At 62.7% G+C, this 56344-nt stretch carries 58 protein-coding genes and 1 tRNA gene (1 of these 59 cut by a window edge); 53 read left to right on the forward strand and 6 right to left on the reverse strand.

Annotated elements, in window-relative coordinates:
- The 3 genes from D769_RS06540 to D769_RS06550 all read right to left on the reverse strand — a co-directional run.
- The coding region (locus D769_RS06540; protein WP_008643324.1) for a DUF3106 domain-containing protein at positions 1–682 on the reverse strand (682 nt) is incomplete at its 3' end.
- 3 nt (positions 683–685) lie between these two features.
- Positions 686–1123: a DUF3619 family protein gene (locus D769_RS06545; RefSeq protein ID WP_008643325.1), complete on the reverse strand. Its 438-nt coding sequence runs from the start codon at positions 1121–1123 to the stop codon at positions 686–688.
- Entirely contained in the window at positions 1120–1686 is a 567-nt protein-coding gene (locus D769_RS06550) for an RNA polymerase sigma factor (RefSeq protein ID WP_008643326.1), read from the reverse strand. Before D769_RS06550 ends, D769_RS06545 begins: the two co-directional genes overlap by 4 nt.
- Before the next feature lie 378 nt (positions 1687–2064).
- Between D769_RS06550 and D769_RS06555 the strand changes: the two genes are divergently transcribed.
- The 7 genes from D769_RS06555 (at position 2065) to D769_RS06585 (ending at position 9698) form a co-directional block, all read left to right on the forward strand.
- A complete protein-coding gene (locus tag D769_RS06555; RefSeq protein ID WP_008643327.1) occupies positions 2065–3828 on the forward strand; it encodes an acetolactate synthase 3 catalytic subunit in 1764 nt (587 codons plus the stop codon).
- Positions 3828–4319, forward strand: a complete 492-nt coding sequence (gene ilvN / locus D769_RS06560) for an acetolactate synthase small subunit (protein ID WP_008643328.1) — start codon at positions 3828–3830, stop codon at positions 4317–4319. Before D769_RS06555 ends, ilvN begins: the two co-directional genes overlap by 1 nt.
- 137 nt (positions 4320–4456) lie before the next feature.
- The gene (gene ilvC, locus D769_RS06565) at positions 4457–5473 is read left to right on the forward strand and encodes a ketol-acid reductoisomerase (RefSeq protein ID WP_008643329.1); all 1017 of its coding nucleotides are present in this window, start codon (positions 4457–4459) and stop codon (positions 5471–5473) included.
- Between the two features lie 212 nt (positions 5474–5685).
- Positions 5686–6339 (forward strand): phosphatidylserine decarboxylase, encoded by a 654-nt coding sequence (locus D769_RS06570; protein WP_008643330.1) that lies wholly within the window; start codon positions 5686–5688, stop codon positions 6337–6339.
- Positions 6340–6364: 25 nt separating this feature from the next.
- Positions 6365–7258 carry a CDP-diacylglycerol--serine O-phosphatidyltransferase gene (gene pssA, locus D769_RS06575; protein ID WP_008643331.1) on the forward strand — a complete coding sequence of 298 codons (894 nt, stop codon included), beginning with the start codon at positions 6365–6367 and terminating at the stop codon, positions 7256–7258.
- 88 nt (positions 7259–7346) lie between these two features.
- Complete coding sequence (gene lysM, locus D769_RS06580) at positions 7347–7847, forward strand: peptidoglycan-binding protein LysM (RefSeq protein WP_008643332.1); 501 nt, start codon at positions 7347–7349, stop codon at positions 7845–7847.
- 309 nt (positions 7848–8156) lie between these two features.
- Positions 8157–9698 (forward strand): 2-isopropylmalate synthase, encoded by a 1542-nt coding sequence (locus D769_RS06585; RefSeq protein ID WP_008643333.1) that lies wholly within the window; start codon positions 8157–8159, stop codon positions 9696–9698.
- 96 nt (positions 9699–9794) lie between these two features.
- On the opposite strand, the gene D769_RS06590 is transcribed toward D769_RS06585, so the two are convergent.
- The gene (locus D769_RS06590; protein ID WP_008643334.1) at positions 9795–10328 is read right to left on the reverse strand and encodes a hypothetical protein; all 534 of its coding nucleotides are present in this window, start codon (positions 10326–10328) and stop codon (positions 9795–9797) included.
- A gap of 213 nt (positions 10329–10541) precedes the next feature.
- On the opposite strand from D769_RS06590, the gene D769_RS06595 reads away from it, so the two are divergent.
- The 45 genes from D769_RS06595 (at position 10542) to ureG (ending at position 54616) form a co-directional block, all read left to right on the forward strand.
- Positions 10542–11819, forward strand: coding sequence for a branched-chain amino acid ABC transporter substrate-binding protein (locus tag D769_RS06595; protein ID WP_040010914.1), 1278 nt, complete (start codon positions 10542–10544; stop codon positions 11817–11819).
- 165 nt (positions 11820–11984) lie between these two features.
- Positions 11985–12254: a 30S ribosomal protein S15 gene (rpsO, locus tag D769_RS06600; protein ID WP_008643336.1), complete on the forward strand. Its 270-nt coding sequence runs from the start codon at positions 11985–11987 to the stop codon at positions 12252–12254.
- Between the two features lie 465 nt (positions 12255–12719).
- The gene (gene pnp, locus D769_RS06605) at positions 12720–14897 is read left to right on the forward strand and encodes a polyribonucleotide nucleotidyltransferase (protein ID WP_040010915.1); all 2178 of its coding nucleotides are present in this window, start codon (positions 12720–12722) and stop codon (positions 14895–14897) included.
- Between the two features lie 168 nt (positions 14898–15065).
- Positions 15066–16070 carry an NAD(P)H-quinone oxidoreductase gene (locus D769_RS06610; RefSeq protein ID WP_008643338.1) on the forward strand — a complete coding sequence of 335 codons (1005 nt, stop codon included), beginning with the start codon at positions 15066–15068 and terminating at the stop codon, positions 16068–16070.
- A gap of 126 nt (positions 16071–16196) precedes the next feature.
- Positions 16197–16934: a triose-phosphate isomerase gene (gene tpiA / locus D769_RS06615; RefSeq protein ID WP_008643339.1), complete on the forward strand. Its 738-nt coding sequence runs from the start codon at positions 16197–16199 to the stop codon at positions 16932–16934.
- Between the two features lie 50 nt (positions 16935–16984).
- Entirely contained in the window at positions 16985–17353 is a 369-nt protein-coding gene (secG, locus tag D769_RS06620) for a preprotein translocase subunit SecG (protein WP_008643340.1), read from the forward strand.
- A 197-nt stretch (positions 17354–17550) separates the two neighbouring features.
- Positions 17551–17635: transfer RNA gene (locus tag D769_RS06625), tRNA-Leu, on the forward strand.
- A gap of 167 nt (positions 17636–17802) precedes the next feature.
- Positions 17803–18162 (forward strand): NADH-quinone oxidoreductase subunit A, encoded by a 360-nt coding sequence (locus D769_RS06630; protein ID WP_008643341.1) that lies wholly within the window; start codon positions 17803–17805, stop codon positions 18160–18162.
- A gap of 6 nt (positions 18163–18168) precedes the next feature.
- Positions 18169–18651 (forward strand): NADH-quinone oxidoreductase subunit B, encoded by a 483-nt coding sequence (locus D769_RS06635; protein ID WP_008643342.1) that lies wholly within the window; start codon positions 18169–18171, stop codon positions 18649–18651.
- A gap of 1 nt (position 18652) precedes the next feature.
- Positions 18653–19252, forward strand: a complete 600-nt coding sequence (locus tag D769_RS06640; protein WP_008643343.1) for an NADH-quinone oxidoreductase subunit C — start codon at positions 18653–18655, stop codon at positions 19250–19252.
- 9 nt (positions 19253–19261) lie between these two features.
- Complete coding sequence (locus tag D769_RS06645) at positions 19262–20515, forward strand: NADH-quinone oxidoreductase subunit D (protein ID WP_008643344.1); 1254 nt, start codon at positions 19262–19264, stop codon at positions 20513–20515.
- Between the two features lie 211 nt (positions 20516–20726).
- Positions 20727–21227, forward strand: coding sequence for an NADH-quinone oxidoreductase subunit NuoE (gene nuoE, locus D769_RS06650; RefSeq protein WP_008643345.1), 501 nt, complete (start codon positions 20727–20729; stop codon positions 21225–21227).
- A gap of 1 nt (position 21228) precedes the next feature.
- The gene (gene nuoF, locus D769_RS06655; protein WP_008643347.1) at positions 21229–22524 is read left to right on the forward strand and encodes an NADH-quinone oxidoreductase subunit NuoF; all 1296 of its coding nucleotides are present in this window, start codon (positions 21229–21231) and stop codon (positions 22522–22524) included.
- 13 nt (positions 22525–22537) lie between these two features.
- On the forward strand, positions 22538–24910 hold the full coding sequence (nuoG, locus tag D769_RS06660) for an NADH-quinone oxidoreductase subunit NuoG (RefSeq protein ID WP_008643349.1): 2373 nt from the start codon (positions 22538–22540) through the stop codon (positions 24908–24910).
- Positions 24911–24928: 18 nt separating this feature from the next.
- Positions 24929–25993, forward strand: a complete 1065-nt coding sequence (gene nuoH / locus D769_RS06665) for an NADH-quinone oxidoreductase subunit NuoH (protein ID WP_008643351.1) — start codon at positions 24929–24931, stop codon at positions 25991–25993.
- A gap of 71 nt (positions 25994–26064) precedes the next feature.
- Positions 26065–26556 (forward strand): NADH-quinone oxidoreductase subunit NuoI, encoded by a 492-nt coding sequence (gene nuoI / locus D769_RS06670; RefSeq protein WP_008643353.1) that lies wholly within the window; start codon positions 26065–26067, stop codon positions 26554–26556.
- A gap of 163 nt (positions 26557–26719) precedes the next feature.
- Positions 26720–27361 carry an NADH-quinone oxidoreductase subunit J gene (locus tag D769_RS06675; protein ID WP_008643357.1) on the forward strand — a complete coding sequence of 214 codons (642 nt, stop codon included), beginning with the start codon at positions 26720–26722 and terminating at the stop codon, positions 27359–27361.
- 17 nt (positions 27362–27378) lie between these two features.
- Positions 27379–27684: an NADH-quinone oxidoreductase subunit NuoK gene (gene nuoK / locus D769_RS06680; RefSeq protein WP_008643358.1), complete on the forward strand. Its 306-nt coding sequence runs from the start codon at positions 27379–27381 to the stop codon at positions 27682–27684.
- 61 nt (positions 27685–27745) lie between these two features.
- Complete coding sequence (nuoL, locus tag D769_RS06685; RefSeq protein ID WP_008643359.1) at positions 27746–29824, forward strand: NADH-quinone oxidoreductase subunit L; 2079 nt, start codon at positions 27746–27748, stop codon at positions 29822–29824.
- A gap of 28 nt (positions 29825–29852) precedes the next feature.
- Complete coding sequence (locus D769_RS06690) at positions 29853–31319, forward strand: NADH-quinone oxidoreductase subunit M (RefSeq protein ID WP_008643361.1); 1467 nt, start codon at positions 29853–29855, stop codon at positions 31317–31319.
- A gap of 19 nt (positions 31320–31338) precedes the next feature.
- Complete coding sequence (gene nuoN, locus D769_RS06695) at positions 31339–32814, forward strand: NADH-quinone oxidoreductase subunit NuoN (RefSeq protein WP_008643364.1); 1476 nt, start codon at positions 31339–31341, stop codon at positions 32812–32814.
- Between the two features lie 21 nt (positions 32815–32835).
- On the forward strand, positions 32836–33144 hold the full coding sequence (locus tag D769_RS06700) for a DUF2818 family protein (protein ID WP_008643366.1): 309 nt from the start codon (positions 32836–32838) through the stop codon (positions 33142–33144).
- 48 nt (positions 33145–33192) lie between these two features.
- Positions 33193–33828, forward strand: a complete 636-nt coding sequence (locus tag D769_RS06705; protein ID WP_008643368.1) for an NUDIX hydrolase — start codon at positions 33193–33195, stop codon at positions 33826–33828.
- Positions 33829–34034: 206 nt separating this feature from the next.
- Positions 34035–34502 carry a DUF1178 family protein gene (locus tag D769_RS06710; RefSeq protein WP_008643370.1) on the forward strand — a complete coding sequence of 156 codons (468 nt, stop codon included), beginning with the start codon at positions 34035–34037 and terminating at the stop codon, positions 34500–34502.
- A 91-nt stretch (positions 34503–34593) separates the two neighbouring features.
- Positions 34594–35796, forward strand: a complete 1203-nt coding sequence (locus D769_RS06715; RefSeq protein WP_008643372.1) for an acyl-CoA dehydrogenase family protein — start codon at positions 34594–34596, stop codon at positions 35794–35796.
- A gap of 13 nt (positions 35797–35809) precedes the next feature.
- A complete protein-coding gene (locus tag D769_RS06720) occupies positions 35810–36928 on the forward strand; it encodes an acyl-CoA dehydrogenase (RefSeq protein ID WP_008643384.1) in 1119 nt (372 codons plus the stop codon).
- A 64-nt stretch (positions 36929–36992) separates the two neighbouring features.
- Complete coding sequence (locus D769_RS06725; RefSeq protein ID WP_008643386.1) at positions 36993–37442, forward strand: MaoC family dehydratase; 450 nt, start codon at positions 36993–36995, stop codon at positions 37440–37442.
- A gap of 85 nt (positions 37443–37527) precedes the next feature.
- Entirely contained in the window at positions 37528–38001 is a 474-nt protein-coding gene (locus tag D769_RS06730; protein WP_008643388.1) for a MaoC family dehydratase, read from the forward strand.
- Between the two features lie 602 nt (positions 38002–38603).
- Positions 38604–39572: a ubiquinol oxidase subunit II gene (gene cyoA / locus D769_RS06735; RefSeq protein WP_011515759.1), complete on the forward strand. Its 969-nt coding sequence runs from the start codon at positions 38604–38606 to the stop codon at positions 39570–39572.
- An 8-nt stretch (positions 39573–39580) separates the two neighbouring features.
- Entirely contained in the window at positions 39581–41554 is a 1974-nt protein-coding gene (cyoB, locus tag D769_RS06740; protein ID WP_008643392.1) for a cytochrome o ubiquinol oxidase subunit I, read from the forward strand.
- Positions 41555–41559: 5 nt separating this feature from the next.
- Positions 41560–42204 (forward strand): cytochrome o ubiquinol oxidase subunit III, encoded by a 645-nt coding sequence (cyoC, locus tag D769_RS06745; protein ID WP_008643394.1) that lies wholly within the window; start codon positions 41560–41562, stop codon positions 42202–42204.
- Positions 42205–42555, forward strand: coding sequence for a cytochrome o ubiquinol oxidase subunit IV (cyoD, locus tag D769_RS06750; RefSeq protein WP_008643397.1), 351 nt, complete (start codon positions 42205–42207; stop codon positions 42553–42555).
- 317 nt (positions 42556–42872) lie between these two features.
- On the forward strand, positions 42873–44132 hold the full coding sequence (urtA, locus tag D769_RS06755) for an urea ABC transporter substrate-binding protein (protein ID WP_008643399.1): 1260 nt from the start codon (positions 42873–42875) through the stop codon (positions 44130–44132).
- Positions 44133–44232: 100 nt separating this feature from the next.
- Positions 44233–45870 (forward strand): urea ABC transporter permease subunit UrtB, encoded by a 1638-nt coding sequence (gene urtB, locus D769_RS06760; protein WP_040010916.1) that lies wholly within the window; start codon positions 44233–44235, stop codon positions 45868–45870.
- Between the two features lies 1 nt (position 45871).
- Positions 45872–47074, forward strand: a complete 1203-nt coding sequence (gene urtC, locus D769_RS06765) for an urea ABC transporter permease subunit UrtC (protein WP_008643402.1) — start codon at positions 45872–45874, stop codon at positions 47072–47074.
- Positions 47071–47919 carry an urea ABC transporter ATP-binding protein UrtD gene (gene urtD, locus D769_RS06770; RefSeq protein WP_008643404.1) on the forward strand — a complete coding sequence of 283 codons (849 nt, stop codon included), beginning with the start codon at positions 47071–47073 and terminating at the stop codon, positions 47917–47919. The genes urtC and urtD overlap by 4 nt, the downstream gene beginning before the upstream one ends.
- A 2-nt stretch (positions 47920–47921) precedes the next feature.
- Positions 47922–48614 (forward strand): urea ABC transporter ATP-binding subunit UrtE, encoded by a 693-nt coding sequence (urtE, locus tag D769_RS06775; RefSeq protein ID WP_008643406.1) that lies wholly within the window; start codon positions 47922–47924, stop codon positions 48612–48614.
- A gap of 108 nt (positions 48615–48722) precedes the next feature.
- Positions 48723–49604 carry an urease accessory protein UreD gene (locus D769_RS06780; protein ID WP_040010917.1) on the forward strand — a complete coding sequence of 294 codons (882 nt, stop codon included), beginning with the start codon at positions 48723–48725 and terminating at the stop codon, positions 49602–49604.
- A 34-nt stretch (positions 49605–49638) separates the two neighbouring features.
- Complete coding sequence (locus tag D769_RS06785; RefSeq protein WP_008643410.1) at positions 49639–49941, forward strand: urease subunit gamma; 303 nt, start codon at positions 49639–49641, stop codon at positions 49939–49941.
- A 44-nt stretch (positions 49942–49985) separates the two neighbouring features.
- Positions 49986–50621, forward strand: a complete 636-nt coding sequence (locus D769_RS06790) for a HupE/UreJ family protein (RefSeq protein WP_008643412.1) — start codon at positions 49986–49988, stop codon at positions 50619–50621.
- 23 nt (positions 50622–50644) lie between these two features.
- On the forward strand, positions 50645–50950 hold the full coding sequence (locus tag D769_RS06795; RefSeq protein ID WP_008643413.1) for an urease subunit beta: 306 nt from the start codon (positions 50645–50647) through the stop codon (positions 50948–50950).
- Positions 50950–52668 (forward strand): urease subunit alpha, encoded by a 1719-nt coding sequence (gene ureC / locus D769_RS06800; protein ID WP_008643414.1) that lies wholly within the window; start codon positions 50950–50952, stop codon positions 52666–52668. The genes D769_RS06795 and ureC overlap by 1 nt, the downstream gene beginning before the upstream one ends.
- Positions 52669–52671: 3 nt before the next feature.
- Positions 52672–53256, forward strand: coding sequence for an urease accessory protein UreE (gene ureE / locus D769_RS06805; protein WP_008643415.1), 585 nt, complete (start codon positions 52672–52674; stop codon positions 53254–53256).
- 34 nt (positions 53257–53290) lie between these two features.
- Positions 53291–53983 carry an urease accessory protein UreF gene (locus tag D769_RS06810; RefSeq protein WP_008643416.1) on the forward strand — a complete coding sequence of 231 codons (693 nt, stop codon included), beginning with the start codon at positions 53291–53293 and terminating at the stop codon, positions 53981–53983.
- Between the two features lie 9 nt (positions 53984–53992).
- Positions 53993–54616 carry an urease accessory protein UreG gene (gene ureG, locus D769_RS06815; protein WP_008643417.1) on the forward strand — a complete coding sequence of 208 codons (624 nt, stop codon included), beginning with the start codon at positions 53993–53995 and terminating at the stop codon, positions 54614–54616.
- An 89-nt stretch (positions 54617–54705) separates the two neighbouring features.
- Here the strand turns inward: ureG and D769_RS06820 are convergent, their stop codons facing one another.
- Complete coding sequence (locus D769_RS06820) at positions 54706–55101, reverse strand: helix-turn-helix transcriptional regulator (protein ID WP_008643418.1); 396 nt, start codon at positions 55099–55101, stop codon at positions 54706–54708.
- Positions 55102–55371: 270 nt separating this feature from the next.
- Between D769_RS06820 and D769_RS06825 the strand changes: the two genes are divergently transcribed.
- Positions 55372–56043: a hypothetical protein gene (locus D769_RS06825; RefSeq protein ID WP_008643419.1), complete on the forward strand. Its 672-nt coding sequence runs from the start codon at positions 55372–55374 to the stop codon at positions 56041–56043.
- 8 nt (positions 56044–56051) lie between these two features.
- Here the strand turns inward: D769_RS06825 and D769_RS06830 are convergent, their stop codons facing one another.
- Positions 56052–56344, reverse strand: the 3' end of a protein-coding gene (locus tag D769_RS06830; RefSeq protein ID WP_008643421.1) for a glutathione binding-like protein. It continues 400 nt past the right edge of the window; only the last 293 of its 693 coding nucleotides appear in the window; the start codon falls outside the window, past its right edge; the stop codon is at positions 56052–56054.

Consider the following 56344-nt stretch of genomic DNA (forward strand, 5'->3'; position numbering starts at 1 on the left):
CGGCGACTGCCGCAGCCGATGCAGACGACAGCGCCGGGGTAGCCTGGGCCGCGGATGCCGGGCCGGCTACGGCTGCCGCGCCGCTGGCAGCCTTTTTCTCAGGTCGGAGTTGTCGGCTGGTATCGGCCGGTGGGCGCTTGCCCGATGGCAGCGCGCTCACAGTCCCGGGCCGGCGCGGCACCTTCTCGGCTGCGGCTAGCTTCTTTTTCTGTTCTTCCGGAAGCTGCTGGTACCGATCCCATGCCTCTGCCTTCTTCTCGGGCGGCAGCGTGCGCGTGATCTGGTAATTCTCGCGCGCCAGACGGCGTTGCTGCGGGGTCAGCTTGACCCATTCGGCCATCCGCTCCTGCAGGCGTTTCTGTTCCTCGGGCTTGAGCTTCGGATAGCGCTCGGCGATGCGTTCCCACTTGTGCCGATTCAGTTCCGGCAGTGTTTCCCAGATCGGCTGGAGTGGGGCGAGCGCCTGCTGGTGTGCGGGCGGCAGCTCGAGCCAGGTCGGATGCGCATTGGTGATCGGACGCGGCGCGGCCGGCTGGCTGGCGGCAGGGTTCTGCGCTTGAACCGCCGATGTGGCAAAGCCGCCGCAAAGCGCGGCGACAAGTGCAGCGACGGCGGGGCCGGCAGCCCATAGTCTGGCAACCCGGCGGTGGAAGGCGTCGGCGAGGTGTCTTGCGCGGGCCATGTCTTATTGCCCGCGCTTCAGGTACACGTGGAAGCCCTGGTCCGCGTATGCCGTCGGAGGCAGGTCGTCGAGCAGCATCGCGGTATCCACGTCGGCGAGTTCCTCGACGCGCTTCTGCTGCTGCCAGTGGTAGATGCCGATGAGTCCGGCGCCGAGCGCCACCAGCGTCCAGACGAGCGCGAGCTTGCGCAGCCATGCACCGGCACGGTGCAGTGGCGTGTCGTCTTCTTCCTCGAAGGCGTAGCCGTGGTGGCCGCCTGGCAGGGCAAGTTGCGGCACATGCGCCCGCACTTCGGCTTTCTTCGCGGCAAGCGCCATGCGCCGCGCGGCGGCGAGCCGTTCGGCAACGTCCGGCGGCAGTGCATCCGCCGAGGCATCAAGTGCCAGGCGAATCTCGTGGGCGAAGCGCCGCTCCTGGATATCTCGTTCGTTTCTGCTCATAGTCGGACCCCCCGCGCGCGCAAGGCTTGCGCCAGAGTATGCGTTGCACGGGAACAGTGCGTCTTGACGCTGCCCTCGGAGCAGCCCATCACGGCTGCTGTTTCGGCTACATCCATATCCTCCCAGTAACGCATCAGGAAAGCCTCGCGTTGACGCGTGGGCAGACGCTGGATTTCCTGCTCGATGATATGCATGACCTGCGCGCGTTCGACCTTGTCGGCGCTGCTTTCTGCCATCTCGGTGCCGGCTTGGGCCTCCAATGTGTCGAGCAGGTCGCTATCGTCGCCATCGCGCTCGTCGCGCAGGTTCGAAAAAAGCGTCACCCAGGTGTTGCGCACCTTCTGGCGACGGAACCAGTCGTGGATTGTGTTCTGGAGGATGCGCTGGAACAGCGGCGGGAGTTCTGCGGCAGATTTGTCGCCGTATTTCTCCGCCAGCTTGATCATGGCGTCCTGCACGATGTCCAGCGCGGCTTCGTCGTCCCGCACGGCGAACACGGCCTGCTTGAAGGCGCGTCGTTCCACGCTGGCGAGAAAGTCGGAGAGTTCCTGATCGGTGGCCATGCAGGCAAATACAGCAGTTGGGCGCGGGGGCCGGGCCGAATGTGCCGCCTAAGTCCTGCGGCACCTCTGAAATGTCTGCGATGCTAGCAAAAAACACATGGACTCTGCCACTGCTGTATGCAAGTGCAGACATCATCGCAATCAACCAGTCACCGGCCGTTGTGCCGCCGCTGCATGATTCCAGTGATTTGATGTGAATTGCCCATAGACCGCAGTGGTGCATTGCAGTATCATCGAAGGTTCACGACATCAGTGGTTGTCTCATCGGACCGCTTATGAGGCGGTCTTCTCATGCAGACGCGCACCGCTTGAACCCGAGCCAAAAGCCCGGCAGAGAGCATCCAAACAATTTTTTGCCGAAAATTGCAAAGGACTGAAATGAACATGCCCAGCGCGGAATTTTCCCACGCCGATAGCAATTCATCCTCCGCTCGCGAAATGATCGGAGCGGAAATCCTCGTCAACGCACTTGCCGAAGAAGGCGTCGAATACGTCTGGGGTTATCCCGGCGGCGCAGTGCTCTATATCTACGACGAGCTCCACAAGCAAACCAAATTCGAACATATCCTGGTGCGCCACGAGCAGGCCGCCGTCCATGCCGCTGACGGGTACGCCCGTGCGACCGGCAAGGTGGGCGTTGCGCTGGTGACCTCGGGTCCGGGCGTGACCAATGCCGTGACCGGCATCGCCACCGCCTATCTGGATTCGATTCCGATGGTGGTGATCACCGGCAACGTGCCGACTCACGCGATCGGTCAGGATGCGTTCCAGGAATGCGACACCGTTGGCATCACGCGCCCGATCGTCAAGCACAACTTCCTCGTGAAGGACGTGCGTGACCTGGCCGCCACGATCAAGAAGGCGTTCTTCATTGCCGCCACCGGCCGTCCCGGCCCCGTGGTGGTCGATATCCCGAAGGACGTGTCGCGCAACAGCTGCAAGTACGAGTATCCGAAGTCGATCGACATGCGCTCGTACAGCCCGGTGAACAAGGGCCATTCGGGTCAGATTCGCAAGGCCGTGGCGTTGCTGCAATCGGCCGAGCGCCCGTACATCTATTCGGGCGGTGGCGTGGTGCTGGCCAACGCAAGCGAAGAGCTGCGCGAGCTGGCCGCGCTCACCGGTCATCCGGTCACCAATACGCTGATGGGCCTGGGCGCGTTCCCCGGCACGAGCAAGCAGTTCGTTGGCATGCTCGGCATGCACGGCACGTATGAGGCCAACATGGCCATGCAGAACTGCGACGTGCTGATTGCCATCGGCGCCCGATTCGATGACCGCGTGATCGGCAACCCGTCCCATTTCACCGCGCAGGCCCGCAAGATCATCCACATCGACATCGACCCGTCGTCGATCTCGAAGCGCGTCAAGGTGGACATTCCCATCGTTGGCAACGTCAAGGACGTGCTGCAGGAACTGATCTCCCAGATCAAGACGAGCGATATCAAGCCCAAGCGCGAGGCCCTGGCCAAGTGGTGGGAACAGATCGAGAAGTGGCGCTCGGTGGACTGCCTCAAGTACGACCGCAGTTCCGAGATCATCAAGCCGCAGTACGTGGTGGAAAAGATCTGGGAACTGACGCACGGCGACGCATTCATCTGCTCCGACGTGGGCCAGCACCAGATGTGGGCCGCGCAGTTCTACAAGTTCAACGAGCCGCGTCGCTGGATCAATTCCGGTGGCCTCGGCACGATGGGCGTGGGCCTGCCGTACGCAATGGGCATCAAGAAGGCATTCCCGGACAAGGAAGTCGTCACCATCACCGGTGAAGGCTCGATCCAGATGTGTATCCAGGAACTGTCGACCTGCCTGCAGTACGACACCCCGGTCAAGATCTGCTCGCTGAACAACGGATATCTGGGCATGGTGCGCCAGTGGCAGGAAATCGAGTACGACAATCGTTACTCGCATTCCTACATGCAGGCATTGCCCGACTTCGTCAAACTCGCCGAAGCCTATGGCCACGTGGGGATGCGCATCGAGAAGAGCTCCGATGTGGAACCCGCATTGCGCGAGGCTTTCCGACTCAAGGACCGTACCGTGTTCCTGGACTTCCAGACCGACCCCACTGAAAACGTGTGGCCGATGGTTCAGGCTGGCAAGGGTATCTCCGAAATGCTGCTTGGCGCGGAGGACCTGTAATGCGACACATCATCTCGGTCCTGCTGGAGAATGAACCCGGCGCGCTGTCGCGCGTGGTGGGCCTGTTTTCGGCACGTGGATACAACATCGAGACGCTGACGGTGGCACCCACCGAAGACGCGTCGCTGTCGCGGATGACCATCGTCACCACCGGTTCGGACGACGTGATCGAGCAGATCACCAAGCACCTGAACCGTCTGGTGGAAGTGGTCAAAGTGGTGGACCTGACCGAAGGCGCGCACATCGAGCGCGAGCTGATGCTCGTGAAGGTGCGTGCCGTAGGCAAGGAGCGCGAGGAAATGAAGCGCACCGCCGACATTTTCCGTGGCCGCATCATCGACGTGACCGAAAAGACGTACACCATCGAGCTGACCGGCAACGGCGGCAAGCTGGATGCGTTCCTCGATGCCATCGACCGCACCGCGATCCTGGAAACCGTCCGTACCGGCGGTTCGGGAATCGGCCGCGGCGAGCGCATCCTGAAGGTCTGACCGGCGCCCCCGGCAGCTACCGGCCCAAAGCCGACACGCAGTATCCCGAAGCAGCGCAGCGCGCTCAGTCCAGAATTGGCAAACGCGCGCTTCGCCGCCACCCAATAAGCAGATTTTGAGAAATTGAAGGAACCATCATGAAAGTGTTTTACGACAAGGACGCCGACCTCTCCCTCATCAAGGGCAAGAACGTCACCATCATCGGCTACGGCTCGCAAGGCCACGCCCACGCGCTGAACCTGAAGGATTCGGGCGTGAACGTGACCGTTGGTCTGCGCAAGAGCGGCGCGTCGTGGAACAAGGCCGTGAACGCCGGCCTGCAGGTCAAGGAAGTGGCCGAGGCAGTGAAGGGCGCCGACGTGGTCATGATCCTGCTGCCGGACGAGCAGATCGCCGACGTGTACAAGAACGAAGTGCATGCCAACATCAAGGATGGCGCCGCGCTGGCCTTCGCCCACGGCTTCAACGTGCACTACGGCGCCGTGATCCCGCGTGCCGACCTGGACGTGATCATGATCGCCCCGAAGGCCCCGGGCCACACCGTGCGTTCGACGTACGCGCAAGGTGGCGGCGTGCCGCACCTGATCGCCGTGCATCAGAACAAGTCCGGCGCTGCACGTGACATCGCTCTGTCGTACGCTACCGCCAACGGCGGCGGCCGCGCCGGCATCATCGAGACCAACTTCCGCGAAGAAACCGAAACCGACCTGTTCGGCGAGCAAGCCGTGCTGTGCGGCGGTACCGTCGAGCTGATCAAGGCTGGCTTCGAAACGCTGGTGGAAGCTGGCTACGCTCCGGAAATGGCCTACTTCGAGTGCCTGCACGAGCTGAAGCTGATCGTCGACCTGATCTACGAAGGCGGCATCGCCAACATGAACTACTCGATCTCGAACAACGCCGAGTATGGTGAGTACGTCACCGGCCCGCGCGTGGTGACCGAAGAGACCAAGAAGGCCATGAAGCAGTGCCTGAAGGACATCCAGACCGGCGAATACGCCAAGAGCTTCCTGCTCGAGAACAAGGCTGGCGCCCCGACGCTGATCTCGCGCCGTCGCCTGACCGCCGAGCACCAGATCGAGGAAGTGGGCGGCAAGCTGCGCGCGATGATGCCGTGGATCGCCAAGAACAAGCTGGTTGACCAGTCGAAGAACTAAGCAGTACCGGGCGAAGCAGGGCGCCGTGGCGCCCTGCGCACCCTGGAAGCCGCCGGGCTTTCCGCCAGATCCTGTGTTGCAGGAGACATTTTGGCGGGGGCCGGGCGGCTTTTTGCTATCCTTGTCGGGCTTTTCAGGCCCAGGCCTGATCTTTATCCCTATCTTTCAGTCGCGGCGCCTCCTGCCCGCGCAAACCACCGAACATCTTCTGCATGAATTATCCTCATCCGCTGATCGCCCGTGAAGGCTGGCCATTCCTGGCCGGCGCATTCATTGTCTCGCTGCTGGTGCATATCAGCGCGGGCTTCTGGGGCGCGCTGCCGCTGTGGATCGTCACGCTGTTCGTGCTTCAGTTCTTTCGCGATCCGCCTCGGCCGATTCCATCGGCGCCAAACGCAATCCTGGCGCCTGCCGATGGCCGCATTGTCGTGGTCGAGAAAACGCAGGACCCGTACGCGGGCCGCGAGGCACTGAAGATCAGCGTGTTCATGAATGTGTTCAACGTGCACTCGAACCGCTCGTCGCTCGATGGCAAGGTGGAGAAGCTCGAGTACTTTCCCGGCAAGTTCGTCAATGCCGATCTCGACAAGGCATCGGTGGAGAACGAGCGCAATGCCGTCGTGATCCGCCGTGCGTCGGATGGCCAGGTGGTGACGCTGGTGCAGGTGGCTGGCCTGGTAGCGCGCCGTATCCTGTGCTACATCAACGTGGGCGACATGCTATCGCGTGGTCAGCGCTACGGCTTTATCCGTTTCGGTTCGCGGGTGGATGTGTACCTGCCCGTGGATGCCCGTCCGCGCGTGACGATTGGCGAGAAAGTCTCGGCGTCGGCGACCGTGCTGGCTGATCTGGATGTGCGGGCGTAAGCGCGCCTGCTACAGGGGACACTGAATGGGTGCCTTCAATCGACGCAACAAGCGCGTCAACAACGGTAACGTGACGCACCTGCGTCCGTTTCGCCGCAACCAGTTGCGCAACGACAATGCGTATGACCCGGACGAGCACGATCTGGAGTACGTGCGTCCGCGCCGTCGTGGCATTTATCTGCTGCCCAACGCCTTTACCACCGCTGCCTTGTTCGCGGGCTTCTTCGCGATCGTGCAGGCGATGAACATGCGCTTCGACGTGGCAGCCATCGCAATCTTCGCGGCGATGGTGCTCGATGGCATGGATGGCCGCGTGGCCCGCATCACGAACACACAGAGCGCGTTTGGCGAGCAGTACGATTCGCTGTCGGACATGACGTCGTTCGGCGTGGCGCCGGCTCTGGTCATGTATGAGTGGATCCTGCATGACCTGGGCAAGTGGGGCTGGATTGCCGCGTTTGTCTACTGCACCTGCGCGGCGCTACGACTGGCGCGCTTCAATGCCAATATTGGGGTGGTCGACAAGCGCTTCTTCCAGGGGCTGCCAAGCCCGGCTGCTGCGGCGTTGGTGGCGGGCTTTGTCTGGCTGGCGATCGACAACAAGCTGCCGGTCAAGGAACTCTGGATGCCGTGGGTCGCATTCGGCATCACGCTCTATGCCGGCTTGTCGATGGTCTCCAACGCGCCGTTCTACAGTGGTAAGGCGCTGGATGTGCGCTATCGCGTGCCGTTCGGCATGATGGTGCTGGTACTCGTGCTGTTCGTGGTCGTTTCTTCCGATCCACCCGTGGCACTGTTTGGCCTGTTCGTCGCCTATGCGATTTCAGGTTACCTGCTGTGGGCATGGCGAACGCTGCACGGTCAGCGTGGCGGCGTCGACAAGTCGCGTGCGCCGGGCAACGGCTCAGGCGGCAACTGATCCAACATAGGAACAAAGGCGCTTTCGGGCGCCTTTGCTTTTCTGTAGTCTGTGCGTTGTACGTTTCACCCACCCTCAGGAGGACATCATGGGCATGTTTGACTTCATCAAGGAAGCGGGAGAGAAGCTGTTCGGCAAGGGAGAGGCCAAGGCGGCCCAGGATGCGGCTGTGGCCGATCCGTCGACGGACAAGGTCGATGCGGCCAACCGCGCGGCTGGCGATGCCATCGAGGCTTATATCGCGCAGATGGGACTGACCGCGACGGGGCTGACAGTCACGGTTGACGGCTCGCAGGGCAAGGTCACCGTCTTTGGCGTGGCGGCTGACCAGGCAACGCGCGAGAAGATCATTCTGTGCTGCGGCAACGTGGAAGGCGTGGATTCGGTCGAGGACAAGATGTCTGTCAACGTCGAATCGGACGAGTCACAATGGCACACCGTCGTGAAGGGCGACACGCTCTGGGCGATCTCCCAGGCTGCCTACGGCAATGGCGCCGAATACAACAAGATCTTCGAGGCCAACAAGCCGATGTTGTCGAATCCGGACAAGATCTACCCTGGCCAGAAACTGCGGATTCCGCCGAAGTGAGTCGCTGGCAGGTATCGGGAATGATGCGGTTGCACACACGCGCCAAACCGGATATAGTCGCCGACATGATTTCGCGCCAGACCCTAATTGCCCGCACCATTCTAGGTGGCCTACTAGGCCGTCAGGTCGGGTTGCGCGCGCGCTAAGGGTCACCAATCGCCTTAACGCGGAATCACCAGGATTCTTTCGAACGCCCCGGCCTGCATCGTTGCACGCCGGGGCGTTTTGCATTCTGACGCGATTGTCCGGCAGCAAGATTGAGATCGGGACAGCACGGCACAACAGGGTACAGCCCAGGAGCTCCACAAAATGTCTGACAAACTCATCATTTTCGACACCACCTTGCGTGACGGCGAACAGTCGCCCGGCGCGTCCATGACCCGCGAAGAGAAGATTCGCATTGCGCGCCAGCTTGAACGCCTGAAGGTCGACGTGATCGAGGCAGGTTTTGCGGCAAGCTCCAATGGTGACTTCGAGGCCATCCGCTCGATCGCCCAAGTGGTCAAGGATTCGACGATCTGCTCGCTGGCCCGTGCCAACGACAAGGACATCGCTCGTGCCGCCGAGGCGCTCAAGCCGGCAAACTCGTTCCGTATCCACACGTTCATCGCCACCTCGGCGCTGCACATGGAAAAGAAGCTGCGCATGACACCGGACCAGGTTTATGAGCAGGCACGTCTGGCCGTGCGCTTCGCGCGCCAGTTCACGGACGACATCGAGTTCTCGCCGGAAGATGGCAGCCGCTCGGACATGGACTTCCTGTGCCGTGTGCTCGAAGGCGTGATCGCCGAAGGCGCCACCACGATCAACCTGCCCGACACCGTGGGTTATGCCGTGCCGGAAGGCTATGCCGAGCTGATCCGCTCGGTGCGCGAGCGCATTCCGAACTCGGACAAGGCCGTCTGGTCAGTGCATTGCCACAATGACCTCGGCATGGCCGTGGCGAACTCCCTGGCTGCCGTGAAGCTCGGCGGCGCTCGCCAGATCGAGTGCACGATCAACGGCCTTGGCGAACGCGCGGGTAACACCAGCCTGGAAGAAGTGGTGATGGCCGTGAAGACGCGCCGTGACTACTTCAACATGGATGTGGGCATCGACACGACCCAGATCGTGCCGGCCTCGAAGCTTGTGTCGCAGATTACCGGCTTCGTCGTGCAGCCGAACAAGGCCGTGGTGGGCGCCAACGCGTTTGCCCATGCGTCCGGCATTCACCAGGACGGCGTGCTCAAGGCGCGCGATACCTACGAGATCATGCGCGCCGAGGACGTGGGCTGGACGGCCAACAAGATCGTGCTTGGCAAGCTTTCGGGCCGCAATGCGTTCAAGCAGCGTCTGCAGGAGCTTGGCGTCCAACTCGAAAGCGAAGCGGAGATCAATGCGGCATTTGCTCGTTTCAAGGAGCTCGCCGACCAGAAGGCCGAGATCTTCGATGAAGACATCATGGCGATCGTCTCCGATGAAGAGCAGGAGCACGCCAATGAGCACTATCGCTTCATCTCGCTGTCGCAGCGTTCGGAAACGGGTGAGCGTCCCCATGCCCGCGTGGTGTTCAACATCGATGGCAGCGAGCAGACCGGCGAAGCCGAAGGCAATGGTCCGGTGGACGCCACGCTGCACGCGATCGAAGGCAAGGTCAACAGCGGTGCCGAACTGGTGCTGTACTCGGTGAATGCGATCACCGCCGGCACGCAGGCCCAGGGTGAAGTCACGGTACGTCTGTCGAAGGCGGGTCGTATCGTCAATGGCGTGGGTACCGACCCGGATATCGTCGCCGCATCGGCCAAGGCCTACCTGGCCGCGCTGAACAAGCTGCACGACAAGGCTGTGCAGAAGATCAACCCGCAGATCTGATCCCGAATCCTGCGATGCCGCTGGTGGGGCTCACAAGGCCCCGCCATCATGAAACGCCCGCCAGTCGCGTATCCCGCGATGGCGGGCGTTTTGTCGTCAGCGCTCAGGGCGGTCGCGCAAGGGGTCGGGTGTCACCAGTGTCTGGCGCAGCACACCCGTATCGTCGAACATGAAGTTGAACATCGAGTACCACTGGTCCTCGTGGAGGAAGCGGTAGCTCCAGGCCTCTTGCTTCAGGCGCGGGTAGTATTCGATCGGCTCGCGCGGCGCGCCGAAGTGTTCGAGCACGTCCTTCTTGGTCCAGACATTGACCTTTGCCTTGTACAGCTCGGTCGTCGTCAGCATCTGGCGGAAATTCGTCAGCTTGCCATCCCGATCGAAATCGGCCGCGTAGGAATACTCGCCGAGCGGCTGCTTCGAATAGAACCAGCGGGTTGTCCCGTCATCGAGCTTGTAGACGTCGGTGGGCTTGCCGAATGCGGCCTGCACGGCGCTCTGCGGCTGGCCGACGAGCTTGAGTCCGGAGTCGACCGGGGCAAGGACGGTGCAGGCGCCCAGCGCGAGGGTGGCCAGGACGGCCCACAGAATTGAAAGCAGATGGCGACTGCCACGCTGATAACGGGAGGGCATGACTTCAGGCTTGGCACATGGTGGATGCGAGTGGCGGCAGTTTAGCCGCACCAGTCGCGTCGTGTGAATGCCGCATTGCTTCTTTCAGATTCGTCTGCTTAGTCGCAATAAACTTCGCGGATCTAATGGCATCTGGCGATGATCGATGAAGATTGCCGGTCCGGGCGCATCTGCCTTAACATCGCTCGCTTTGCTGGGTAACTGGGGAGGGCGATGGCCTGGATTCGAGGGAACAGATTGCGCGTCTGGGTGGCTGCTGCGCTGTTTTGCGCGGCGGCAGCCGCGCAGGCGCAGGCTGGCGCGCCAATTCGCCTGGGCATGATCGACGGCCTGTCCGGCCCCTTTGCCAACGCAGGCGAGGCTGTGGTGCGCAACCTGCGTATCGCCATCGAGCGCGTCAACGCGAGCGGCGGTGTCAAGTTGCCCGATGGGTCGCATCCGTTCGAACTGGTGACATTCGATAGCAAGGGCAATGTCGATGAAAGCCTGATCCAGTTCCGCAGTCTGGTCGACAAGCGCATTCCGTTTGTGCTGCAAGGGAACAGTTCGGCCGTGGCCAGCGCGCTCGTGGGGGCAATCAACCGTCAGAACGCGCGCCAGCCCGATGCTCGCGTGCTGTTCCTGAACTATTCGGCCGTTGATCCTTCGCTGACCAACGAGAACTGCAGCTTCTGGCATTTTCGTTTCGACGCCAGCGCGGATATGCGAATGCAGGCGTTGACCGAGGCCATCCGAAGCGAGCGTTCGGTGCGCAAGGTCTACCTGATCGACCAGGACTACAGCTTCGGCCATCAGGTGGCGCGTTCGGCGCGTGAAATGCTGGCGACAAAGCGTCCGGATATCCAGATTGTCGGCGACGAGTTCCACCCGATCGGCAAGATCAAGGATTTCGCGCCGTACATCGCCAAGATCAAGGCGAGCGGCGCCGACGCGGTCATCACTGGCAACTGGGGCAACGATCTGACGCTGATGGTGAAGGCCGCGCGCGAGGGTGGCCTCAATGCGCGCTTCTACACGTTCTATGGCAATGGGCTCGGTGCGCCGGCAGCGATGGGTGACGCGGGTGTGGGCCGGGTGCTGGCCGTGGCCGAATGGCACCCGAACGTAGGCGGGGCGGCATCCGATGCGTTCTACCAGTCGTTCCGGGCACGCTATCCGGACCCCAAGGATGACTATGTGCATCTACGCATGCAGATGATGGTGGAGATGCTGGCGCGGGCGATCGAGCGCGCTGGTTCTACCGACGCCGTGGCCGTGGGCTATGCGCTTGAGGACATGCGTTTTACCAACGCGTTCCACGAGGCTACCGTGCGGGCGGACGACCACCAGGTCCTCCAGCCGCTTTATGTCTCGGTCATGGCGAAGCAGGGCGGCGATGTCCGTTTCGACAATGAAGGCTCCGGCTACGGATTCCGCACGATAAAGAAGCTTAAGACCGCCCAGACCACGCTGCCGACCACGTGCCGTATGGAGCGCCCGCCGCGCAATTGAGGCGGGCGCCGCCGTAGACTTCGCCGCGGGCGGGAATTCGGCTATAATGCGCGGCTGTCGTCCTCAAGCCACCCAGCTGGATGGCGACAGATGCCTCAAGTCATTCAGGCACGACGCAGGTGGCGCATCCCGCGCTGCAGCGTTCGCAAGTGAAAGGAAATCATCATGGCAACTGCCAATATCAACAAGTCCGAGATCATCGCGAAGTTCGCTCGCGGCACCAACGACACGGGTAGCCCCGAAGTTCAGGTCGCTCTGTTGACAACCCGTATCAACGAACTGACCCCGCACTTCAAGGCCAACATGAAGGATCACCACAGCCGCCGCGGTCTGCTGCGCATGGTGAGCCGTCGCCGTCGCCTGCTGGACTACCTCAAGGCCAGCGATGCCGATCGTTACCGCGCCCTGATCGAAGCCCTGGGCCTGCGTAAGTAAGGTCTGCGGATGGCAGCACGAATCCTGCGGAAGTTGCACGCGCACGATTTCACGTGAGGCCGCAATGCCTGCGTCAGCACTGCTGAGGCAGGCATTTTGCTTTTCTGGTCCAGCGATTGATATGCTGGGCCAGGGTTGGTAGTGATGTTCGCTTCACTCGAAAGTCGGGCGTTGATGCCCGGCGCCGTTGCGCCAAGTCGTGCGACGGAGTAAGTTACCTCGCTCTTTATCGCGCATTTTTGCGCATTGACACTGGAGTCGGCACCAAGGAAACGGGGTTTTGTGTCATTCCATCGCGGGTTGCATCGTCCACGTGCCTTCACGGACGGTGGCGCGATGGAATGGCATAGCACTTCCCTGGGACTGCGGACCGGATTACCTCCGGCAGTTCGCCTGCCGCTGCGAGCGCAGGCGTCGCCGATCGTGCATGTGTGCGGCCGGCAAGCATGAAATCAAGGAACGCTCATGACCATGTTCAACAAGATCGTCAAGGAATTCCAGTGGGGCCAGCACACGGTCCGCATGGAAACCGGCGAAATCGCACGCCAGGCATCTGGCGCCGTGATCGTCGACGTGGAAGACACCGTGGTGCTGGCCACCGTGGTGGCAGCCAAGAGCCCGAAGGCGGGCCAGGACTTCTTCCCGCTGACCGTCGACTACATCGAGAAGACCTACGCTGCTGGCAAGATCCCCGGTGGCTTCTTCAAGCGTGAAGGCCGTCCGTCGGAAAACGAGACGCTGACCTCGCGCCTGATCGACCGTCCGCTGCGTCCGCTGTTCCCGGAAGGTTTCTACAACGACGTGCAGGTGGTGATCCACGTGCTGTCGATCAACCCGGAAATCCCGGCTGACATCCCCGCGCTGATCGCTTCGTCGGCTGCACTGGCCGTTTCGGGCATCCCGTTCAACGGTCCGGTTGGCGCCGCTCGCGTCGGCTACAAGGACGGCCAGTACCTGCTGAACCCGACCCGCGCGCAAATCGCGACGTCGGATCTGGACCTGGTGGTTGCCGGTACCGAACGTGCCGTGCTGATGGTGGAATCGGAAGCCCACCAACTGTCGGAAGACGTCATGCTCGGCGCCGTGGTGTACGGTCACGAGCAAATGCAGATCGCGATCAACGCGATCCACGACCTGGTGCGCGAAGGCGGCAAGCCCGAGTGGGACTGGGCTCCGGCTCCGAAGAATGAAGCGCTGATCGCCAAGGTCAGCGAGATCGGCCTGCCGCTGTTGCAGCAAGCCTACCAACTGCGTCAGAAGTCGGCACGCAGCACCAAGCTCAAGGAAATCTACGCAACCGTGCAGGCCCAACTGGCCGAGGCCGGCGTGGAAGCCGACAAGGTGGAAGTGGGCAACGTCCTGTTCGACCTCGAGGCGAAGATCGTGCGTGGCCAGATCCTGGCTGGCGAGCCGCGTATCGACGGCCGCGACACGCGCACCGTGCGCCCGATCGAGATCCGTTCGTCGGTGCTGCCGCGCGCGCACGGCTCGGCGCTGTTCACCCGTGGTGAAACGCAGGCACTTGTGGTGGCCACGCTCGGCACCAAGAGCGATGAGCAGATCATCGACGCGCTGGCCGGCGAATACCGCGACCGCTTCATGCTCCACTACAACATGCCTCCGTTCGCCACCGGCGAAACAGGTCGCGTTGGTAGCCCGAAGCGCCGTGAAATCGGTCACGGCCGTCTGGCCAAGCGCGCGCTGATCCCGGTGCTGCCGAAGGACGACGAGTTCGCGTACACGATCCGTCTGGTGTCGGAAATCACCGAATCGAACGGTTCGTCGTCGATGGCTTCGGTCTGCGGCGGCTGCCTGGCGCTGATGGATGCTGGCGTTCCGGTGAAGGCGCACGTGGCCGGCGTGGCCATGGGCCTGATCCTGGAGGGCAACAAGTTTGCCGTGCTGACCGACATCCTCGGTGACGAGGATCACCTCGGCGACATGGACTTCAAGGTGGCCGGTACCGACGCGGGCATCACCGCGCTGCAGATGGACATCAAGGTCCAGGGCATCACCAAGGAAATCATGCAGGTGGCGCTGGCTCAGGCCCGCGAAGGCCGCATGCACATCCTCGGCGCGATGCAAGGCGCGATGGGTCACGCTCGCACCGAGCTGTCGGCGCACGCTCCGCGCATGATCACGATGAAGATCCATCCGGATAAGATCCGCGAAGTGATCGGCAAGGGCGGCTCGACGATCCAGGCACTGACCAAGGAAACCGGCACGACCATCGACATCCAGGAAGACGGCACGATCACGATCGCGTCGACGTCGACCGACGGCATGGCCGAAGCCAAGCGCCGCATCGAAGGCATCACCGCGGAAGCCGAAGTTGGCAAGATCTACGCCGGTACCGTGCTGAAGCTGCTGGACTTTGGCGCCATCGTCAACATCCTGCCGGGCAAGGACGGTCTGCTGCATATCTCCGAGATCGTCAACGAGCGCGTCAAGGACATCAAGGACTGGCTCAAGGAAGGCCAACAGGTTCGCGTCAAGCTGATCCAGGCCGATGAAAAGGGTCGTCTGCGTCTGTCCCTGAAGGCTGCGCTGGCCGAAGAGGGCGGCAGCATCAGCCCGATCGCGCAAGGCGATGCACCGACCGCGGCACCTGCCGCCCCGGCATCGCCCGATCAGCAGCAGTAAGCTGACGGCGAACGCGGTCACCGCGTAGCACCCATGAAAGCGGCTGGCGATGTCCAGCCGCTTTTTTGTTTACACTGCCGGTCAGTTCGCCATCCGGTTCGCCTGCGACACGTGCGTCAGCAACGCCATCGCGCGCGATGCAATCCAAGACATTAATGAGGAGTCATCATGAAAGCCATCGAGATCCGTGAATACGGCGCCCCCGAAGTTCTGCAGGAAACGCAGCGTCCCGATCCGGAGCCGAAGGCCGGTGAAATCCTGATTCGTGTGGCGGCTGCTGGCATCAACCGTCCCGATGTGTTCCAGCGCACCGGCAACTATCCGGTGCCGCCCGGTGCGTCGGATCTCCCGGGGCTCGAGGTCGCGGGTGTGGTCGTTGGTGGAGACCTTTCGCATCCCGCCAATCGCTTCGGCCTGAAGGCTGGCGACCGCGTCTGTGCGCTGGTGCAGGGCGGTGGTTACGCCGAACTGTGCACGGCGCCGATCGAGCAATGCCTGCCCGTACCCGAGGGCCTCACCGATATCGAAGCGGCTGCGCTACCCGAGACATTCTTCACGGTGTGGAGCAACGTGTTCGATCGTGGGCAGCTTGGCAAGGGTCCGCGTGGTGCGGCTGAAACGCTGCTGATCCAGGGGGGATCGAGCGGCATCGGTACCACGGCAATCCAGATTGCCAAGGCACTTGGCTTCAAGGTCTTCGTGACGGCCGGCAGCGATGACAAGTGCAAGGCGTGTGAGGCGCTCGGCGCCGATCGCGCGATCAACTACAAGACCGAGGACTTCGTGGCCGAAGTGAAGGCGCTGACCGAAGGGAAGGGCGTCGACGTGATCCTCGACATGGTGGCGGGGTCGTATCTCGCGCGTGAACTGTCGTGCATCGCCGATGACGGCCGCATCGTGATCATCGCGCTGCTTGGTGGCGGCAAGGCGGAAATCCCCCTTGGCGATATCCTGCGTCGACGCATTACCGTCACCGGTTCCACGCTGCGCCCGCGTCCGGCTTCGTTCAAGGGCGCCATCGCGCAGGCGCTGCATCAGAACGTCTGGCCGTTGCTGGCATCGGGCAAGATCAAGCCGGTGATTCACAAGGTGTTTCCCGCAGCACAGGCCGCCGATGCGCATCGCCTCATGGAGTCGAGCGAGCATATCGGCAAGATCGTACTGACCTGGTAAGCCATGCTTCTTGCTGTGGTCCCGTGATCGCTTGCGGTCCGGGATTGCCTGCGATTGCCCGCGCACGCTGGCGGCCCCCTTCTGACCACGCTACAATAGCCGGTTTGATTTAAAGAGGGGGCCCTTGTGAGACAAAAGCTGGTCATCGGCAATTGGAAGATGCATGGCAGCCTGGCCGCCAACGCGGCGCTGCTTGAGGGTATCAAGGCTGCACCTGCGCGTGCGAAGCTGGCGGTCTGCGCGCCGTTCCCCTATCTTGCCCAGTGCCAGACGCTGTTGTCCGGTTCCCAGGTTGCCTGGGGTGCCCAGGATGTGTCGGCCGAGGCCCGTGGTGCCTTCACCGGCGAAGTGGCTGCCTCGATGCTGGGTGAGTTTGGTTGCGGCTATGCGCTCGTCGGCCATTCCGAGCGCCGTACCTACCATGGTGAAACTGACGCGGTAGTGGCTGCCAAGGCACTGCGCGCGTTGGAATTCGACATTGTTCCAGTGGTCTGTGTTGGCGAGACGCTGGCTGAGCGCGAAGCCGCTCAGACCGAAGCCGTGGTTGGCCGTCAGTTGCAGGCTGTACTCGATGCGTTGTCTATCGAACAGCTGGGTCGCATTGTTCTGGCCTATGAACCTGTCTGGGCGATCGGCACGGGCAAGACGGCCACGAGCGCGCAGGCCCAGGAAGTTCACGCAGCGCTGCGTGCACGGGTCGCGGCGAAGGATGTCGGTGTCGCGGCACGCATGGCCATTCTGTATGGTGGCAGCGTCAAGCCCGACAATGCGGTTGAATTGTTTTCCATGTCCGATATTGACGGGGGGCTTATCGGTGGCGCCTCCCTGAAAGCGGATGATTTCCTCGCGATCGGCAACGCCTGAATGCCGGACGCGACTGTCTGATCAGGCAAGTTCGAAACGACTTTAACCAAATGGCAATCTTCAAGACTTTGTTGGTAATCGTGCAGGTCCTGTCCGCGCTCGGCGTGATCGGTCTTGTTCTGCTGCAGCACGGCAAGGGTGCCGATGTCGGTGCGGCGTTCGGATCGGGTGCCTCTGGCAGTCTGTTCGGCGCTACCGGATCGGCGAACTTCCTGTCACGTACCACGGCCGTTCTGGCGGCACTGTTCTTCTGCTGCACCCTGGGTCTGACGCTGCTGGGCAACTACAAGCCCTCGGCATCCCTGGGCGTGATGGGCGCGGCGCAGCAGTCGGCGCCGGCCGCTGCGGCACCTGCTTCCGCACCTGCCGCAGCTGCAGCATCGGCCTCCGCCCCGGCGGGTCCGGCTGTGCCGAAGTAATTGCAATAATTGAACAGTGTGTCCACGGATTCCTGATTTTATTTGCAGTTGTGCATTGAACAAATCGGGAATCCTAGTTAGAATGCAGGGCTTGAAACGATTCCCCAGCGACGGGGCGAAAGCCGAAGGACAGACTCCTCGGCAGACGTTCCAGAGGGTATAAAAACCCAGCGCAAGGCAATATTGTTTCTCCCCCAGCCGACGTGGTGAAATTGGTAGACACGCTATCTTGAGGGGGTAGTGGCGAAAGCTGTGCGAGTTCGAGTCTCGCCGTCGGCACCAAACAACTTGATCGGAGTTCGTGTTACGCATCTCAAGATGCGTCGGCATGTCCTCCGGCAGTCCGCAAGGCGGCGCCGTAGCTATGACGGGATGGCGCTTGGGGTGGGCAACAGGACGCCGCTATAGCTGGTGCTGTTGACAACATTCCAGATAAGGCTGGCCGCATCTTGACTCTCGAAGCCTACTTCCCCGTCCTCATCTTCATCGTCTTTGGCGTCGTGCTCGGTGTGGCACTGATGGCCATCGGTCGAATTCTCGGTCCCTACAAGCCTGACGCAGCGAAGCTGTCGCCGTACGAGTGCGGCTTCGAAGCGTTCGAGGATGCGCGCATGAAGTTCGACGTGCGCTACTACCTCATCGCCATCCTGTTTATCCTGTTCGATCTCGAAACTGCCTTCCTGTTTCCGTGGGGCGTCGCCCTCAAGGACATCGGTTGGCCGGGATTCATCGCCATGGGCGTGTTTCTGCTGGAATTCATCGTGGGCTTCGTCTACATCTGGAAAAAGGGCGCGCTCGATTGGGAGTGATGTGAAATGGCAATCGAAGGCGTTCTCAACGAAGGCTTTGTCACGACGACCGCTGACAAGCTGATCAACTGGACCCGTACGGGTTCCCTGTGGCCCATGACGTTCGGTCTGGCCTGCTGTGCAGTGGAAATGATGCACGCCGGCGCCGCGCGTTACGATATGGACCGTTTCGGTGTGATTTTCCGCCCGTCGCCGCGTCAGTCCGACGTGATGATCGTGGCAGGCACGCTGTGCAACAAGATGGCCCCCGCGCTGCGCAAGGTGTACGACCAGATGGCCGAACCGCGCTGGGTGATCTCGATGGGATCGTGCGCCAACGGCGGCGGCTACTATCACTACTCGTATTCGGTGGTGCGTGGCTGCGACCGCATCGTGCCGGTCGACATCTATGTTCCGGGCTGCCCGCCGACGGCGGAAGCGCTGATCTACGGCGTGATCCAGCTCCAGAACAAGATCAAGCGTACCAACACCATCGCGCGCAAGGGCTGATATGGCGAACCTGGATACCCTCAAGGCTGCGCTCGAAAAGGTCCTCGGCAAGCGCGTGCAGAACCTGATCGAGGCCACCGGCGAACTGACGCTGATCGTCAAGGCCGCCGACTATCTCGAAGTCGCGCGTCTGCTGCGTGACGATCCCTCGTTGCGTTTTGAACAGCTACTCGACCTGTGCGGCGTGGACTATTCCGACTACGCCGAAGGCGCCTGGGATGGCTTGCGTTTTGCCGCTGTCTCCCAACTGCTGTCGGTAACGCACAACTGGCGTCTGCGTCTGCGCGTATTCGCGCCGGACGATGATTTCCCGGTGCTGCCGTCGGTCATCAACGTCTGGAACTCGGTGAACTGGTTCGAGCGCGAAGCGTTCGATTTCTACGGCATCGTGTTCGAAGGCCATCCGGATCTGCGCCGTATCCTGACCGACTACGGTTTCGTCGGCCACCCGTTCCGCAAGGATTTCCCAGTCTCGGGCTACGTCGAAATGCGCTACGACCCGGAACAGAAGCGGGTCATCTACCAGCCGGTGACGATCGAGCCGCGCGAAGTCACGCCGCGCGTGATTCGCGAGGAAAACTACGGCGGCACGCAGCACTGAGATCGCGTCATGGCAGATATCAAGAACTACACCCTCAACTTCGGCCCCCAACACCCTGCAGCGCACGGCGTGCTGCGTCTGGTGCTTGAACTGGACGGCGAAGTCATCCAGCGCGCCGACCCCCATATCGGCCTGCTGCACCGTGCCACCGAAAAGCTGGCCGAGCAGAAGACCTGGATTCAAAACGTCCCCTACATGGATCGTCTCGACTACGTGTCGATGATGGTCAACGAACACGCGTACGTGATGGCGATCGAGCGCCTGCTGGGCCTCGAGGTACCGATTCGCGCCCAGTACATCCGCGTAATGTTCGACGAAATCACCCGTCTGCTGAACCACCTGATGTGGATCGGCTCGCACGCGCTGGACGTGGGTGCGATGGCGGTGTTCCTCTACGCGTTCCGTGAGCGTGAGGACATGTTCGACATGTACGAGGCGGTGTCGGGCGCGCGTATGCACGCGGCCTACTACCGTCCGGGCGGCGTCTACCGCGATCTGCCTGACACGATGCCGCAATATCGCGCGTCGAAAGTCCACAACGAGAAGGCCATCAAGGTCATGAACGAAGCCCGTTCGGGCTCGCTGCTGGACTTTATCGAGGACTTCACGAACCGTTTCCCGACCTATGTCGATGAGTACGAGACGCTGCTGACCGATAACCGTATCTGGAAGCAACGTCTGGTCGATATTGGTGTGGTCACACCGGAGCGTGCGCTGCAGATGGGTTTCACCGGTCCGATGCTGCGTGGCTCGGGCATCGAGTGGGATCTGCGCAAGAAGCAGCCGTACGAGGTCTACGACAAGATGGACTTCGACATCCCCGTGGGTACGGCGGGCGACTGCTATTCGCGTTACCTGGTGCGTGTGGAAGAAATGCGCCAGTCGAACCGCATTATCAAGCAGTGCATTGACTGGCTGCGTCGCAACCCGGGTCCGGTGATCACCGAGAATCACAAGGTGGCGCCGCCGTCGCGTGTGGACATGAAGTCGAACATGGAAGAGCTGATTCACCACTTCAAGCTCTTCACCGAAGGTATCCACGTGCCGGCAGGCGAAGCCTACGCCGCGGTGGAGCACCCGAAGGGCGAGTTCGGCATCTATGCGATTTCGGATGGCGCGAACAAGCCGTACCGTCTGAAGATCCGTGCCCCGGGCTTTGCCCACCTGGCCGCGCTCGACGAAATGGCCAAGGGACACATGATTGCGGATGCGGTCACGATCATCGGTACACAGGACATCGTGTTCGGCGAGATCGACCGCTAAGGGATACCGGAAGACGAGTATCCCGTCACAGGCCGTTGCCCGGACGACGTTCCGGGTGTGTTCGGCCGGCCCCGGCTGTAACGGTGGCGGCAGGCAATGCCTGCAACGGATCGGCAAGGACGCGAAGGGGCGTCCGGGCCGGCAGAACATGGCAGCGACGGCTGCAAACTAGCGGAGCCCCGCGCGGCTTCGCCGTATTACTGCAATGACCATGCTATCAGCAGAAGCTCTCAAGGAAATCGATCGCGCGATCGCGAAGTATCCGGCCGACCAGAAGCAGTCGGCCGTGATGGCGGCACTCGCCGTGGCACAGGGCGAGGTGGGCTGGGTTTCCCCCGAAGTCATGCAGTTCGTCGCCAGCTACCTCGAAATGCCGCCCGTGTGGGTGGAAGAGGTGGCCACGTTCTACAACATGTATGACACCAAGCCGGTGGGCAAGCACAAGCTCGCCGTCTGTACCAACCTGCCGTGCGCGCTGTCGGGCGGCGAGCGGGCTGGCGAATACCTGAAGCGCAAGCTCGGGATCGACTATAACGAGACCACCGCCGACGGCTGTTTCACCCTGAAAGAGGGCGAGTGCATGGGCGCGTGCGGCGACGCACCGGTGATGATCGTCAACAACACCCGCATGTGCAGCTTCATGAGCGAGCAGAAGATCGACGCACTGGTCGAAGAGCTCAAGTCCGAAGCCGCCGCCAAGGGGGACAAGTAACATGACCTCTCTGCATGACCGTCATATCAAGCCGCTGATCCTGGCTGGCCTGGACGGCAAGAACTGGCACCTCGAAGACTACGTGAAGCGTGGTGGCTACAAGCAGCTCCGACGCATTCTCGAGGAAAAGGTAACGCCCGAGCAGGTGATCGCCGACGTCAAGGCCTCGGGTCTGCGCGGCCGTGGCGGTGCGGGCTTCCCCACGGGCCTGAAGTGGAGCTTCATGCCGCGTGCGTTCCCGGGTCAGAAGTACCTCGTCTGCAATACCGATGAAGGCGAGCCGGGCACGTTCAAGGATCGCGACATCATTCGCTACAACCCGCACGCGCTGATCGAAGGCATGGCCATCGGCGCGTACGCGATGGGCATCACCGTGGGTTACAACTACATCCACGGCGAAATCTGGAATGAATACAAGATCTTCGAGGAAGCCCTCGAAGAAGCGCGCCGCGCCGGCTTCCTCGGCGACAACATCCTGGGTTCGGGCTTCAACTTCCAGTTGCACGCCCACCATGGTTACGGCGCATACATCTGCGGCGAGGAAACCGCGCTGCTGGAGTCGCTGGAAGGCAAGAAAGGCCAACCGCGCTTCAAGCCGCCTTTCCCGGCCAGCTTCGGTCTGTACGGCAAGCCGACCACCATCAACAATACGGAAACGTTCGCCGCGGTGCCGTTCCTGCTGGAAGTCGGCCCCGAGAACTACCTGAAGATGGGCAAGCCGAACAACGGCGGCAGCAAGATCTTCTCGGTGTCGGGCGATGTCGAGCGTCCGGGCAACTACGAGATCCCGCTGGGTACGCCGTTCGCAACGCTGCTGGAACTCGCAGGCGGCATGCGCGGTGGCAAGAAGATCAAGGCGGTCATTCCGGGCGGTTCCTCCGCCCCGGTGGTGCCGGGCGACCTGATGATGGCATCGGACATGGATTACGACTCGATCGCCAAGGCCGGCTCGATGCTGGGCTCGGGCGCCGTGATCGTGATGGACGAAACACGCTGCATGGTGCGTTCGCTCCTGCGCCTGTCGTATTTCTACTTTGAAGAATCGTGCGGCCAGTGCACGCCGTGCCGTGAAGGCACAGGCTGGCTCTATCGCATGGTGAATCGCATTGAACACGGAGAAGGCCGCCAGGAAGATCTGGACCTGCTCAACAACGTCGCGGAAAACATCATGGGTCGCACTATCTGCGCACTCGGCGATGCAGCGGCGATGCCGGTACGCGGCATGCTCAAGCACTACTGGAAGGAGTTCGAGTATCACGTCGAACACAAGCAGTGCATGGTCCCGGCCTATTCCTGAAGCGTGGCAGAACATGGTTGAACTCGAGATCGACGGCAAGAAGGTAGAGGTTGCGGAAGGCAGCCTCGTGATGGAAGCGGCCCAGAAGCTGGGCACGTACATCCCGCACTTCTGCTACCACCGCAAACTGTCCATCGCGGCGAATTGCCGCATGTGCCTGGTTGAAGTGGAAAAAGCGCCCAAGGCGCTGCCCGCCTGCGCCACCCCGGTGACGCCAGGCATGAAGGTTTTCACCAATTCTGAGAAGGCTGTGAAGGCTCAGAAATCGGTGATGGAATTCCTGCTGATCAACCACCCGCTCGACTGCCCGATCTGCGATCAGGGCGGCGAATGCCAGCTCCAGGATCTGGCGGTGGGCTACGGTGGTTCGGAGTCGCGCTACAAGGAAGAGAAGCGTGTGGTGTTCCACAAGAATGTGGGCCCGCTGATCTCCATGGAAGAGATGACCCGCTGCATCCACTGCACTCGCTGCGTGCGCTTCGGCCAGGAAGTGGCCGGCGTGATGGAGCTGGGCATGCTGAACCGCGGCGAGCACTCGGAAATCACGACGTTCGTCGGCCAGACCGTGGATTCGGAACTGTCCGGCAACATGATCGACCTGTGCCCGGTCGGCGCGCTGACCAGCAAGCCGTTCCGCTACTCGGCCCGTACGTGGGAACTGGCACGCCGCAAGTCGGTGTCGCCGCACGACGGCCTGGGCGCCAACCTCGTGGTCCAGACCAAGAACCAGCGCGTGATGCGCGTGGTGCCGCTGGAGAACGAGGACATCAACGAATGCTGGATCTCCGATAAGGACCGCTTCGCCTACGAAGGCCTGAACAGCGCCGACCGTCTGACCCGCCCGATGCTCAAGCAGGGTGGCGAATGGATGGAAACGGACTGGCAGACCGCGCTCGAATACGTAGCCAATGGTCTGGCAAGCATCAAGCGCGATCACGGCGTCGACCAGATTGCTGCGCTGGCCAGCCCGCACAGCACGCTGGAGGAGCTGTTCCTGCTGGGCAAGCTCGTCCGTGGCCTGGGCAGCGACAATGTCGACTTCCGCCTGCGTCAATCCGATTTCTCGGCCGCACTAAAGGGCGCGCCGTGGCTCGGCATGCCGGTGGCCGACGTCAGCACGCTGCAACGCGCGCTGGTGATCGGTTCGTCGCTGCGCAAGGATCATCCGCTGCTGGCGTCGCGTCTGCGTCAAGCCGTGAAAAAGGGTACACGTGTGGCCGTGATTGGCGCGGGCGGTGAAGACCTGCTGATGCCGATCGCCGCGCGTATCAATGCTGCCCCGTCGGGCTGGACCGCCGCACTGGCCGGCGTGGCCCGTGCCGTGGCCGCCGCCAAGGGCGTGACCGCTCCGGCCGGTACCGAAGGATTCGACGGTGGCGATGCCGCGAAGGCCGTGGCCGATATGCTGCTGTCGGGCGAGCGCCGTGCGGTGTTCCTCGGCAACGAAGCCGTCCGTCACCCGCAGTTCTCGTCGCTGCACGCTCTGGCGCAGTGGATCGCCTCGGAAACGGGCGCGACGCTGGGCTTCCTGACCGAGGCCGCCAACACGGTCGGTGGTTATGTTGCTGGCGCCCTGCCGCAGCAAGGCGGTGCCAACGCACAGGCCATGCTCGATGCGCCGCGCCGCGCGTACATCGTGTTGAACGCCGAGCCCGAGTTCGACGCCGCCGATGGCCGCAAGGCACTGGCCGCGCTGAACCAGGCCGGCACGGTTGTGGTGCTGTCGCCGTTCCGTTCGGAAGCCGCGCTGCAATACGCAGACGTGATCCTGCCGGTCGCGCCGTTCACCGAAACCGCAGGTACGTTCGTCAATGCCGAAGGCAAGGCGCAGAGCTTCAACGGCGTGGTACGCGCGCTGGGTGAGTCGCGTCCGGGCTGGAAGGTGCTGCGCGTGCTGGGCAACCTGCTGGAAGTGCCGGGCTTCGACTTCGACACGGCTGAAGCCGTGCGCGATGCCGCGCTGGCTCGCCCGGTCGCCGAGCAACTGAACAACTCGACCGATGCTCCGATCCGCGTGACGGCTGCTGCCGCCAACGGTGTCGAGCGTATCGCCGATGTGCCGATTTACCACGCCGACCCGATCGTGCGCCGTGCCGACTCGCTGCAGCTTACCGCCGCCGCGCGCCGTGCGATGCAGGTGTCGCTGTCGTCGGATCTGTTCGCCAAGCTGGGCGTGCAGGCTGGCGATCCGGTGCGTGTGATGCAGGATGGTGCCAGCGTGGTGCTGCCGGCCGCTCTCGAAGCGACGCTGCCGGCAAACACCGTGCGCGTGCCGGCCGCCACAGAGGCTGCCGTGACGCTGGGTGCGCTGTTCGGCAATGTCACCGTTGAGAAAGCCATCGACCTGCCGGCCGGCAACAACGCGGCCGCGACGGCCACCGCATAAGAAGAGCGAGAAAGCAACATGATCGACTGGATTACCTCGCAAGGTCACGACATCTTCGGCATGTACTGGACGCCGCTGTGGATCCTCATCCGCGCGGTGCTCATCGTGGTGCCGGTGCTGCTGTGCGTGGCCTACCTGATTCTGTGGGAGCGCAAGCTGATCGGCTGGATGCACGTGCGTATCGGCCCGAACCGCGTGGGTCCGCTGGGCCTGCTGCAGCCGATCGCCGACGTGCTGAAGCTGCTGCTCAAGGAAGTCATGTTCCCATCGCAGATCAACCGGGGCATGTACCTGGTGGCTCCGCTGATGGTGCTGATGCCCGCGGTGGCTGTCTGGGCGGTGATTCCGTTCCAGGCCGAAGTGGTGATGGCCGATATCAACGCCGGTCTGCTGTATGTGATGGCCATCAGCTCGGTGGGCGTCTATGGCGTGATTCTGGCTGGCTGGGCCTCGAACTCGAAGTATGCGTTCATCGGTGCGATGCGTGCCGCGGCGCAGATGGTGTCGTACGAAATCGCCATGGGCTTCGCCCTGGTGACCGTGCTGATGGTGTCGGGCAGCCTGAACCTGTCGCACATCGTGAACGCCCAGAACACCGGCTACTTCGCCAACATGGGCCTGAACCTGCTGTCGTGGAACTGGCTGCCGCTGCTGCCGATGTTCGGCGTGTACTTCATCTCGGGCGTGGCTGAAACCAACCGCCACCCGTTCGACGTGGTGGAAGGCGAATCGGAAATCGTGGCCGGCCACATGATCGAATATTCGGGCATGACGTTCGCGCTGTTCTTCCTGGCCGAGTACATCAACATGATCATCATCTCGACGATGACCTCGCTGATGTTCCTCGGTGGCTGGGCACCGCCGTTCTCGAGCGCGCTGACCAATGCGATCCCGGGCTTCTTCTGGCTGGTGATCAAGGTATTCCTGCTGCTGTCGGTTTTCATCTGGATTCGCGCTTCGTTCCCGCGTTACCGCTATGACCAGATCATGCGTCTGGGCTGGAAGATCTTCATTCCGCTGACCGTGGCTTGGCTGATCATTGTGGCGATCTGGATCAAGTCGCCGTGGAACATCTGGCACTAAGAGGCCAGGCGATGGTGCGTCACTGCCAGGGGCAGGGCGCGCCGCGCGGAAATACTTAGGAAGCAATCGTCATGCTGCTCGCCATCAAGGACTTCTTCAACAGCCTGCTCCTGAAGGAACTCTTCAAGGGTATGGCTTTGACCGGCCGCTATCTCTTCGCGCGCAAGATCACTGTCCAGTTCCCGGAAGAGAAGACGCCGATGTCGCCGCGTTTCCGCGGCCTGCACGCACTGCGCCGCTATCCCAACGGGGAAGAGCGTTGCATCGCCTGCAAGCTGTGCGAAGCGGTGTGCCCGGCATTGGCCATCTCGATCGAATCGGACGTGCGTAACGACGGCACCCGCCGCACCACGCGCTACGACATCGACCTGACCAAGTGCATTTTCTGCGGCTTCTGCGAAGAAGCTTGCCCGGTTGACGCGATCGTCGAGACGCACATTCTCGAGTATCACGGCGAAAAGCGCGGTGATCTGTACTTCACCAAGGACATGCTGCTGGCCGTGGGCGACCGCTACGAGCCGCAAATCGCCGCGGCCAAGGCTGCGGACGCGAAGTACCGTTAAGCGTATCGACGCAGGGCGGGAGCAGGGCGCTTGAGGCGCCGGCTCCCGAAAGCGAAATTGAATCGGTCCCGCAAGGGGCCAACAGAAGGATGCCGCGAGCACGCGTGGCCACCCCGAAAAGGGGCCTGTGTGCAAGCGGCCCAAAGAGGATCCGATAGGGACCATGGAACTCACGACCACCATCTTCTATGTCTTTGCGTTGGTGCTGGTGCTGTCCGCACTGAAAGTCATCACGGCAAAGAACCCGGTGCATTCCGCACTGTTCCTCGTCCTGGCGTTCTTCACCGCCGCAGCGATCTGGATGATCCTGAAGGCCGAATTCCTCGCCATCCTGCTCCTGCTCGTGTACGTCGGCGCCGTGATGGTGCTGTTCCTGTTCGTCGTGATGATGATCGACATCGACATCGAGCATTTGCGGCGCGACTTCTGGACCTACGTGCCGATGGCCTCGATCATTGGCGCGCTGATCATCGCCGAAATGGCGATTGTGCTTGTGCGCAACTTCATCGGCACGACCAACGCCGTGCTGCCCGCGGGCGCGCAGGATCCGAACTATTCGAACACCGCCGCGCTGGGCAAGCTGATCTACACGGACTACATCTACGCGTTCGAAGTGGCCGGCATCATCCTGCTGGTGGCCATCATCGCCGCCGTTGCGCTGACGCTGCGCCGCCGCAAGGACGTGAAGGCCCAGGACATTGGCGCCCAGCTCCGTGTGCGCCGAGACGAGCGCGTGCGTCTGGTGAAACTGCCGGCCGAGGGCCGGGCCGAAGCGGATGCCGCGGCAGCCGCCAACAAGAACTAAAGCCCGGAGAATCCGCTGTGCTCTCTCTCGCCCACTTCCTCGTCCTCGGTGCGATCCTGTTTGCGATCAGCATCGTTGGCATCTTCCTGAACCGCAAGAACGTGATCGTGCTGCTGATGGCGCTCGAACTGCTGCTGCTTGCGGTGAACATGAACTTCGTCGCCTTCTCGCACTACATGGGCGACCTGGCTGGTCAGGTTTTCGTTTTCTTCATCCTCACGGTGGCCGCCGCCGAGTCGGCAATTGGTCTGGCAATCCTGGTTGTGCTGTTCCGTAACCTGGACACGATCAACGTGGACGACATGGATACCCTCAAGGGCTAATTCATGACCGCATCCACATTGAACCAAGACTGCTCCCCGATCGCACACCAATAAGCGTCCTATGGCAACCACGCTCAACCCCAACCTGCTGCTGGCGATTCCGCTGGCGCCGCTCGCCGGCGCCGCGATAGCCGGTCTGTTCGGTACCAAGTTCTTCGGCACGTTTTCCTCGGAGTCGCGCGGCGGCCGGATCGTGGCGCATTCGGCAACGATTCTCGGCGTTGCCATCGCTTTCGTCCTGTCGGTGATGGTGCTGCTCGACGTGCTCAACGGCGCGGGCTACAACGCCACCGTGTACGAGTGGATGACGATCGGCAGCCTGAAGATGGAGGTCGGCTTCCTGGTCGACTCCCTGACCGCGATGATGATGGTGGTCGTGACCTTCGTCTCGCTGATGGTGCACATCTACACCGTCGGCTACATGGAAGGGGACCCTGGCTACAACCGATTCTTCGCCTACATCTCGCTCTTCACCTTCTCGATGCTGATGCTGGTGATGAGCAACAACTTCCTGCAGCTGTTCTTCGGCTGGGAAGCGGTGGGCCTGGTGTCGTACCTGCTGATCGGTTTCTGGTACACCCGACCGACGGCGATCTTCGCGAACCTGAAGGCGTTCCTGGTCAACCGTGTGGGTGACTTCGGCTTCATCCTCGGTATTGGCCTGCTGCTGGCATACAGCGGCAGCATGAACTACACGGATGTCTTCGCTACCCGCGAGCAGTTGGCAACCGTGATCTTCCCCGGTACTGACTGGATGATGATCACCGTGGCCTGCATCTGCCTGTTCATCGGCGCGATGGGCAAGTCGGCGCAGTTCCCGCTGCACGTCTGGCTGCCTGACTCGATGGAAGGCCCGACCCCGATTTCGGCACTGATTCACGCGGCAACCATGGTGACCGCCGGTATCTTCATGGTGGCGCGCATGTCGCCGCTGTTCGAACTGTCGGACACCGCGCTGTCGTTTGTGCTGGTCATCGGCGCGATCACCGCATTGTTCATGGGCTTCCTGGGCATCATCCAGAACGACATCAAGCGCGTGGTGGCGTACTCCACGCTGTCGCAGCTCGGTTACATGACCGTCGCGCTGGGTGCTTCGGCCTACTCAGTGGCCGTGTTCCACCTGATGACCCACGCGTTCTTCAAGGCACTGCTGTTCCTTGCCGCGGGCTCCGTGATCATCGGCATGCACCATGACCAGGACATCCGCAACATGGGCGGCCTGCGCAAGTACATGCCGATCACGTGGATCACGTCGTTGGTCGGTTCGCTCGCCCTGATCGGCACGCCGTTCTTCGCCGGCTTCTACTCGAAGGACTCGATCATCGAGGCCGTGGCCGAATCGCACATCGCTGGCTCGGGCTTCGCGTACTTCGCGGTGCTGGCCGGTGTGTTCGTGACTGCCTTCTATTCGTTCCGCATGTACTTCCTGGTGTTCCACGGTGAAGAGCGCTTCGGCAAGGCCGACGATCACCATGGCAACCACCATGACGAGGAAGTCTCGCACGACCACCACCACGGCCTGGCCCCGGGCCAGAAGCCGCACGAGTCCCCGTGGGTCGTGACGCTGCCGCTGGTGCTGCTGGCCATCCCGTCGGTGATCGTTGGCGCCATCGCCATCGAGCCGATGCTGTTCGGCGAGTTCTTCAAACATGGCGTGGCCTTCAAGGACGTGATCTTCGTCGGCGAGAACCATCATGCGATGGAAGAGCTGAAGGAAGCGTTCCATGGCTGGGTGCCGATGGCGATTCACTCGCTGACGACACCGGTGTTGTGGCTGGCCATCGCAGGCGTTGTGCTGTCGTGGTTCTTCTACATGAAGCGCCCGGACATCCCCGCAGCGATCAAGCAACGTTTCTCCGGTCTCTACAAGCTGCTGGACAACAAGTACTACATGGACGCGATCAACGAGGCGGTTTTCGCTCGCGGCGCGCGCCTGCTGGGTACTGGCCTGTGGAAGGGTGGTGACCAGAGCTTCATCGACGGCCTGTTCGTCAATGGTTCGGCCCGCGTGGTGGCGTCGTTCGCTGCGGCCAGCCGCTACCTGCAGTCCGGTTATATCTACCATTACGCTTTCGCAATGATCATCGGCATGTTGGTGCTCCTGACGCTGACGATCACTGGCGTGATAGGCACCAAGTGATAGGCACCAAAGCAAGGAAAACATAGAAATGGTTCTGTCTTTCGCAATCTGGCTGCCTATCTTCTTCGGGCTGGTGGTATTGATGTTCGGCTCCGACCGAAGCAAATGCTTCGTGCGCTGGATGGCGCTGTTCGGTGCTATCGTCAGCTTTGCCGTCACGCTGCCGCTGATCTTCCACTTCGACACCGCTTCCGCTGCGATGCAGTTCGTCGAGCAGGCGAACTGGATCGAACGCTTCAACATCCAGTACCACCTGGGTGTGGATGGCATCTCGATGTGGTTCGTGGTGCTGACCGCATTCATCACCGTGATCGTCGTGATCTCGGCCTGGGAAGTGATCACCGAACGCGTGGCCGAATACATGGCCTCGTTCCTGATCCTGTCGGGCCTGATGGTCGGTGTCTTCTCGTCGCTGGACGGCTTGCTGTTCTACGTGTTCTTCGAAGCCACGCTGATCCCGATGTACATCATCATCGGCGTCTGGGGTGGCCCGAACCGCGTGTATGCGGCGTTCAAGTTCTTCCTCTACACGCTGCTCGGCTCGCTGCTGACGCTGGTCGCGCTGCTGTACCTGTACAACAAGACGGGCTCGTTCGACATCCTGACCTGGCACCAGGCCAAGCTGACGATGAACGAGCAGATCGCGATCTTCCTCGCGTTCTTCATGGCCTTCGCGGTGAAGGTGCCGATGTGGCCGGTGCACACCTGGCTGCCGGACGCCCACGTGGAAGCGCCGACCGGCGGTTCCGTGGTGCTGGCGGCGATCATGCTGAAGCTGGGTGCCTACGGTTTCCTGCGGTTCTCGCTGCCGATCGCCCCGGACGCCAGCCACTACCTGGCCCCGTTCATCATCACGATCTCGCTGATCGCCGTGATCTACATCGGCCTCGTGGCACTGGTCCAGGCCGACATGAAGAAGCTGGTGGCGTACTCGTCGATCGCGCACATGGGTTTCGTGACGCTCGGTTTCTTCATCTTCAATGAGATCGGCATCGAGGGCGGCATCATCCAGATGATCTCGCACGGTTTCGTGTCGGGCGCGATGTTCCTGTGTATCGGTGTGCTCTATGACCGCGTGCACTCGCGCCAGATCGCCGATTACGGCGGTGTGGTGAACGTGATGCCGAAGTTCGCGGCGCTGTCGGTGTTCTTCGCGATGGCCAACTGCGGTCTGCCGGCTACCTCGGGCTTCGTGGGCGAATTCATGGTGATCCTGGGTGCCGTCAAGTTCAACTTCTGGATCGGTCTGCTGGCCGCCACGGCCCTGATCTTCGGCGCGGCTTACTCGCTGTGGATGGTCAAGCGCGTGATCTTCGGCGATATCGTGCACGAGCACGTCCGCGAACTGGTGGACCTGAACAAGCGTGAATTCTTCATGCTCGGTCTGCTGGCGATCATGACGCTGTATATGGGTCTGTACCCGAAACCCTTCACCGACGTGATGCACGCCTCGGTGGTGAACCTGCTGTCCCACGTGGCACAGTCCAAGCTGTAAGCGGGGGAGAGAAATCAACATGCAATCGTCCTCTAGCCTGGCCCCCGTGGCGCCAATCATTTTCCTGGCGATCGCCATTGCGGCGATCAACTGGATCGACCTAGCCCGCGGCAAGAACCGCACCAGCGTGGCGTACCCGCTGTCGCTGCTGACTACACTGGTGCTGACCGTGTGGTTCGGCATCGACGCGGCAGGCGGCGAAACGCACTACGCGTTCGCCAACCTGGTCGTGATCGACCCGATGGCGAACGTGCTGGCCGCGTTCTGCTCGTTGGGTATGCTTCTGACGCTGATTTACACGCGTAGCTACCTGGCCGAACGGGACATGTTCGCAGGCGAGTTCTACATGCTCGCGCTGTTCACGCTCGGCGGTCAGATCGTGATGATCACCGGCAACAACTTCCTGACGCTGTACCTGGGTCTGGAACTGCTGTCGCTGTCGTCGTATGCGCTGGTTGCCCTGCGCCGCGAGTCGCGCGTGACGTCCGAATCGGCGATCAAGTACTTCGTGCTGGGCGCACTGGCATCGGGCTTCCTGCTCTACGGCATGTCGATGATGTACGGTGCCACCGGTTCGCTGAACCTGGGTGAAGTGTTCCGCGTGGTCGAGTCGGGCCGCGTCAACACGACGATGCTGGCCTTCGGTGTGGTGTTCATCGTGGCCGGTGTGGCGTTCAAGCTGGGTGCCGCACCGTTCCATATGTGGATCCCGGACATCTACCAGGGTTCGCCGACCGCTGTGACGCTGCTGATCGCTGCTGGTCCGAAGGTTGCCGCATTCGCGCTGATCATCCGCCTGCTGGTGGAGGGCCTGCTGCCGCTGGCGACCGACTGGCAGGTCATGCTGGTGATCCTGTCGATTGCTTCGCTGGTCATCGGTAACCTGACGGCTATCGTTCAGACAAATCTGAAGCGGATGCTGGCGTACTCGACGATCTCCCACATGGGCTTCGTGCTGCTGGGCATGCTTTCGGGCGTGGTGGCCAACAAGGCCGACGGCGCAGTGAATGCCTACAGCTCGTCGATGTTCTACTCGATCACGTACATGCTGACCACGCTGGGCACGTTCGGCCTGATCCTGGTTCGCACGCGCAAGGGCTTCGAGGCAGAAACGCTCGACGACCTGAAGGGCATGTCGCGTCGTCATCCGTGGTTCGCGTTCCTGATGCTGGTGATGATGTTCTCGATGGCCGGCATTCCGCCGACCGTCGGCTTCTATGCCAAGCTGTCGGTGCTGCAGGCGGTCGTGTCGGCAGGCATGAGCTGGCTGGCCGTGGTGGCAGTGGTGTTCTCGCTGATCGGCGCGTTCTACTACCTGCGCATTGTGAAGCTGATGTACTTCGATGCACCGGTTGGCGAAGAGCCGCTGGAAGCGTCGACTGGCCTGCGTTCGGTGCTGAGTCTGAACGGTCTGGCAGTGATCCTGCTGGGTCTGTTCCCGGCTGGCCTGATGGACCTGTGCTTCCAGGCCATCCGTGCTACGCTGGCGTCCTGATTTTTCAGGCAAGGTGACGCAATGAGTTCCTCGGCAGGTGGTTGGTTTGTCATCCTTTTGGCACTGGTGTGTGCCAATCTGCCGTTCGTCAACCAGCGCCTGTTCGCGGCGGTGGGCCTGAAGTGGGCCCGCAAGCCGCTGTGGCTGCGCCTGGTGGAACTCTTCATGTGGTACGTGGTGGCCGGCCTTGCCGGTTTCGCGGTGGAGGCGAGCCTCGGCAACGCCTTCCCGCAAGGCTGGCAGTTCTACGCCATCACCGCCTGCATGATGCTGGTGTTTGCCTTCCCCGGCTTCACCTGGCAATACCTGGTCAAACATCGCACGGCCTGATTGCGGCCAGACCCTCGCGCCGGGGCCCGTGCCACACCCGGAGCGTTCATGATCGACAAGACCCCCGCCGTATCGTCCGAAGAGCGTGACGATCACCTCAGGGAAACTGCCGTCGCTTCCGCGACCATCCATCGCGGCAAATTCCTCACCCTCAAGCAAGACATCGTGCGCCTGCCCAATGGCAAGCAAGCCGGGCGCGAGTACGTGCTACATCCGGGCGCAGTCATGATGATCCCGCTGTTCGATGACGGCACGGTGCTGATGGAGCGCCAGTTCCGCTACCCGATCGGTGAAGTGATGCTCGAATTTCCGGCCGGCAAGCTCGATCCGGAAGAGGGCGCGCAGCGCTGTGGCGAACGTGAGTTGCTCGAGGAAACCGGCTACACCGCGCGTCGCTGGGACTACCTGACGCGGATCCACCCTGTGATTTCCTACTCGACCGAATTCATCGACCTGTTCCTGGCGCGTGATCTGACCGCCGGCGAGGCGAAACTCGACGATGGCGAGTTCCTGGAAACCTTTATCACGCCGGTGGGCCAGGTGATCGATTGGGTACGTCAGGGGCGTATTACCGACGTCAAGACGATTATCGGCGCGCTCTGGCTGGAGAAGATCGTCTCTGGCGCCTGGCAGCCGGGCGAGCAAAGCGAGCCTCCGTTTCCTGACAATCGCAGCATCGGCTGAAACGCCGCATTACTGCTAAGCTACGACGCCACCTTGCAGGCTTGTATCCGGCGCAGCGCCAGTCTCCGCATGGGGTTTTCCCTTGCTCCGGCGTAATTGTGTTTAGGACGCATCCTGCCAGGCAAAAACGGTCAGCGAAAAAATTAGCACGACCGTTCACAAAATTTCGATTCACGGCTAATATTGCCCGACGGGCTGGAAAGATCATGAAGGTGCTCGACCTGCGCTGTGCGCAAGACCATCGTTTCGAGGGTTGGTTTGCCTCGGAGGAAGATGCGCAATCGCAGATTTCGCGTGACCTCGTCCAATGCCCGGTCTGTGGTGACCATGCCGTCTCCCGCCTGCCCAGCGCGCCGCGCCTGAATCTTTCGGGTGCCACCGCCAAGCCGGCGCAGACGCAGGTCCGGAATGCCGAGGAAGGCAAGGCCGACGCGCAGCAGATGATGCAGGCGCTGCAGGCCCACTATCTGAAGGCAGTCCGGCAGGTACTGGCGCAGACCGAGGACGTGGGAGAACGTTTCGCCGAGGAAGCGCGGCGCATGCACTATGAGGAAGCGCCGGAGCGCGGTATCCGCGGTTCGGCAACGCCGGAAGACGTGCAGGCGCTGGCCGACGAAGGCATCGAGACCTTTCCGCTCATCGTGCCGGATGCGCTGAAGCAGACGGCCCACTGAACAAGCATCCTGTGCCCGGTTTACCTCGCGCAGTGATGCGCGAGGTAAAACAAACGGCCGGCGCCCGCCGGCACCACCAATGGAGACGGGCATGGATCTCAATTACTCGGCGGCCGACATCGCCTTCCGTCAGGAAGTGCGTAGCTGGCTCGAAGCCAACCTGCCGGCGGAAATCCGCGAAAAGGTACTCAACCACCGCCGCCCCAACCGCGACGATCTGGTGCGCTGGCACAAGATCCTGGCTGGCAAGGGCTGGTCCGCGCCGCACTGGCCGGTCGAGTTCGGTGGCACGGGCTGGAACGCCACGCAACGCCACATCTGGGACGAGGAAAATGCCCGCGTCGGTGCGCCTGGCGTGCTGCCGTTCGGCGTGGCGATGGTCGCGCCCGTGATCATGAAGTACGGCAACGCAGAGCAGAAGTCGTACTACCTGCCGCGTATCCTCGACTGCACCGACTGGTGGTGCCAGGGCTATTCGGAGCCGGGTTCGGGTTCGGATCTGGCTTCGCTGAAGACCCGCGCCGAGCTGACGTCGGATGGCAAGCACTACATCGTCAACGGCCAGAAGACCTGGACCACGCTCGGCCAGCACGCCGACATGATCTTCTGCCTGGTGCGCACCGACCCCGAGGCCAAGAAGCAAGAGGGCATTTCGTTCCTGCTGATCGACATGAAGACGCCGGGCATTACCGTGCGCCCGATCATCATGCTCGACGAAGAGCATGAAGTGAACGAAGTCTTCTTCGACAACGTCAAGGTGCCGGTCGAGAACCGCGTCGGCGAGGAAAACCGTGGCTGGACCTATGCCAAGTATCTGCTCGGCCATGAGCGTACCGGCATTGCGCGCGTGGGTAACTCCAAGCGCGAACTGGGTTTCCTGAAGCGCGTTGCCCGCCAGCAGCAGAAGAACGGCAAGCCGCTGCTCGAGGATCCGGTGTTTGGCGCCAAGGTCGCCGCGCTGGAAATCGAACTGATGGCGCTGGAGATCACCGTGCTGCGCGTGGTGTCGAGCGAAGCCGCTGGCAAGGGCCCTGGCCCCGAGGCATCGATGCTCAAGATCAAGGGCACCGAGATCCAGCAGATGCTGACCGAACTGATGGTCGAAGCGGTCGGCCCGTACGCCCAGCCGTTCGATCCGGCGTACCTGGAGTGCGAACACGAGCACGCCGTGACCGGCTATGACGACGCCGCCCCGCTGGCCGCGTACTACTTCAACTATCGCAAGACCTCCATCTACGGCGGTTCGAACGAAATCCAAAAGAACATCATCAGCCAGATGATTCTGGGGCTGTGAGGAGACACGCAACATGAACTTCAATCTCAGCGACGAACAGAAGCAACTGGCCGACGCGATTCGCCGTTTTGTCGAGAAGAGCTACGACTTCGAATCGCGCAAGAAGAACATCAAGGGCGCGAATGGCTACGGCGAGCAGGCCTGGGGCGGACTGGTCGAACTCGGCCTGACCGCGCTGCCGGTGCCCGAGGCGCAAGGTGGTTTCTCCGGTACGGCTGTCGACATGATGGTGGTGCAGCAGGAACTGGGCCGCGGCCTGGTGGTGGAGCCGTACTTCGCGACAGTGGTGGCCGCGCAGGCGCTCAAGCTGGCCGGTGGCCAGGAAGCGCTGCTCGAGCAGGTGGCTGGTGGCGAACTGAAGCTGGCCACGGCGTTCAATGAGCAGCAGGCACGCCATGAACTGAACAACGTGACCGTGACGGCCAAGGGCGGCAAGCTCAACGGTCGCAAGGTCGTGGTGACCCACGGCGCCCAGGCTGACAAGCTCGTGGTGTCGGCACGCACCAGCGGCGCCCAGTCGGACCGTGACGGCATCTCGCTGTTCCTGGTCGATACCAAGGGTGCCGGCGTCAGCGTCAAGGACTACCGCACGATCGACAACCTCCATGCGGCCGACGTGACGTTCCTGGACGCACCGGCCACGCTGATCGGCACGGAAGGCAAGGGCTGGGATGTGCTCGAAGCCACCGCCGACTACGCCGCCGTGCTGCTGTGCGCCGAAGCCGTTGGTGTCATGGATACGCTCAACGCCGCCACGCTCGAGTACGCGAAGACCCGCCAGCAGTTCGGCGTGGCCATCGCACGCTTCCAGGCGCTGCAGCACCGCATGGTCGAAATGATGATCCATGCGGAGCAGTCGCGTTCGATCACGCTGCTGGCCGCGGCGCGCTTCGACGAGGCCAGCCCCGAGGAGCGCCGCCGCTACGTGTCCGCCGCCAAGGCGCGCGTCGGCGTGGCAGCCCGCTCGGTGGGGCAGGAAGCCGTGCAGATCCACGGTGGCATGGGTGTGACCGACGAACTGCCGGCCGCGCACATGTTCAAGCGCCTCACGCTGATCAATACGACCTTCGGCGATGTGGACCACCATCTGGGCCGCTTCGCCAGCCAGCCTGGCTTCCAGGAAGCTGCCTGAGTATTGCGTAAGTGTTCAAACCGCGCCGGTGACCCCGAGCGCGGTTTTTTCATTGGAGGACTTGATGTCCAAGATGTATTTCGAGGATTACGTCGTCGGCAGCGAACACCCGCTCGGGAGCTATACGGTCACTGAAGAGGAGATCATCAGCTTCGCGCGCCAGTACGACCCGCAACCGTTTCACGTCGACAAGGCCGCGGCGGAGCAGAGCATCTACGGTGGGCTGATTTCCAGCGGCTGGATGACCTGCGGCATCATCATGCGTCTGCTGGTGCTGTCGATGGGGGATCGCTCCACCAGCATGGGGTCGCCCGGCGTGGATGAAGTCCGCTGGATCAAGCCGGTCTATGCCGGTGACACCCTGACTGCCGTGCTGAGGGTTCTGGACGTGCGTCCGTCGAGTTCCAAGCCTGACCGCGGCGTGGTGATGACCCAGTGGGTGGCCAGCAACCAGAAGGGCGAGGTTGTGTGCACGGTCAAGGGCATGGGGATGTACAAGCGCCGCCCGGCCTGACGCACGCCGTTTGTTCACTTCCCTCTGCCGCACGCGGGAGAGGGGGCCTACCCAATCAGAAAAGAACGACAAGGAGACAAGCACCATGCGTACCATCGCATCGTTGGAAGAACTGGAGTCGCTGCAGGGCGAGGAAGTGGCTGTCAGCGACTGGATCGAAATCACGCAGCAGCAGGTGAACCTGTTTGCCGAGGCCACGGGCGATCACCAGTGGATCCATATCGACGTCGAGCGCGCCAAGCGTGAGTCGCCGTTCGGCGCGCCGATCGCGCACGGCTTCCTGACCCTTTCGCTGCTGCCCCAGCTGATGCAGAACGCAATCCACATGGAAGGCGTCAAGATGGGCGTCAACTATGGTCTGAATCGCGTTCGTTTCACATCGCCGGTGCCGGTGGGCAGCCGTCTGCGAGGACGCGTGAAGCTGCTCAAGGTCGAGCGGCTGGAGCCGCTGCCGAATGGCCTGGTCGGTGCCCAGTCCACCTGGGAGGTGACGATCGAGCGGGAAGGCGCGGATCGACCGGTCTGCGTGGCGGAATCGATCAGTCGACGCTACTCCTGACGTATCCGATTCGTCAGCACTGTCGCTCGACAATGAGGGCCGCGAGATCGCGGCCCTTGTCATTTGTCCAGCGAAATCGTGGAAAAACAAGCAACCACGATATAACTGTTACCCCGTTGCGACAGGTCAAGGAATTGTCCGATTAAAAGAACAGTGTTTCTGTTGTGTCTGGGTTTACCCGTAATGTTGCGTTGCGGTACAGTCCCGGCCACGATGTTTTATGTAATGCGATATCCGCTCGGAGACCGTTCTCACTGCGCTGGTGAGGCGGTTGAAGCAAGTGGATATGGCGTGAACATCGTGACACAACGCTCGTTCCGGTGGCATTTCCGAACCGGGGCAGACGCAGTTCAGGCAGTCGGTCACCTCAGCGCACGCACCCGCCCCCTCAGGCGCGCGCACGCAGTCGTCAGTTGCTGTCCAAGCCGCGTTCATGGCGTTGCCCGGCCGCATGGTCCGCAGGCGTTTGCATCGCCCATTTCGCAGCGCCAGCTTTGGACACGTCCTCCGGTTTTCCCCAGCCCAGCCAGCCAGTTGCCCCGTGCAGCAGGTAGGCGGTGCCACGCTTGTGCACAGGCGTGGCGCAACCAGACCGTCGTGACATGAAGAAACCAAAAATGCCGCCCCTGATGCGGTACCTGCCTTGCCTTGGCCTGCTCCTGTTGGCCGGCTGCGACTTCGCGCTGATGAACCCGAAAGGGCAAGTCGGCGTCGACATCAAGGGCATCATCCTGATCGCCACCTGGCTGATGCTGCTGGTCGTCGTACCGGTCATCATCCTGACGCTCGTGTTCGCGTGGAAGTATCGCGCCAGCAACACGTCTGCTGAATACGATCCGAACTGGTCGCACTCCACCCGCATCGAAGTGGTGGTTTGGCTGATCCCCTGCCTGATCATCATCGCGCTGGGCATCATCACCTGGAAGTCGTCGCACGATCTCGACCCGTACAAGCCGCTCGAGTCGAACGTCAAGCCGGTGACCGTGGAAGCCGTGGCGATGAACTGGAAATGGCTGTTCATCTATCCGGAACTGAAGATCGCGACGGTGAACCAGCTCGCGCTGCCGGTGAACACGCCGGTGAACTTCAAGATCACGTCGGATTCGATCATGAATTCGTTCTTCATCCCGCAACTGGGTAGCCAGGTTTACGCCATGGCTGGGATGGAGACCAAGCTGCACCTCATCGCCAATGAAGCCGGCACGTTTGACGGCATGTCCGCCAACTACAGTGGCGGCGGCTTCTCGGGCATGAAGTTCAAGGCCATCGCCATGTCGAATTTCGAGTTCGACAAGTGGGTGGAAAAGGTGCGCGCGTCCGAAAAGCAGCTCGCGTCCGAGGACTACAAGGTCCTGGCCAAGCCGAGCGAAGCGGAACCGGTGACGTACTTCGGCAAGGTCGAAGACGGTCTGTACACCGGCATCCTGCATCAGTACATGGGCGGCGACGGCCATGCAATGGCCCGCGAAGGTTTTGATGGCGGTCCGGTCTGCACGTCGCGTAACACGCTCGGTGAAGAGCGGGTGTCCATGGCCACGCCGGCCAAGCCGGCGCTGGGCGCGCAAATCTAGGAGCAATGATGTTTGGCAAATTGAGTTTGTCGGCGATTCCGTTTCATGAGCCGATCATCATGATCACGCTGAGCTGCGTGGCCCTTGGCGGGCTGGCGCTGCTCGGTGCGATCACGTACTTCAAGAAGTGGGACTACCTGTGGACCGAGTGGATTACCTCGGTCGATCACAAGCGCATCGGCGTGATGTACTCGCTGGTGGCGCTGATCATGCTGCTGCGCGGCTTTGCCGACGCCGTCATGATGCGTACCCAGCTGGCGGTTGCCACCAACGGCTCCACCGGCTTCCTGCCGCCCGAGCACTATGACCAGGTGTTCACGGCCCACGGCGTGATCATGATCTTCTTCGTGGCCATGCCGCTGATGACGGGTCTGATGAACCTCGTGGTGCCCCTGCAGATCGGCGCACGCGACGTGGCGTTCCCGTTCCTGAACACGCTGAGCTTCTGGCTGTTCGTGGCCGGCGCGATGCTCGTGAATGTCTCGCTGGGCGTTGGCGAATTCGCGCGTACCGGCTGGCTGGCCTATCCGCCGCTGTCGGGTCTGGACTACAGCCCGGGCGTGGGGGTGGACTACTACCTCTGGTCGCTGCAGATATCAGGGCTAGGGACATTGCTGACCGGCGTGAACTTCCTGGTGACCATCCTGAAGATGCGCGCCCCGGGCATGACGCTGATGCGCATGCCGGTGTTCACCTGGACGGTCCTGTGCACCAACGTGCTGATCGTGGCTGCCTTCCCGGTGCTGACGGTGTCGCTGGCACTGCTGGGCCTGGACCGCTACTTCGACATGCACTTCTTCACGAACAATGGCGGCGGTAACGCCATGATGTACGTGAACCTGATCTGGATCTGGGGCCACCCCGAGGTCTACATCCTGATCCTGCCGGCGTTCGGTATCTTCTCGGAAATCATCTCGACGTTCTCGGGCAAGAAGCTGTTCGGCTACAAGGGGATGGTGTATGCCACCAGCGCGATCATGGTGCTGTCGTTCATCGTGTGGCTGCATCACTTCTTCACGATGGGCTCCGGCGCCAACGTGAACGCGTTCTTCGGCATCACGACGATGATCATCTCGATCCCGACGGGCGTGAAGATCTTCAACTGGCTGTTCACGATGTACCGTGGTCGCGTGCAATTCACGTCGCCGGTGCTGTGGACGCTGGGCTTCATGATCACGTTCGTGATCGGTGGCATGACCGGCGTGCTGATGGCCGTGCCGGCTGCTGACTTCGTGCTGCACAACAGCCTGTTCCTGATTGCTCACTTCCACAACGTGATCATCGGTGGCGTGCTGTTTGGCTACCTGGCCGGCGTGACCTACTGGTGGCCGAAGGCCTTCGGCTTCAAGCTGAACGAGCGTCTGGGCAAGTGCGCCTTCTGGTGCTGGCTGGTGGGCTTCTACTTCGCCTTCATGCCGCTGTACGTGCTGGGCCTGATGGGCATGACCCGTCGTCTGAACCACACCGACAACCCGGCCTGGACGCCGTGGCTGCATCTGGCCGTGGTGGGCGTGGTGTTCGTGGCGCTGGGTATCTTCTTCCAGGTGCTGCAGATCGTCGTGTCGATCCGCGACCGCAAGAAGCTGGCAGACGTGACGGGCGACCCGTGGGGTGGCCGCACGCTGGAATGGGCAACTTCGTCGCCCCCGGCGTTCTACAACTTCGCGCACACCCCGGTGGTGCGTGACCTGGACGCGTTCGCCGACATGAAGGCCCGTGGCGAGAAGATCCGCACGGATGGCTTCGAGCAGATTCACATGCCGAAGAACACCGCGGCTGGTTTCTACATGGGTGCATTCAGCCTGGCGCTGGGCTTCGCGCTGACGTGGCACATCTGGTGGCTTGCCGCCGTGGGCCTGATCGGCATGGTCGTAGCGTTCATCCGCCGCGCCAACGATGACCACATCGATTACTACGTGCCGGCCTCCGAGGTCGAGCAGATCGAAACGCGCTACCAGCAGCGCATTGCTGCCCAGGGCTGATAACTATGTCGACAGAAGTTCTTGACCGCTTCGGGGCGAAAGCCCCTGCGCATGCGCACTCGCACGACGAGGCGCACGACCACGCGCATCACGACACCAGCGAGAACACCGTCTTCGGTTTCTGGCTGTACCTGATGAGCGACTGCATCTTGTTCGCGTGCCTGTTCGCCGCCTTCGCCGTCCTGCGCGGCGAAGTGGCGGGTGGCCCGTCGGGCAAGGAGATCTTCGAGCTCAACTACGTGCTCGTGGAAACCGCCATCCTGCTGTTCTCGTCGATCACCTATGGCTTTGCCATGGTGTCGATGCAGAACCATCAGAAGGGCCGCGTGATGTTCTGGCTGGGCGTGACGTTCCTGCTGGGCGCCGCGTTCATGGGCATGGAAATCAACGAGTTCGCGCACCTGATTCACGAGGGTGCCGGCCCGAGCCGCAGCGCGTTCCTGTCGTCGTTCTTCACGCTCGTGGGTACCCACGGTCTGCACGTTGCCAGCGGCATGCTGTGGATGCTCGTGCTGATGTGGCAACTGTCGAAGAAGGGCCTGACCCCGGTCGTGGCCAAGCGCCTGAACTGCCTCAGCCTGTTCTGGCACTTCCTGGACGTGGTCTGGATCGGTGTGTTCACCGTGGTCTACCTGATGGGAGCAATGTAAATGGCACAGCAACACGCTTCGACCGCCGCTCACGGCGCGTCGCATGGCCACAGCAGCGTCAAGTCGTATGTGATCGGCTTCGTGCTGGCGGTGATCCTGACCGTGATTCCGTTCAAGATCGTCATGGACGGCACGATGGAACGCGGCACCATGCTGTGGATCATCCTGGGCATGGCGGCCGTTCAGATCGTCGTGCACCTGAAGTACTTCCTGCATCTGGATGGTTCGAACGGTCAGCGCTGGAACGTGATGGCGCTGCTGTTCACGGTACTGATCCTGTTCATTGTGCTGGCCGGTTCGCTCTGGATCATGCACAACATGAACGCCAACATGATGCCGTGGATGAAGTAACGGTTCATACGGTTGTTTGAAAACGGGGCCTTCGGGCCCCGTTTTTTATTGGCCACGGTGCGCAACGCACCGGCATCGGCCACGGCTGCACCGGTTCACGCCGGACCGCACCCGAACGGCGCTGCACATTCGCGGTGCGCCTGCGGATTTCCCTCCGGCCCCGTCGGCGGCACCAGCGTGGTGCGGCACGGCCTTCCTCCCGTCGATTTGTCACGTAATGGTGACCCGGTCATGCGTGTTTCCCTTGGCACGCTAGTTGCAGATGTGCTCTCCGGGGTGCGTAGTCCCTAATCACATACGACAAACTGGGAGCTGCAATGAAACGACGTGACATGCTGAAGCTGTCGGCGGTGGCCGCCGCGGCGATGATCGGTACCAGCCCGCTGATGGCGCAGACCAAGGAGCCGATCAAGGTCGGCATCCTGCATTCGCTATCGGGCACGATGGCCATCTCCGAAACGTCGCTCAAGGACGTGGCGCTGATGACGATCGACGAGATCAACAAGAGCGGCGGCGTGCTGGGCCGCAAGCTCGAGCCCGTGGTGGTGGACCCCGCTTCCAACTGGCCGCTCTTCGCGGAGAAGGCGCGTCAGCTCATCACCAAGGACAAGGTAGCGGTCACGTTCGGATGCTGGACGTCGGTATCGCGCAAGTCGGTGCTCCCGGTCTATGAGGAAACCAACGCGCTGCTGTTCTACCCGGTGCAGTACGAAGGTGAGGAGATGTCGAAGAACGTGTTCTACACGGGCGCGGCACCCAACCAGCAGGCGATCCCGGCGGTGGAATACCTGATGAGCAAGGAGGGCGGCGGCGCGAAGCGCTTCTTCCTGCTGGGTACCGACTACGTCTATCCGCGCACTACCAACAAGATCCTGCGTGCGTTCCTGAAGAGCAAGGGCGTGGAAGACAAGGACATCGAAGAGGTCTACACCCCGTTCGGCCATAGCGACTACCAGACCATCGTCGCCAACATCAAGAAGTTCTCGCAGGGTGGCAAGACCGCCGTGATCTCCACGATCAATGGCGACTCGAACGTGCCGTTCTACAAGGAACTCGGCAACGCCGGCCTGAAGGCCAAGGACGTGCCGGTGGTGGCCTTCTCGGTCGGCGAGGAAGAACTGCGCGGCATCGACACCAAGCCGCTGGTGGGCCATCTGGCTGCATGGAACTACTTCATGTCGGTCAAGAACCCCGAGAACGAGGCGTTCAAGAAGCAGTGGGCCGCGTGGGTCAAGGCCAACAACCTGCCGGGCGGCGACAAGCGCGTGACCAACGACCCGATGGAAGCTACCTACGTGGGCATCCATATGTGGGCGCAGGCCGTGAAGAAGGCAGGCAGCACCGATCCGGACAAGGTGCGTGCCGCGATGTACGGCCAGACCTTCAAGGCGCCCGATGGCTTCACGCTGACGATGGGTGACAACCACCATCTCTACAAGCCCGTGATGATTGGCGAGGTCAAGGGCGACGGCCAGTTCTCGGTGGTGTGGAAGACGCCGAAGCCGGTCCGCGCGCAGCCGTGGAGCCCGTTCATCGCCGGCAATGAAGGCAAGGCGGACAAGGTGGCGGGGAACTGACGGTCTGTTGCTCCCACTCCCGAGCTCGGGAGTGGGAGCAAACCACAGGTGAACGCCAACAACCCCAAGATGCGATCCATCGCGCGAACCAGGCTCCTGAATGCACCGACCCAATATCCGTACATGGCTGCGTGTCATGCTCGCCGCGCTGCTGCTGGCCGCGGCACCGTTGTGGGCCGCCACGCCGCTGACGCAGGCCGACCTCAAGCCATTGGCCGAGGATGACTACGATGCCAAGACCGCAGCGCTGAACAAGCTCACTCAGGCGCCGGCGGAGCAGGCTGGCCCGATCCTGAAGGCCTTGCAGGATGACGCGCTGCAGTACGCGCCCTCCGTCGGCATGGTGCGCCAGGATGGCGACAAGACCGTCGACGCGGTCACCGGCAAGCCGGTCACCGTGAAGGCGGACGAGCTCGAATCGCTGACGCTGAATAACAGCCTGCGCGCCATCGTCGATAGTGCCGCGAGCAGCCTGGAGCTGCAGTCACCGGACATCGCGGTGCGCACGCAGGCCATCAGTACGCTGTTCGATCAACCGGAGAACGCTTCGCGTGCGGCGGTGGAGGCCGCGCGCAAGGCCGAGGCCGATGCCGGACTGCGGGCGAGGCTCGACGTGATCTGGGCCAACACGGTTCTCGCGCAAGGTGCCGAAGCGGGCCGGGACGCGCGTATCGAGGCGATTCGCATCCTCGGCCACGACAGCAATCCGCAATCGCGCCAGAAGCTGATGCCGTTGGTCGAGCGCGACGCGGCCGGCAAGTACAAGGAGGCCGACGAAGGCGTGCGTGTGGCCGCGCAAGTGGCCATTGACCAGTTGCGGACCGAACAGCGCCGCGCCGAACTGCTCGGCAACCTGTTCGCGGGTCTGAGCCTTGGCAGCGTGCTGCTGCTGGCGGCGCTGGGTCTGGCAATCACGTACGGGCTGATCGGCGTCATCAACATGGCGCACGGCGAGTTTCTGATGATCGGCGCCTATGCCACCTACGTGGTGCAGACGCTGTTTCGTGCCTACGCGCCCAATGCGTTTGACTGGTACCTCGTGGCGGCCGTGCCGGTGTCGTTCCTGGCTGCCGGAGCCGTTGGTTTCGCGCTCGAGCGAATCGTGCTGCGCCATCTCTATGGCCGCCCGCTGGAGACGCTGCTGGCCACGTTCGGTGTCAGCCTGCTGATGATGCAGGCCGTGCGTACGATCTTCGGCGCGCAGAACGTGGAAGTGGCCAATCCTGCGTGGATGAGCGGCGGCATCGAGGCACTCGCCGGGCTCGTGATTCCGTACAACCGCATCATCATCATCCTGTTCGCGCTGGGCGTGGTGACGGTGGCATGGGCGGTGCTGAATCGCACGCGCCTGGGCCTGTTCGTGCGCGCCACGACGCAGAACCGCACGATGGCGGCCTGCGTGGGCGTGCGGACGTGGAAGGTGGACAGCTACGCGTTCGCATTTGGCGCCGGCATCGCCGGGCTCGGCGGTTGCGCGCTCTCGCAGATCGGCAACGTGGGCCCGGACCTGGGGCAAGCCTACATCATCGACTCGTTCATGGTGGTGGTGCTGGGTGGCGTCGGGCAGCTGGCGGGCACGATCGTGGGCGCGTTCGGCCTCGGCATCATCAACAAATTCATCGAGCCGTTCTATGGCGCGGTGCTGGCCAAGATCTTCGTCCTCGTGCTGATCGTGCTGTTCATCCAGAAGCGGCCACAAGGACTTTTCGCGCTCAAGGGGCGCAGCGCGGAGGCCTGACATGAGCAGCTTTTCCTCGAAACCCGGCAAGCCATTCACGCTATCCGTGCCGGAACGCCAGCCGCTGTTCTCCACGCGCATGTGGATGGCGATGGCGGTACTGACCCTGGTCGTGGCGATCGGCGTGCCAGTCTGCGCGCTGGTCGTGCCGGAAGGCCACGCGCTGCATCTGTCGGCCTATGCGTTGACGTTGATCGGCAAGATCATGTGCTTCGCGCTGGCGGCCATTGCGCTCGATCTGGTGTGGGGCTATTGCGGCATCCTGAGCCTCGGCCATGGTCTGTTCTTCGCGCTGGGCGGGTATGCGATGGGCATGTACCTGATGCGGTCGATCGGTCGCGAAGGTGTCTACAAGAGCGATCTGCCCGACTTCATGGTGTTCCTGGACTGGAAGGAGCTGCCGTGGTTCTGGCATGGCACCGAGCACTTTCCCTACGCATTGCTGCTGGTGGTACTGGTGCCGGGCGTGCTGGCGTGGCTGTTTGGCTTCTTCGCGTTCCGGTCCCGCATCAAGGGTGTGTACCTGTCGATCATCACGCAGGCTATGACGTACGCCGCGATGCTGTTGTTCTTCCGCAATGAAACGGGCTTCGGCGGCAATAACGGCTTTACCGACTTCAAGCGCATCGCCGGTTTTGCCGTGGCTGCGCCGCAGACGCGTGCCGCGCTGTTCGTGCTGACGTTCCTTGCACTGCTGGCCGGATTCGTGGCCTGCCGCTACATCGTCACGTCCAAGCTCGGCCGGGTGGTGACCGCCGTGCGCGACGCGGAGATGCGCGTGATGTTTTCGGGCTACAACCCGCTTGGGTACAAGCTGTTCGTGTGGACGTTCTCGGCTGTGCTTTGCGGCATTGCCGGAGCGCTGTACGTGCCGCAGGTCGGCATCATCAACCCGAGCGAGATGTCGCCCGCGAACTCGATCGAAATGGCGGTGTGGGTCGCCGTCGGCGGGCGCGGCACGTTGATCGGTCCGGTAGTGGGGGCATTCCTGGTCAACGGCGCGAAGACGATGTTCACGGCCTATTTCGCGGAGTACTGGCTATTCCTGCTCGGCGCGATGTTCGTGCTGGTGACGCTGTACCTGCCCGATGGCGTGGTGGGCCTCTGGCGACGCCTGCGTGATCGTCGCACTTCGAAGGTGGAAACCGGAGCCGCCGATGAAGCGGAAGCGGTGGTGGCGTCGCAGCAAGGGAGCAAGGCATGAATTCGGTACTGGGTGAAGGCAAGGCGGAAAGCGGGGACGCCACCGGGCTGGGCCGGATCGTCGAACCCGGCGTCATCGACACCACGCACGGTCCGATCCTCTACATCGAGGACCTGACCGTGCAGTTCGACGGCTTTCGCGCGCTGAACAAGCTGTCGTTGTCGATCGATCACGGTGAACTGCGCTGCGTGATCGGCCCGAATGGCGCCGGCAAGACCACGATGATGGATGTCATCACCGGCAAGACCGGGCCGCGCAACGCCAACGTGACCGGGCGTGTGTTTCTGGGGCAGACCATCGACCTGATGCGGCTGACCGAACCGCACATCGCGCAGACCGGCATTGGCCGCAAGTTCCAGAAGCCGACCGTGTTCGAGCAGCACGCGGTCTGGGAGAACCTGGAACTGGCGATGAAGGCCGACAAGCGCTGGTGGGCATCGCTGCGCGCCCGGCTGACGCTGGAGGGGCATCGTCGCATCGAGGAAACGCTGGCGCTGACCGGGCTCGAGGACGAAGCCTATCGCCCTGCGGGCTTGCTGTCACATGGCCAGAAGCAGCGGCTCGAGATCGGCATGTTGCTGATGCAGCAGCCTCAGCTCCTGCTGCTCGACGAACCGGTGGCCGGCATGACCGACGAGGAAACCATGCAACTGGCCGCGCTGCTCAACAGTCTGCGCGGTAGCTGCTCGATGATGGTGGTCGAGCACGACATGGAATTCGTCGCCGCGCTGGCCGGTGACGCTGGCACGGTGACCGTACTGGCGGAAGGCAGCCTGCTGGCCGAAGGCACGCTCGACGCCGTGAAGCGCGACGAACGCGTGATCGAATCCTACCTGGGAAGATAACGATGCTGCAGGTCAACGCAATCAATCAGTTCTACGGCGGCAGCCATATCCTGCGCGACGTATCGTTCGAGGTGCCGCATGGCAAGCTGACGACGCTGCTGGGCCGCAATGGGGTGGGGAAAAGCACGCTGCTCAAGTGTCTGATGGGCGTGGTGCCCACGCGCAGTGGCAGCATCAGCTGGGACGGCAAGGCGCTGGAAAAGAAGGCGCCTTACGAACGTGTTTCGGCGGGGCTGGCCTACGTGCCGCAGGGCCGCGAGATCTTTCCCCGGCTGACCGTCGAGGAGAACCTGCTGATTGGCGCCGCCAGCCGGGCGAGGCCATCGGGCGTGCCCGACCGCATCTATCAGCTGTTTCCTGTGCTGCGCACGATGCGCCAGCGCCGTGGCGGTGATCTGTCGGGTGGTCAGCAGCAGCAACTGGCCATCGGCCGGGCGCTGATGAGCGAGCCGCAGTTGCTGATTCTCGACGAGCCGACCGAGGGCATCCAGCCGTCGATCATCCAGGATATTGGCCGTGCCTTGCGGTTGCTGGTGGACGAGTTCGGCATGACCGTGCTGCTGGTGGAGCAGTACTACGAGTTCGCGCGGCACCTGGCCGACCACTACGTGGTGATGAGTCGTGGCGAGGTCGTGGCCAAGGGCGATGGGGCAACGATGGAGCAGGACGGCGTGCGCGCGCTGATCGCGGTTTGAGCGTGCATTCGAACGACCCTGAAGGTTGTCCGGGCACCTTTCTGTGACGGCTGCCACGCGCTATGATCTGGCGCACCGGCCCCCGCCTGAACCGTCTTGCCATCTTCGATGCGCCATCCGGATTTTCCATCGCAACTCGCCATGACATCAGCCTGGCACGCCAGCCTGCGCTTGCGCTTTGCCGCGCGCGCCGGCCGGACCGCCATGGTCGAGCGGCGCCACGAGGGGCCGCTGCGGGTGCAGAAGCCGCTCTATCCCGAAGGGGAGATTTGCCACGGGGTGGTGCTGCATCCGCCCGCCGGCGTGGCGGGCGGGGATCGTCTCGACATCGACATTGCCGTGGCATCGGGCGCCCATGCGGTGCTGGCCACGCCGGGTGCTACCAAATGGTACAAGTCGCTCGGCCGCGATGCAGCGCAGCATGTGCGGATCGAGGTGGCAGCCGGCGGGAAGCTCGACTGGCTGCCGCAGGAGAACATCGTGTTCGACGATGCCCGTGCCCGGATCACGACGGACGTGGTGGTGGCGCCCGGAGGCAGCGCGATCGGCTGGGACGCCGTGGTGCTGGGTCGCCAGGCGTCGGGCGAGCGATGGGCCAGCGGCGCGTTATGGCTCGACACTCGCGTGGGTGACCCGGACCGCGCGCTGTGGATCGAACAATCGCATTTCGATGGCGCGTCACCGTTGCGTGGTGCCGTGGCCGGCATGGATGGACTGCATATCCTCGGCACACTTTGGGCGATCGGGCCGGGCGCCACGCAGGAGCTGGCGGAAGCGCTGGCCGAGCGTCTGCCATATCGTGCCGATCTACGCGCCGGCGTGACCTGCCTGGCTGGACATGGCACGACCACGGCGCAGTCGATGCTGCTGCTGCGCGTGCTTGGCAGCGATATGGAAGCGGTGCGCCACCTGATGATCGACGCGTGGACCGTGCTGCGCCAGCCGATGCATGGCGTGCCGGCAAGGCCGCTGCGCCTGTGGTCGACCTGAGAACCTAATACCTCGAACAACAAGGAATCCGATCATGGAACTGACGCCGCGCGAGAAAGACAAGCTGCTGATCTTCACCGCCGCGCTACTGGCCGAACGCCGTCGCGCGCGCGGTCTCAAGTTGAACTACCCGGAAGCGGTGGCGCTGATCACCGCCGCCATCATGGAAGGTGCGCGCGATGGCCGCACCGTGGCCGAACTGATGCACGAGGGAACCACCGTGCTCGCACGCGAGGACGTGATGGATGGCGTGGCCGAAAAGATCCCCGAGATCCAGGTGGAAGCCACGTTCCCGGACGGCACCAAACTGGTCACCGTGCACCACCCGATCGTCTGAATCCGCGTCACCGTCGCAGCCATTCACAAGAAGAGGAAAACCCTATGCACCGCATGCTCCGTTCCCGCCTGACTGCAGGCGTAGCGATGTCGCTGGCCTCCGTCTCTGCCTTCGCGCATCCCGGCCACGACGCCGCCACGGTTGGTGCCAGCCTCTGGGCCGGCCTGGCCCACCCGTTCACGGGCGCCGACCACCTGCTGGCGATGGCCGCCGTGGGCGTGTGGAGCGCGCTGGCAAGCTCGCCGCGCAGCGCCTTCGGCCAGACATCCAGGATGGATGTGCTGCGCTTGCCGCTCGCGTTCGTGGCGATGATGCTGGTGGGGGCCGCGCTCGGGCTGGCTGGCGTCACGCTGCCGGCCGTCGAGCCGATGATCGCCGTCTCGCTGCTCGTGATCGGACTGCTGGTGGCCGCACGCGCGCGTCTGTCGGCATGGGCAGGCATGGCGATCGTCGGCGGCTTCGCGCTGTTTCACGGCTATGCGCACGGTGCTGAGTTGCCGGCGACTGCTGCGGCACTGCCCTCGGTGCTGGCGTATGTGGGCGGTTTTGCCGTGGCCACGATGACACTGCACGTGCTCGGCATCGGCGCGGGGGCGTTCCTTCGTCGTCACGCCAGCTGGCTGGCGCGCGTGGCTGGCGCTGGGGTGGCGCTGTACGGCGTCGGCCTGCTGGTCGCCTGATCTTCCCCCCAGGAGCTTTCGCGATGATTCCCGGTGAACTGATGCCGCTCGACGGCGAGATCGAACTGAATGCGGGGCGTCCCACGGTCACCGTGACCGTGGCCAACACTGGCGACCGGCCGGTGCAGGTCGGCTCGCACTTCCATTTCTACGAAACCAACGCCGCGTTGTCGTTCAACCGCGAGGCCGCGCGCGGCTATCGCCTCGACATCGCCGCCGGCACGGCCGTGCGCTTCGAGCCGGGGCAGTCGCGCACGGTGCAACTCGTGGCGCTGGACGGTGACCGCATCGTCTATGGTTTCAACGGCAGAATCATGGGAGCACTCTGATGAGCGTGAAGATCTCCAGACAGGCCTATGCCGAGATGTTCGGCCCGACCACGGGCGACAGGCTGCGCCTTGCCGACACGGACCTTGTGATCGAAGTCGAGCGCGATTTCACGATCTACGGCGAGGAAGTGAAGTTCGGCGGCGGCAAGGTGATTCGCGATGGCATGGGCCAGAGCCAGCGCATGTCGAAGGACTGCGTCGACACGGTGGTCACCAACGCACTGATCATCGACCACTGGGGCATCGTCAAGGCCGATATCGGGCTGAAGCACGGGCGCATCGCGGCGATCGGCAAGGCGGGTAATCCGGATATCCAGCCGGGGGTGACGATCATCGTCGGGCCGGGTACCGAGGTCATCGCGGGCGAGGGGATGATCGTCACCGCTGGCGGCATCGACACGCACATCCACTTCATCTGCCCGCAGCAGATCGAAGAAGCGCTGATGAGCGGCGTGACGACGATGATCGGCGGCGGCACCGGGCCGGCGACGGGCACCTATGCGACGACCGTGACGCCGGGCCCGTGGTACATGGAGCGGATGCTGCAGGCGGCCGATGCATATCCGATGAACATCGGCTTTCTCGGCAAGGGCAACGCCAGCCTGGCGGCGCCGCTGACCGAGCAGGTGGAGGCGGGCGCCATCGGCTTGAAGCTGCACGAGGACTGGGGCACCACGCCGCAGGCGATCGACACCTGCCTGTCCGTGGCCGATGCCACCGATACCCAAGTGGCGATCCACACCGACACGCTCAACGAAGGCGGCTTTGTCGAGGCGACGATTGCCGCGTTCAAGGGCCGCACGATCCACACGTATCACACCGAAGGCGCGGGTGGCGGCCATGCGCCGGACATCATCAAGGTTTGCGGTGAGGCCAATGTGCTGCCGTCGTCGACCAATCCGACGCGCCCGTACACCGTGAACACGCTGGACGAGCACCTGGACATGCTGATGGTCTGCCATCATCTGGATCCGGCCATTGCGGAGGACATCGCGTTCGCGGAGTCGCGTATCCGTCGCGAGACCATCGCGGCCGAGGACATCCTGCACGACCTCGGCGCGTTCTCGATGATTTCGAGTGATTCGCAGGCCATGGGCCGCGTGGGCGAGGTGATCATTCGCACGTGGCAGACCGCGCACAAGATGGCCGCGCAGCGCGGCAAGTTGCCCGGCGATCCACACGATGCGCGCGGCGGGCACGACAACTTCCGCGTCAAGCGCTATATCGCCAAGTACACGATCAATCCGGCGCTCACGCACGGTATCGCGCACGAGGTGGGGTCGATCGAAGTCGGCAAGTGGGCGGACCTGGTGTTCTGGAAGCCGGCCTTCTTCGGCGTGAAGCCGAGCCTGATTCTAAAGGGCGGCATGATCGCGGCGGCGGCGATGGGTGATCCGAATGCCTCGATCCCGACCCCGCAGCCGGTGCACTATCGTCCGATGTTCGCATCGGCCGGTGGGGCGCTACCGAGATCGTCGCTCACCTTCGTCTCGCAGGCGGCGCTGGCCGCGAATGTCGGCGAGCGCTACGGTCTGGCCAAGACGCTCACCGCAGTGCGCGGCACGCGTACCGTCAGCAAACGCGACATGGTGCACAATGACTGGCAGCCGCACGTCACCGTGGATCCGGAGACTTACCAGGTGGTAGCCGACGGTCAGCTGCTGACGTGCGAACCCGCCACTGTGCTGCCGATGGCGCAGCGCTATTTCCTGTTCTGACCCGTGATCAAGATCGACAAACACCTGCCCGCTCCGCACGGCATCGCGCCGGTACTCGTGCGCCGCGCGCCGAAGCTCGTCCTGCCGTTCGGTGAACGCAGCAAGAGCCGCCTGCGCGCCATCCTCGACAACGGCGCCGAGGCCGCCTTGTTTCTGCCGCGTGGCACCGTGCTGCGTGGCGGCGATCTGCTGGTGGCGGAGGACGGTACCTTCGTGGAAGTGCAGGCCGCAGCGGAGTCGGTGCTGCAGGTCACCGCGACCGACCCGCAGGCGCTGATGCGCGCCGCCTATCACCTGGGCAATCGCCACACGCCGGTGGAGGTCGGGCGCGATTATCTGCGGCTGGAGTATGACCCTGTGCTGGCCGACATGCTGGCCCGACTGGGCGTGCAGGCCGAGCGCGCGGACCTGCCGTTCGAGCCCGAGGCTGGCGCCTATGGCGGCGGCCACAAGCACGGGCATGACGCGACGTTCGCGGAGGACTACGCGGCGGCGCAGGCAGTGTTCCACGAGCATCATGGGCACTCGCACTCGCATGACCATGACCATGGTCACGTGCATGACGAGCATTGCGGTCACAAACATTGAGTTGCCCCTGACACCGTCGGCAGAGCCATCCCCCATGACCGCGCTCCCCCAGCTCATCTCCCTGCTGCACCTTGCCTCGCCGACGCTCCCCATCGGCGGCTTCAGCTATTCGCAGGGACTGGAGGCGGCCATCGATTGCGAGTTGGTGCGGGATGCGGCGACTGCCGAGCGCTGGATTCGCGACAACCTTCTGCATGTGCAGGCCCAATGCGAGGCGCCTGTCTGGCTACTGCTGCATCGCGCGTGGCAGACGCGGGACCACGCCTCCGTGCGGCAATGGAACGACTGGTTTCATGCCACCCGGGAAACATCCGAACTGCGGCTCGAGACCGAGCAGATGGGCTGGTCGCTGGCGAAACTGATCGCGCAGATGGGTTGGGGCGACGATGCGTGCCGCGACCTGCTGCGCGACATGCGGCCGGTCTGCCTGCCCACGGCGTTTACCTCGGCGTGCGTGGCGCTGGGCATCGCTGCGCGTGAAGGCCTGGCCGCGTATCTCTTCAACTGGGCCGAAAACCAGGTGGCAGCCGCCATCAAGGCGGTTCCGCTCGGCCAGGTGGCGGGCCAGCAGATGCTGCTTGGCTTGCATCAGGCGGTGCTCGGCACCGTCGATGAAGCAGTGTGCCGCGCCGATGCAGTGCCACCATTGCTTTCCACGTTCTCCCCGATGCTAGGCGTACTGTCGGCGCGTCACGAGACGCAGTACTCCCGGCTGTTCCGATCCTGAGATCCGATCATGACTCGTACCAAGAAAAATCCTCCGTTGCGCGTTGGCGTGGGCGGCCCCGTCGGCTCCGGCAAGACCACGCTGCTCGAGATGCTGTGCAAGGCCATGCGCGACCGCTATGACCTGGTGGCGATCACCAACGATATCTATACGAAGGAAGACCAGCGCCTGCTGACGATCTCGGGCGCGCTGCCGGCCGAGCGGATCATGGGTGTGGAAACGGGCGGGTGTCCCCACACCGCGATCCGCGAGGACGCCTCGATCAACCTCGAGGCTGTCGATCGGATGCTGGCGAAGTTTCCTGATGCCGATGTGGTGTTCATCGAGTCGGGCGGAGACAATCTGGCTGCGACGTTCAGCCCGGAACTTTCCGACCTGACGATCTATGTGATCGACGTGGCGGGCGGCGAGAAGATCCCGCGCAAGGGCGGGCCGGGCATCACGAAGTCCGATCTGCTGGTTATCAACAAGACCGACCTTGCGCCCTATGTTGGTGCATCACTGGAGATCATGGAGAGCGACGCCCGCAAGATGCGCGGCGAGCGGCCCTTCGTGATGGGCAGCGTGAAATCGGGGCAGGGACTTGATCAGGTGATTGCGTTCATCGAGCGGCAGGGCATGCTCGACGTGTAGCCGTGTAGCCGTGTAGCCGTGTAGCCGTGTAGCCGTGCAGCCGTGCAGCCGTGCAGCTACGCGGCTCCCCCATCCCTTCGCGCTGCTGGCTAGGCGATCTTGCGCAATTGTTTTCGCGCGAGCGCTCTTGCCACGCCGGCCACCACATCGCGGTCAGTGTCGCTGAGTTCCGTCATATAGCGCAGCGTGGCCTGTACCGCCGGTGATATCTCCGGGTTGAATGGCGCGCGCGCCGGCTCGACCGGCGCGTCCGCGCAATGACTGGAGAAATCCAGCATCACACTCGGCGCGACACCCAGCGTGTCGGCAAGCGTGCAGATGTTGTACAGCGCAACATTGCGCGTGCCGCGTTCGATTCCGCTGAGGTACGATCGCGCGAGTCCGCTTTCGAGCGACAGCGCTTCCTGAGACCAGCCGCGCTGCTTGCGCAACCAGGTCAGATGCCGCCCGAACAGCTTGAGTGGATCCCCGGTCATAAGGTGCATTGTGGATATTAGGTCGCTACGTCGCCCGAGGCTAAAGGGTTTGACCTGTCGATCACGACAACTTATAGTTCGTCGTTCTATCGGTGCCAGATCTGCATTTCAAGGGATGCGCCCACTCAAGGGTGCGGCGCCGATCGCATGGACCGGACGGTTTCACGCCGTGCCGAAACGGGGCAGTAGCGCATTGGCGATCGGGCGGAAAGCCGCATCGTACCGCCGTTGCGCATTCAGGGACCACTCGCGTCCCAGACTCCGTTCAGAGGGAATGCCATGCGGATCTATACGTTCTTCCATGCTCACCAGCGCGGCGATCTGCCGCACCTGAAGACTGCCACGACAAATGGTTTCGGTCACTGCTTATGTGTCATTCCGACAACGGCAGGGCTCGGTCATTCGTGCGATTACATCCATCTGCGTGCCGGTGATTGCTATCCGGTCACGGTAGCCGGGCACCCGGAATGGTGGGCTTGCCTGCAAGGCGGCCTGCGCGTGCTCGATGGCGATGCGGAGCGCGCGGTGCTGGCCTGCGGTGATATTCATACCCCCGAAGTGCACCAGACGGTCGAGTTACAGGCCGTGGTCGACAGCGTGCTGGTTCGCGCCATCCCACAGGCCGGCGAGGCCGGGCACTGCAATGCCGGCGCCGCCGAATTCATTGCGATCGATGCGGGAGAGGCCGAGTGGGCGCAGCATCTTCACGCGCGCGGGCTGGTCTGGGGTGTCTGCCATCGGGGTGTGCTCAACCTGCAATGGCGGGGCGGGGCGAGCGGCGGCGACGTTCAATCGACCTACCTTCAACCGGGCATGGCCTTCGCGCCGGAGCCTGATGACGACTACTGCATCGACGCGATGCTGTCCGGTGCCGGGCTGCTCTGCTGCATGCAGCCGGCACCGGTACCGTCAGACGCATACGCCCCGCAGGGCGAACGACAGGCCGCCTGACGCCGGCGTTAGCGACGCTGGTATTGCGTGGCGCCGAACAGGACCTCGCGCTCCTTGTCGCCCTGTAGCGGCTTGCGTGCGCTGGCCAGGACCTCGACGCCGCGCTTGACCGCCGGACGTTCCGCGATGTCGTTGAACCAGCGCTTCAGGTGCGGATAGTCGTCCAGCTCCACGCCCTGGTTCTGCCAGCTACGCAGCCACGGGAACGTCGCGATATCGGCCACGGTGTAGGTGTCGCCTGCCAGATACTTGTGCGTCGACAACTGCTTGTCGATCACGCCGTAAAGGCGCTTGGCCTCGT

This window comes from Cupriavidus sp. HMR-1 (assembly GCF_000319775.1).
In the GTDB taxonomy this organism is placed as follows: domain Bacteria; phylum Pseudomonadota; class Gammaproteobacteria; order Burkholderiales; family Burkholderiaceae; genus Cupriavidus; species Cupriavidus metallidurans.

Excerpts from the sequence above, each read along its gene's own strand:
- D769_RS06545 (WP_008643325.1), bottom strand. The coding sequence starts at position 1,123 with ATGAGCAGAAACGAACGAGATATCCAGGAGCGGCGCTTCGCCCACGAG.
- D769_RS06550 (WP_008643326.1), bottom strand. The coding sequence starts at position 1,686 with ATGGCCACCGATCAGGAACTCTCCGACTTTCTCGCCAGCGTGGAACGA.
- D769_RS06555 (WP_008643327.1), top strand. The coding sequence starts at position 2,065 with ATGAACATGCCCAGCGCGGAATTTTCCCACGCCGATAGCAATTCATCC.
- ilvN (WP_008643328.1), top strand. The coding sequence starts at position 3,828 with ATGCGACACATCATCTCGGTCCTGCTGGAGAATGAACCCGGCGCGCTG.
- ilvC (WP_008643329.1), top strand. The coding sequence starts at position 4,457 with ATGAAAGTGTTTTACGACAAGGACGCCGACCTCTCCCTCATCAAGGGC.
- D769_RS06570 (WP_008643330.1), top strand. The coding sequence starts at position 5,686 with ATGAATTATCCTCATCCGCTGATCGCCCGTGAAGGCTGGCCATTCCTG.
- pssA (WP_008643331.1), top strand. The coding sequence starts at position 6,365 with ATGGGTGCCTTCAATCGACGCAACAAGCGCGTCAACAACGGTAACGTG.
- lysM (WP_008643332.1), top strand. The coding sequence starts at position 7,347 with ATGGGCATGTTTGACTTCATCAAGGAAGCGGGAGAGAAGCTGTTCGGC.
- D769_RS06585 (WP_008643333.1), top strand. The coding sequence starts at position 8,157 with ATGTCTGACAAACTCATCATTTTCGACACCACCTTGCGTGACGGCGAA.
- D769_RS06590 (WP_008643334.1), bottom strand. The coding sequence starts at position 10,328 with ATGCCCTCCCGTTATCAGCGTGGCAGTCGCCATCTGCTTTCAATTCTG.
- D769_RS06595 (WP_040010914.1), top strand. The coding sequence starts at position 10,542 with ATGGCCTGGATTCGAGGGAACAGATTGCGCGTCTGGGTGGCTGCTGCG.
- rpsO (WP_008643336.1), top strand. The coding sequence starts at position 11,985 with ATGGCAACTGCCAATATCAACAAGTCCGAGATCATCGCGAAGTTCGCT.
- pnp (WP_040010915.1), top strand. The coding sequence starts at position 12,720 with ATGACCATGTTCAACAAGATCGTCAAGGAATTCCAGTGGGGCCAGCAC.
- D769_RS06610 (WP_008643338.1), top strand. The coding sequence starts at position 15,066 with ATGAAAGCCATCGAGATCCGTGAATACGGCGCCCCCGAAGTTCTGCAG.
- secG (WP_008643340.1), top strand. The coding sequence starts at position 16,985 with ATGGCAATCTTCAAGACTTTGTTGGTAATCGTGCAGGTCCTGTCCGCG.
- D769_RS06635 (WP_008643342.1), top strand. The coding sequence starts at position 18,169 with ATGGCAATCGAAGGCGTTCTCAACGAAGGCTTTGTCACGACGACCGCT.
- D769_RS06640 (WP_008643343.1), top strand. The coding sequence starts at position 18,653 with ATGGCGAACCTGGATACCCTCAAGGCTGCGCTCGAAAAGGTCCTCGGC.
- D769_RS06645 (WP_008643344.1), top strand. The coding sequence starts at position 19,262 with ATGGCAGATATCAAGAACTACACCCTCAACTTCGGCCCCCAACACCCT.
- nuoE (WP_008643345.1), top strand. The coding sequence starts at position 20,727 with ATGCTATCAGCAGAAGCTCTCAAGGAAATCGATCGCGCGATCGCGAAG.
- nuoF (WP_008643347.1), top strand. The coding sequence starts at position 21,229 with ATGACCTCTCTGCATGACCGTCATATCAAGCCGCTGATCCTGGCTGGC.
- nuoG (WP_008643349.1), top strand. The coding sequence starts at position 22,538 with ATGGTTGAACTCGAGATCGACGGCAAGAAGGTAGAGGTTGCGGAAGGC.
- nuoH (WP_008643351.1), top strand. The coding sequence starts at position 24,929 with ATGATCGACTGGATTACCTCGCAAGGTCACGACATCTTCGGCATGTAC.
- nuoI (WP_008643353.1), top strand. The coding sequence starts at position 26,065 with ATGCTGCTCGCCATCAAGGACTTCTTCAACAGCCTGCTCCTGAAGGAA.
- D769_RS06675 (WP_008643357.1), top strand. The coding sequence starts at position 26,720 with ATGGAACTCACGACCACCATCTTCTATGTCTTTGCGTTGGTGCTGGTG.
- nuoL (WP_008643359.1), top strand. The coding sequence starts at position 27,746 with ATGGCAACCACGCTCAACCCCAACCTGCTGCTGGCGATTCCGCTGGCG.
- D769_RS06690 (WP_008643361.1), top strand. The coding sequence starts at position 29,853 with ATGGTTCTGTCTTTCGCAATCTGGCTGCCTATCTTCTTCGGGCTGGTG.
- nuoN (WP_008643364.1), top strand. The coding sequence starts at position 31,339 with ATGCAATCGTCCTCTAGCCTGGCCCCCGTGGCGCCAATCATTTTCCTG.
- D769_RS06700 (WP_008643366.1), top strand. The coding sequence starts at position 32,836 with ATGAGTTCCTCGGCAGGTGGTTGGTTTGTCATCCTTTTGGCACTGGTG.
- D769_RS06705 (WP_008643368.1), top strand. The coding sequence starts at position 33,193 with ATGATCGACAAGACCCCCGCCGTATCGTCCGAAGAGCGTGACGATCAC.
- D769_RS06710 (WP_008643370.1), top strand. The coding sequence starts at position 34,035 with ATGAAGGTGCTCGACCTGCGCTGTGCGCAAGACCATCGTTTCGAGGGT.
- D769_RS06715 (WP_008643372.1), top strand. The coding sequence starts at position 34,594 with ATGGATCTCAATTACTCGGCGGCCGACATCGCCTTCCGTCAGGAAGTG.
- D769_RS06720 (WP_008643384.1), top strand. The coding sequence starts at position 35,810 with ATGAACTTCAATCTCAGCGACGAACAGAAGCAACTGGCCGACGCGATT.
- D769_RS06725 (WP_008643386.1), top strand. The coding sequence starts at position 36,993 with ATGTCCAAGATGTATTTCGAGGATTACGTCGTCGGCAGCGAACACCCG.
- D769_RS06730 (WP_008643388.1), top strand. The coding sequence starts at position 37,528 with ATGCGTACCATCGCATCGTTGGAAGAACTGGAGTCGCTGCAGGGCGAG.
- cyoA (WP_011515759.1), top strand. The coding sequence starts at position 38,604 with ATGAAGAAACCAAAAATGCCGCCCCTGATGCGGTACCTGCCTTGCCTT.
- cyoB (WP_008643392.1), top strand. The coding sequence starts at position 39,581 with ATGTTTGGCAAATTGAGTTTGTCGGCGATTCCGTTTCATGAGCCGATC.
- cyoC (WP_008643394.1), top strand. The coding sequence starts at position 41,560 with ATGTCGACAGAAGTTCTTGACCGCTTCGGGGCGAAAGCCCCTGCGCAT.
- cyoD (WP_008643397.1), top strand. The coding sequence starts at position 42,205 with ATGGCACAGCAACACGCTTCGACCGCCGCTCACGGCGCGTCGCATGGC.
- urtA (WP_008643399.1), top strand. The coding sequence starts at position 42,873 with ATGAAACGACGTGACATGCTGAAGCTGTCGGCGGTGGCCGCCGCGGCG.
- urtB (WP_040010916.1), top strand. The coding sequence starts at position 44,233 with ATGCACCGACCCAATATCCGTACATGGCTGCGTGTCATGCTCGCCGCG.
- urtC (WP_008643402.1), top strand. The coding sequence starts at position 45,872 with ATGAGCAGCTTTTCCTCGAAACCCGGCAAGCCATTCACGCTATCCGTG.
- urtD (WP_008643404.1), top strand. The coding sequence starts at position 47,071 with ATGAATTCGGTACTGGGTGAAGGCAAGGCGGAAAGCGGGGACGCCACC.
- urtE (WP_008643406.1), top strand. The coding sequence starts at position 47,922 with ATGCTGCAGGTCAACGCAATCAATCAGTTCTACGGCGGCAGCCATATC.
- D769_RS06780 (WP_040010917.1), top strand. The coding sequence starts at position 48,723 with ATGCGCCATCCGGATTTTCCATCGCAACTCGCCATGACATCAGCCTGG.
- D769_RS06785 (WP_008643410.1), top strand. The coding sequence starts at position 49,639 with ATGGAACTGACGCCGCGCGAGAAAGACAAGCTGCTGATCTTCACCGCC.
- D769_RS06790 (WP_008643412.1), top strand. The coding sequence starts at position 49,986 with ATGCACCGCATGCTCCGTTCCCGCCTGACTGCAGGCGTAGCGATGTCG.
- D769_RS06795 (WP_008643413.1), top strand. The coding sequence starts at position 50,645 with ATGATTCCCGGTGAACTGATGCCGCTCGACGGCGAGATCGAACTGAAT.
- ureC (WP_008643414.1), top strand. The coding sequence starts at position 50,950 with ATGAGCGTGAAGATCTCCAGACAGGCCTATGCCGAGATGTTCGGCCCG.
- D769_RS06810 (WP_008643416.1), top strand. The coding sequence starts at position 53,291 with ATGACCGCGCTCCCCCAGCTCATCTCCCTGCTGCACCTTGCCTCGCCG.
- ureG (WP_008643417.1), top strand. The coding sequence starts at position 53,993 with ATGACTCGTACCAAGAAAAATCCTCCGTTGCGCGTTGGCGTGGGCGGC.
- D769_RS06820 (WP_008643418.1), bottom strand. The coding sequence starts at position 55,101 with ATGCACCTTATGACCGGGGATCCACTCAAGCTGTTCGGGCGGCATCTG.
- D769_RS06825 (WP_008643419.1), top strand. The coding sequence starts at position 55,372 with ATGCGGATCTATACGTTCTTCCATGCTCACCAGCGCGGCGATCTGCCG.